Annotated in this window: 44 protein-coding genes and 2 pseudogenes (2 of these 46 only partly in view); 17 read left to right on the top strand and 29 right to left on the bottom strand. The window is 69.9% G+C overall.

The genetic code is table 11. The features are described 5' to 3' along the window. The 3 genes from WJ35_RS19930 to WJ35_RS19920 all read left to right on the top strand — a co-directional run. A protein-coding gene (locus WJ35_RS19930) for an efflux RND transporter permease subunit (protein ID WP_069239769.1) crosses the window boundary here: on the top strand, window positions 1-2,992 show its 3' portion. The gene continues 275 nt to the left of window position 1, outside the view; only the last 2,992 of its 3,267 coding nucleotides appear in the window; its start codon lies beyond the left edge, outside the window; the stop codon is at window positions 2,990-2,992. A gap of 52 nt (window positions 2,993-3,044) precedes the next feature. Next, window positions 3,045-4,529, top strand: a complete 1,485-nt coding sequence (locus tag WJ35_RS19925; protein WP_011880458.1) for an efflux RND transporter periplasmic adaptor subunit — start codon at window positions 3,045-3,047, stop codon at window positions 4,527-4,529. 215 nt (window positions 4,530-4,744) lie between these two features. After that, complete coding sequence (locus tag WJ35_RS19920) at window positions 4,745-6,286, top strand: efflux transporter outer membrane subunit (RefSeq protein WP_069239768.1); 1,542 nt, start codon at window positions 4,745-4,747, stop codon at window positions 6,284-6,286. Here WJ35_RS19920 and WJ35_RS19915 read toward each other — a convergent pair. From WJ35_RS19915 to WJ35_RS19845, 15 genes are all read right to left on the bottom strand, one after another. After that, the gene (locus tag WJ35_RS19915; RefSeq protein WP_014726122.1) at window positions 6,264-7,724 is read right to left on the bottom strand and encodes a heavy metal sensor histidine kinase; all 1,461 of its coding nucleotides are present in this window, start codon (window positions 7,722-7,724) and stop codon (window positions 6,264-6,266) included. The genes WJ35_RS19920 and WJ35_RS19915 overlap by 23 nt on opposite strands. Beyond that, the gene (locus tag WJ35_RS19910; RefSeq protein WP_069239767.1) at window positions 7,721-8,398 is read right to left on the bottom strand and encodes a heavy metal response regulator transcription factor; all 678 of its coding nucleotides are present in this window, start codon (window positions 8,396-8,398) and stop codon (window positions 7,721-7,723) included. Before WJ35_RS19910 ends, WJ35_RS19915 begins: the two co-directional genes overlap by 4 nt. 240 nt (window positions 8,399-8,638) lie before the next feature. Then, the gene (locus tag WJ35_RS19905) at window positions 8,639-9,541 is read right to left on the bottom strand and encodes a GNAT family N-acetyltransferase (protein ID WP_069239766.1); all 903 of its coding nucleotides are present in this window, start codon (window positions 9,539-9,541) and stop codon (window positions 8,639-8,641) included. Window positions 9,542-9,734: 193 nt separating this feature from the next. Further along, window positions 9,735-10,961, bottom strand: a complete 1,227-nt coding sequence (locus WJ35_RS19900; protein ID WP_420480905.1) for a M20 aminoacylase family protein — start codon at window positions 10,959-10,961, stop codon at window positions 9,735-9,737. Between the two features lie 29 nt (window positions 10,962-10,990). Next, complete coding sequence (locus WJ35_RS19895) at window positions 10,991-12,460, bottom strand: aldehyde dehydrogenase family protein (protein ID WP_069239764.1); 1,470 nt, start codon at window positions 12,458-12,460, stop codon at window positions 10,991-10,993. Further along, window positions 12,457-13,734, bottom strand: a complete 1,278-nt coding sequence (locus WJ35_RS19890; protein ID WP_069239825.1) for an NAD(P)/FAD-dependent oxidoreductase — start codon at window positions 13,732-13,734, stop codon at window positions 12,457-12,459. Before WJ35_RS19890 ends, WJ35_RS19895 begins: the two co-directional genes overlap by 4 nt. A gap of 142 nt (window positions 13,735-13,876) precedes the next feature. Continuing rightward, entirely contained in the window at window positions 13,877-15,202 is a 1,326-nt protein-coding gene (locus WJ35_RS19885) for an NAD(P)/FAD-dependent oxidoreductase (RefSeq protein ID WP_059946580.1), read from the bottom strand. A gap of 2 nt (window positions 15,203-15,204) precedes the next feature. Beyond that, window positions 15,205-15,948, bottom strand: coding sequence for a cupin domain-containing protein (locus WJ35_RS19880; protein WP_069239763.1), 744 nt, complete (start codon window positions 15,946-15,948; stop codon window positions 15,205-15,207). A 232-nt stretch (window positions 15,949-16,180) separates the two neighbouring features. Beyond that, window positions 16,181-16,660 (bottom strand): helix-turn-helix domain-containing protein, encoded by a 480-nt coding sequence (locus tag WJ35_RS19875; protein ID WP_230459698.1) that lies wholly within the window; start codon window positions 16,658-16,660, stop codon window positions 16,181-16,183. An 82-nt stretch (window positions 16,661-16,742) separates the two neighbouring features. Next, window positions 16,743-18,020, bottom strand: coding sequence for an NAD(P)/FAD-dependent oxidoreductase (locus WJ35_RS19870; protein ID WP_060237994.1), 1,278 nt, complete (start codon window positions 18,018-18,020; stop codon window positions 16,743-16,745). 200 nt (window positions 18,021-18,220) lie between these two features. Beyond that, window positions 18,221-20,098, bottom strand: coding sequence for an ABC transporter ATP-binding protein (locus WJ35_RS19865; protein WP_069239762.1), 1,878 nt, complete (start codon window positions 20,096-20,098; stop codon window positions 18,221-18,223). Next, window positions 20,098-21,057, bottom strand: coding sequence for an ABC transporter permease (locus tag WJ35_RS19860; RefSeq protein ID WP_060237992.1), 960 nt, complete (start codon window positions 21,055-21,057; stop codon window positions 20,098-20,100). The genes WJ35_RS19865 and WJ35_RS19860 overlap by 1 nt, the downstream gene beginning before the upstream one ends. 30 nt (window positions 21,058-21,087) lie before the next feature. After that, the gene (locus tag WJ35_RS19855) at window positions 21,088-22,041 is read right to left on the bottom strand and encodes an ABC transporter permease (RefSeq protein WP_060237943.1); all 954 of its coding nucleotides are present in this window, start codon (window positions 22,039-22,041) and stop codon (window positions 21,088-21,090) included. 75 nt (window positions 22,042-22,116) lie between these two features. Next, window positions 22,117-23,703, bottom strand: coding sequence for an ABC transporter substrate-binding protein (locus WJ35_RS19850; RefSeq protein ID WP_060237942.1), 1,587 nt, complete (start codon window positions 23,701-23,703; stop codon window positions 22,117-22,119). 429 nt (window positions 23,704-24,132) lie between these two features. Continuing rightward, window positions 24,133-24,801, bottom strand: coding sequence for a haloacid dehalogenase type II (locus WJ35_RS19845; RefSeq protein WP_059489524.1), 669 nt, complete (start codon window positions 24,799-24,801; stop codon window positions 24,133-24,135). A gap of 441 nt (window positions 24,802-25,242) precedes the next feature. On the opposite strand from WJ35_RS19845, the gene WJ35_RS19835 reads away from it, so the two are divergent. From WJ35_RS19835 to WJ35_RS31845, 10 genes and pseudogenes are all read left to right on the top strand, one after another. Beyond that, complete coding sequence (locus WJ35_RS19835) at window positions 25,243-26,103, top strand: GNAT family N-acetyltransferase (protein ID WP_060237934.1); 861 nt, start codon at window positions 25,243-25,245, stop codon at window positions 26,101-26,103. A 16-nt stretch (window positions 26,104-26,119) separates the two neighbouring features. Beyond that, window positions 26,120-27,046 (top strand): 2-hydroxyacid dehydrogenase, encoded by a 927-nt coding sequence (locus WJ35_RS19830; RefSeq protein ID WP_060237931.1) that lies wholly within the window; start codon window positions 26,120-26,122, stop codon window positions 27,044-27,046. A 163-nt stretch (window positions 27,047-27,209) separates the two neighbouring features. Further along, window positions 27,210-28,610, top strand: a complete 1,401-nt coding sequence (locus WJ35_RS19825) for an aspartate aminotransferase family protein (protein WP_060237928.1) — start codon at window positions 27,210-27,212, stop codon at window positions 28,608-28,610. A gap of 88 nt (window positions 28,611-28,698) precedes the next feature. After that, a complete protein-coding gene (locus WJ35_RS19820; protein WP_059925488.1) occupies window positions 28,699-29,190 on the top strand; it encodes an Lrp/AsnC family transcriptional regulator in 492 nt (163 codons plus the stop codon). Window positions 29,191-29,294: 104 nt separating this feature from the next. Then, a complete protein-coding gene (locus WJ35_RS19815) occupies window positions 29,295-30,767 on the top strand; it encodes an NAD-dependent succinate-semialdehyde dehydrogenase (protein WP_060237925.1) in 1,473 nt (490 codons plus the stop codon). A gap of 218 nt (window positions 30,768-30,985) precedes the next feature. After that, a pseudogene (locus tag WJ35_RS19810) lies at window positions 30,986-32,504 on the top strand (diguanylate cyclase). Window positions 32,505-32,634: 130 nt separating this feature from the next. Next, on the top strand, window positions 32,635-34,221 hold the full coding sequence (locus WJ35_RS19805; protein WP_069239823.1) for a methyl-accepting chemotaxis protein: 1,587 nt from the start codon (window positions 32,635-32,637) through the stop codon (window positions 34,219-34,221). Window positions 34,222-34,384: 163 nt separating this feature from the next. Then, window positions 34,385-36,343 carry a phosphatase PAP2 family protein gene (locus WJ35_RS19800; RefSeq protein ID WP_059621943.1) on the top strand — a complete coding sequence of 653 codons (1,959 nt, stop codon included), beginning with the start codon at window positions 34,385-34,387 and terminating at the stop codon, window positions 36,341-36,343. Window positions 36,344-36,470: 127 nt separating this feature from the next. Next, a complete protein-coding gene (locus tag WJ35_RS19795) occupies window positions 36,471-37,430 on the top strand; it encodes a DUF72 domain-containing protein (protein WP_069239761.1) in 960 nt (319 codons plus the stop codon). After that, window positions 37,427-37,597 carry a hypothetical protein gene (locus WJ35_RS31845; protein ID WP_014726148.1) on the top strand — a complete coding sequence of 57 codons (171 nt, stop codon included), beginning with the start codon at window positions 37,427-37,429 and terminating at the stop codon, window positions 37,595-37,597. Before WJ35_RS19795 ends, WJ35_RS31845 begins: the two co-directional genes overlap by 4 nt. 9 nt (window positions 37,598-37,606) lie before the next feature. Here WJ35_RS31845 and WJ35_RS19790 read toward each other — a convergent pair. Next, window positions 37,607-38,272: pseudogene (locus tag WJ35_RS19790) on the bottom strand (substrate binding domain-containing protein); the annotation flags it as partial. Between the two features lie 393 nt (window positions 38,273-38,665). On the opposite strand from WJ35_RS19790, the gene WJ35_RS19785 reads away from it, so the two are divergent. After that, a complete protein-coding gene (locus WJ35_RS19785) occupies window positions 38,666-39,070 on the top strand; it encodes a cupin domain-containing protein (RefSeq protein WP_011880494.1) in 405 nt (134 codons plus the stop codon). A gap of 248 nt (window positions 39,071-39,318) precedes the next feature. On the opposite strand, the gene WJ35_RS19780 is transcribed toward WJ35_RS19785, so the two are convergent. Beyond that, window positions 39,319-40,194, bottom strand: a complete 876-nt coding sequence (locus WJ35_RS19780; RefSeq protein ID WP_069239760.1) for an aldo/keto reductase family oxidoreductase — start codon at window positions 40,192-40,194, stop codon at window positions 39,319-39,321. A 100-nt stretch (window positions 40,195-40,294) separates the two neighbouring features. Here WJ35_RS19780 and WJ35_RS19775 point away from each other — a divergent pair, with 100 nt between their 5' ends. Then, window positions 40,295-41,197, top strand: a complete 903-nt coding sequence (locus tag WJ35_RS19775; RefSeq protein ID WP_014726152.1) for a LysR family transcriptional regulator — start codon at window positions 40,295-40,297, stop codon at window positions 41,195-41,197. A 63-nt stretch (window positions 41,198-41,260) separates the two neighbouring features. Here WJ35_RS19775 and WJ35_RS19770 read toward each other — a convergent pair whose 3' ends face one another. From WJ35_RS19770 to xylA, 11 genes are all read right to left on the bottom strand, one after another. After that, window positions 41,261-42,505: an arsenic transporter gene (locus WJ35_RS19770; RefSeq protein ID WP_069239822.1), complete on the bottom strand. Its 1,245-nt coding sequence runs from the start codon at window positions 42,503-42,505 to the stop codon at window positions 41,261-41,263. Between the two features lie 37 nt (window positions 42,506-42,542). Beyond that, complete coding sequence (locus WJ35_RS19765) at window positions 42,543-43,847, bottom strand: MFS transporter (protein WP_059734315.1); 1,305 nt, start codon at window positions 43,845-43,847, stop codon at window positions 42,543-42,545. 13 nt (window positions 43,848-43,860) lie between these two features. Beyond that, the gene (locus WJ35_RS19760; protein WP_069239759.1) at window positions 43,861-44,406 is read right to left on the bottom strand and encodes a hypothetical protein; all 546 of its coding nucleotides are present in this window, start codon (window positions 44,404-44,406) and stop codon (window positions 43,861-43,863) included. 274 nt (window positions 44,407-44,680) lie between these two features. Then, a complete protein-coding gene (locus WJ35_RS19755) occupies window positions 44,681-46,060 on the bottom strand; it encodes a sigma-54-dependent transcriptional regulator (RefSeq protein ID WP_060232518.1) in 1,380 nt (459 codons plus the stop codon). Further along, window positions 46,042-47,541 carry a sensor histidine kinase gene (locus tag WJ35_RS19750; protein ID WP_010092353.1) on the bottom strand — a complete coding sequence of 500 codons (1,500 nt, stop codon included), beginning with the start codon at window positions 47,539-47,541 and terminating at the stop codon, window positions 46,042-46,044. The genes WJ35_RS19755 and WJ35_RS19750 overlap by 19 nt, the downstream gene beginning before the upstream one ends. Before the next feature lie 189 nt (window positions 47,542-47,730). Next, window positions 47,731-47,919 carry a hypothetical protein gene (locus tag WJ35_RS19745; RefSeq protein WP_230459697.1) on the bottom strand — a complete coding sequence of 63 codons (189 nt, stop codon included), beginning with the start codon at window positions 47,917-47,919 and terminating at the stop codon, window positions 47,731-47,733. A gap of 13 nt (window positions 47,920-47,932) precedes the next feature. Then, a complete protein-coding gene (locus tag WJ35_RS19740) occupies window positions 47,933-49,132 on the bottom strand; it encodes a sugar ABC transporter permease (RefSeq protein ID WP_060232522.1) in 1,200 nt (399 codons plus the stop codon). Beyond that, window positions 49,129-50,688, bottom strand: coding sequence for a D-xylose ABC transporter ATP-binding protein (gene xylG / locus WJ35_RS19735; RefSeq protein WP_060232523.1), 1,560 nt, complete (start codon window positions 50,686-50,688; stop codon window positions 49,129-49,131). The genes WJ35_RS19740 and xylG overlap by 4 nt, the downstream gene beginning before the upstream one ends. A gap of 60 nt (window positions 50,689-50,748) precedes the next feature. After that, entirely contained in the window at window positions 50,749-51,759 is a 1,011-nt protein-coding gene (xylF, locus tag WJ35_RS19730; protein WP_060232526.1) for a D-xylose ABC transporter substrate-binding protein, read from the bottom strand. A 48-nt stretch (window positions 51,760-51,807) separates the two neighbouring features. Then, window positions 51,808-53,286 carry a xylulokinase gene (gene xylB / locus WJ35_RS19725; protein ID WP_060232529.1) on the bottom strand — a complete coding sequence of 493 codons (1,479 nt, stop codon included), beginning with the start codon at window positions 53,284-53,286 and terminating at the stop codon, window positions 51,808-51,810. 4 nt (window positions 53,287-53,290) lie between these two features. Continuing rightward, window positions 53,291-54,613 carry a xylose isomerase gene (gene xylA, locus WJ35_RS19720; RefSeq protein ID WP_060232532.1) on the bottom strand — a complete coding sequence of 441 codons (1,323 nt, stop codon included), beginning with the start codon at window positions 54,611-54,613 and terminating at the stop codon, window positions 53,291-53,293. A gap of 268 nt (window positions 54,614-54,881) precedes the next feature. Here xylA and WJ35_RS19715 point away from each other — a divergent pair, with 268 nt between their 5' ends. Both WJ35_RS19715 and WJ35_RS19710 read left to right on the top strand, forming a co-directional pair. Continuing rightward, window positions 54,882-56,075, top strand: coding sequence for a XylR family transcriptional regulator (locus WJ35_RS19715; RefSeq protein ID WP_060232535.1), 1,194 nt, complete (start codon window positions 54,882-54,884; stop codon window positions 56,073-56,075). Window positions 56,076-56,102: 27 nt separating this feature from the next. After that, window positions 56,103-57,191, top strand: coding sequence for an aldose epimerase family protein (locus tag WJ35_RS19710; RefSeq protein ID WP_069239758.1), 1,089 nt, complete (start codon window positions 56,103-56,105; stop codon window positions 57,189-57,191). Window positions 57,192-57,404: 213 nt separating this feature from the next. On the opposite strand, the gene WJ35_RS19705 is transcribed toward WJ35_RS19710, so the two are convergent. Beyond that, window positions 57,405-57,671, bottom strand: the 3' portion of a protein-coding gene (locus tag WJ35_RS19705) for an MFS transporter (RefSeq protein WP_069239757.1). It continues 1,284 nt past the right edge of the window; only the last 267 of its 1,551 coding nucleotides appear in the window; its start codon lies beyond the right edge, outside the window — the gene reads right to left on this strand; its stop codon occupies window positions 57,405-57,407.

The raw sequence follows: 57,671 nt of genomic DNA, 5'->3' as shown, positions 1-57,671 counted from the left end.
GAAGGTGTTCTTCCACCCCGGCGCGGACATCAATCGCGCGATCGCGGAAGCCGCCAGCAACGCCGCGTCGATCCTGCGCATCCTGCCGCCCGGCACGCTGCCGCCGAACATCATCACGTACAACGCGTCGACGGTGCCGATCCTGCAGCTCGGGCTGTCGAGCGACACGCTCGCCGAACAGCAGCTGTACGACCTCGGCAACAGTTTCATCCGCACGCAGCTCGCAACCGTCCAGGGCGCGGCCGTGCCGCTGCCGTACGGCGGCAAGATCCGCCAGATCGTCGTCGATCTCGACACGCGCGCGCTGCAGGCGAAGGGGCTCGCGCCGATCGACGTGGTGAACGCGATCAACGCGCAGAACCTGATCCTGCCGGGCGGCACCGCGAAGATCGGCACGCACGAGTACGACGTGCAGCTGAACGGCAGCACGCAGACGGTCGCCGCGCTGAACGACCTGCCGGTGAAGACGATCGGCGGCAGCGTCGTCTATGTGCGCGACGTCGCCCACGTGCGCGACGGCTTCTCGCCGCAGACCAACGTCGTGCGCGCCGACGGCAAGCGCGCGGCGCTGCTGACCGTCGAGAAGACCGGCAGCGCATCGACGCTGACGATCATCGACCAGGTGAAGGCGATGCTGCCGAAGATCGCAGCCGGGCTGCCGAAGGCGCTGCACATTGCGGCGCTCGACGACCAGTCGGTGTTCGTGAAGTCCGCGATCCAGGGCGTCGTGCGCGAGGCGCTGATCGCCGCCGTGCTGACCGCGATGATGATCCTGCTGTTCCTCGGCAACTGGCGCAGCACGCTGATCATCGCGATCTCGATCCCGCTGTCGATCTTCACGTCGCTGATCGCGCTCGCCGCGCTCGGCGAGACCATCAACATCATGACGCTCGGCGGGCTCGCGCTCGCGGTCGGCATTCTCGTCGACGACGCGACCGTGACGATCGAGAACATCGAGCGCCACCTGCATCTCGGTTCAGGCTTGCACGACGCGATCCTCGAGGGCGCGGGCGAGATCGCGGTGCCGGCGTTCGTGTCGACGCTGTGCATCTGCATCGTGTTCGTGCCGATGTTCTTCCTGACGGGCGTCGCGCGCTACCTGTTCGTGCCGCTCGCCGAGGCCGTGGTGTTCGCGATGCTCGCGTCGTACGTGCTGTCGCGCACGCTCGTGCCGACGCTCGCGATGGTGCTGATGCGCGCGAAGGGCCAGGGCCGCCCGCCGCGCGGCGTGTTCGCGCGTATCGCCGGCCTGCAGGCCGCGTTCGAACGCCGCTTCGACGCGATCCGGCTCGGCTATCGCGCGCTGCTCGCCGCGGCGATCGCGCACCGGCGCCGCTTCGCGGCCGCGTTCGTGCTGGCGTGCGTGGCGTCCACGGGCCTGTTCGCGTTCGCCGGCCAGGACTTCTTCCCGGCGATCGACACCGGCGAGATCCGCCTGCATCTGCGCGCGCCGACCGGCACGCGGATCGAGCAGACCGCACGGCTGACCGACGAAGTCGAGGCCAAGGTGCGCAGCGTGATTCCAGCGCGCGAACTGGCCGGCATGCTCGACAACATCGGCGTGCCGGTGAGCGGGATCAACCTCACCTACGACTCGTCCGACCCGATCGGCACCGAGGACGCCGACGTGATGATCACGCTGAAGCCGGGCCACGCGCCGACCGCCGCGTACGTCGCACGGCTGCGCAACCTGCTCGCGCAGTCGTTCCCCGGCGTGACGTTCGCGTTCCTGCCGGCCGACATCGTGAGTCAGATCCTCAATTTCGGGCTGCCCGCGCCGGTCGACATCCAGATCGTCGGCAACAAGCTGGATCAGAACCGCGCGGTCGCGAACGCGCTGCTCGCGAAACTGCGCGGCGTGCGCGGTTTGGTCGACGCGCGCATCCAGCAGCCCGGCGACGAGCCGGCGATCGACGTGAACGTGGACCGCACCAAGGCGATCGAGGCCGGGCTCCAGCAGCGCGACGTCGCGCAGAACCTTTTGATCTCGCTGTCGGGCAGCGCGCAGACGACGCCGAACTTCTGGCTCGATCCGCGCAACGGCGTGAGCTACCCCGTGCTCGTGCAGACGCCGCAGTACACGATCGATTCGCTGCAAGCGCTCGCGAACGTGCCGTTGCCGACCAGCGGCGCGCCGTCGCCGCAGCGCCCGGCCGGCGGCCCGGCGGCCGGTGCGCCCGCGCAAAACCTGCTCGGCACGCTCGGCAGCTTCTCGCGCACGACGCAGCAGGCGGTCGTGTCGCACTACAACGTGCAGCCGGTGCTCGACATTTTCGCGTCGGTGCAGGGGCGCGACCTCGGCGCGGTCACGGCCGACGTGACGAAGCTCGTCGACGACGCGCGCGCGCAGCTGCCGCCCGGCTCGTCGATCGTGCTGCGCGGCCAGGTGCAGGCGATGCACGAGTCGTTCGCCGGGCTGCTCGGCGGTCTCGCGCTCGCGATCGTGCTCGTCTACCTGCTGATCGTCGTGAATTTCCAGTCGTGGCTCGACCCGCTCGTGATCGTCGGCGGCCTGCCGGCGTCGCTGGCCGGCATCGCGTGGATGCTGTTCGTGACGCGCACGACGCTGTCGGTGCCGGCGTTGACCGGGACGATCCTGTGCATCGGCGTCGCGACCGCGAACAGCATTCTCGTCGTCAATGCGGCGCGCGAGCTGCTCGCCGGCGGCGCATCGCCGTGGCAGGCCGCGCTCGACGCCGGCTTCAGCCGCTTCCGTCCGGTCGTGATGACCGCGCTCGCGATGATCATCGGCATGGTGCCGATGGCGCTCGGGCTCGGCGAAGGCGCCGAGCAGAACGCGCCGCTCGGCCGCGCGGTGATCGGCGGGCTCGCGTTCGGCACGCTGTCGACGCTGCTGTTCGTGCCCGTCGTGTTCGGCTTCGTGCACGCGTGGCTCGAGCGGCGTCGCGACGCGGCGGGCGCGCGTGGTGCGCTTGATATGCGCGATGCGCCCGGTGCGCCCGAAGCCCCCGATACGCCGGCGCTGCGTTGAGCGCGGACGGCCGCTCCTTCATCCCTCGACTCGCCCCGACCCCGGACCCATCATGAACGACTCGATCGAACCCGCCCCGCCGCCGGCTGGCGAAGCCGGCACTTCAACCGCCGCGACTGCGACGCCAGCGACGTCTGCGACGCGCGCCACCTCGGCCACCTCGGCCACGTCTGCTACGTCCGCCACGTATGCCACGCCCACCGCCACACCCTATGCAGCACCCGACGCGCCGCCCGCCCGCGGCGGCCGCAAGCTGGCCGTGCCGCTCGCCGGCATCGCGCTGGCGGCCGTGCTGCTCGCGATCGGCATCGTGCCGCGGCTCGACGCGCGCGCCGCGCAGCGTGCGCAGGTGGCCGCCCAGCAGGTGCTGCCGGTGTCGGTGATCGTGCCGGGCGCGGCGCCGGCCGACCAGACGCTCACGCTGCCGGGTGCGGTGATGCCGTACGAGGAGGCGTCGATCTATGCGCGTACGAGCGGCTACATCGCGCACTGGAGCGCCGATCTCGGCGCGCGCGTGAAGGCCGGCCAGGCGCTCGCGCAGATCGCCGCGCCCGACCTCGACGCGCAGTTGCGCCAGGCGCGCGCCGACGCGGCCACTGCGCAGGCGAACTACGACTATGCGAAATCGACCGCGCAGCGCTGGCAGCAGATGCTCGCCACGCAGTCGGTATCGCAGCAGGACGCCGACACGAAGGCCGCCGACATGAACGCGAAGCGCGCGATGCTCGCCTCCGCGCAGGCCAATGTCGCGCACCTCGCCGAACTCGTGTCGTACGAGTCGGTCACCGCGCCGTTCGACGGCGTGATCACCGCGCGCGACGTCGACGTCGGCACGCTCGTCACCGCGGGCGGCACGCCGGGCAGTGCGGGGCTGTCCGGCGAACTGTTCCATCTCGAGCAGACCGACACGCTGCGCGTGTTCGTCGACGTGCCGCAGGACAGCGCGACCGGCATCACGACCGGCACGCAGGTCTACCTGAGCACGCAGCAGTATCCGGGGCGCCGCTTCGCCGCGCGCGTCGCGCGCACCGCCGGGGCGATCGATCCGGTCACGCGCACGCTGCGCGTCGAGATCGACGTCGACAACCGCGATGGCGCGCTGCTGCCCGGCGCCTATGCGCAAGCGCATCTCGTCGTGCCGAGCGCGGCGCCCGCGCTCGAATTGCCGGTCAGCGCGCTGCTGTTCCGTCCGAACGGCGTGACGGTCGCGACCGTCGACGCGCACGGACGCACCGCGCTGAAAACCGTGCAGATCGGCCGCGATTTCGGCACGCGCGTGGAGATCGTCGCAGGGCTCGCGCCGACCGATCGCGTGATCGACAACCCGGGCGATGCGATCGCCGCGGGGGAAGCCGTGAAGATCGTGGCCCGCGCGGGTTCGGCAGTTGGCGCACCGGTTGCCTCACCCGCTGGCGCGTCGGTTGCGTCAGCCGTTGCCGCGCCGCTTGCCGCATCGTCCGCGCACGCCGTGCCGTCCCGGCCCACGACCGCCGCGTCACCGGCGTCTGCGCCGACATCGACACCGACCCACAGCTGATTCATCGACGACCACCCGCGAGATGCCCGCCATGCGCCTTCTTCGTCATCCGCTCCCGTTGGCCCGGCACATCGTCGCGCTCGGGGCCGCCGCCGCGCTGACTGCGCACGCCGTACCGTCCCGGCTCACGACCGCCGCCGCCCCGCCGCCATCTGCGTCGACATCGACACCGACCCAAAGCTGATTCATCGACGACAACCCGCGAGACACCCGCCATGCGCCTTCTTCGTCATCCGCTCCCGTTTGCCCGCCGCATCGTCGCGCTCGGCGTCGCCGCCGCGCTGAGCGCGTGCTCGACGCTGCCACCGTACGCGCCGCCGTCCGTCGCCGTGCCCGCCCGTTACGCGGGCGCCCCGGCCGCCGCAGCGGCCCAGGCCGGCTGGCACGTCGCGGTGCCGGCCGACGCCGCCGCGCGCGGCGCGTGGTGGACCGTGTTCGGCGACGCCGACCTGAACGCGCTCGAAGCCCGCGTCGACGTGTCGAACCAGACGGTGAAGAAAGCCGTCGCCGATCTGCAGCAAGCACGCGCGATGGTCGATTACCAGCACGCGGGCTTCCTGCCGACGATCACCGCGGGCGCCGCGCAAAGCCGCGCGCGCGTGTCGCAGAACCGGCTCGGCTCGTCGCTCGCCGGCAAGACCACGCCCGACTATCAGGCCGGCGTCGCCGCGAGCTGGGAGCCCGACGTGTTCGGCCGCGTGCGCGACGCGGTGGCCGGCGCGCAGGCCGATGCGGCCGCGAGCGCGGCCGACCTGCAGGCCGTGAAGCTGTCGGTGACCGCCGAACTCGCGACCGACTATTTCGCGCTGCGCTCGCTCGATACGCAGAAGCAGTTGCTCGACGACACGGTGCGCGCGTACGCCGACGCACTCACGCTGTTGCAGCAGCAGTTGGCGGCCGGCGCGATCGACGCGTCGGCGGTCGCGCAAGCCGACACGCAGCTCGAAGCGACGCGCACGCAGGACACCGACATCGACGCAGCGCGCGCGCAGCTCCAGCATGCGATCGCGACGCTCGTCGGCGAGAGCGCGTCGACCTTCGCGCTGCCGCCGCGCGTGACGCCGTTCGCGGTGCCGGCCATTCCGGCCGGCGTGCCGTCGCAGCTGCTCGAACGGCGGCCCGACATCGCGGCGGCGGAACGCCGCGTCGCGGCCGCGAACGCGCAGATCGGCGAGGCGCGCGCCGCGTTCTTCCCCGATCTCGTGCTGTCCGCGAGCGCCGGCCTCGAAAGCTCGTTCTTCGCGCCGTGGCTCACCGCGCCGAGCCTGTTCTGGTCGATCGGCCCGCAGCTCGCCGGCACGCTGTTCGACGGCGGACGCCGCAGCGCGTCGCTGCGCGGCGCGCACGCGCAATACGACGGCGCGGTCGCCGACTATCGGCAAACGGTGCTGGTCGCGTTCCAGCAGGTCGAGGATCAACTGTCGACGATCGCCGCGCTCGCGTCCGAAGCGCGCAGCCAGCAGCGCGCGACCGACGCGGCCGACCTGTCGCTGCGGCTCACGACGAACCGCTTCAACGCGGGCGCGGTCAGCTATCTGGACGTGGTCACCGCCCAGACGATCGCGCTGACGAACCGCCGCACGGCCGACCAGATCGACGCGCGCCGCATGGAAGCCGAAGTCGGATTGCTGAAGGCGCTGGGCGGCGGCTGGCAAGGCGCCGCGAGCCGCGACGCAGACGCGGCGGCCGGCGCGCAACCGGCGCCGTCAGCGGCGATGAACGACCGCGCGGCCGTCACGCCGCCGGCGGCGGGTTGAACGTGAGGATGAAACGCGTTCCGCGCGCGTCGCTCTCGACGCGCACGCTGCCGCCGTGCAGCTCCATCACCGAGCGCACGATCGCGAGGCCGAGCCCGGCCGTGCCGCCCGGCGCACCGCCGCTGCGCGCGGGGTCGCCGCGCACGAACCGGTCGAAGATCCGCGGCAGCAGCGCCGCGTCGATCGGCTCGCCCGGATTCGCGACGACGACCTGCACGGCGTCCGCCGTTTCGTCGACCGCCAGCGTGATCACGCCGCCGGCCGGCGTGTAGCGCAGCGCGTTGGCGAGCAGGTTGCCGATCGCGCGGCGGAACAGCTCGACGTCGGCCGTCAGCCGGCCGTGCCCTTCGACGCGCACCGTCGAGCCCGCTTCGTCGGCGAGCCCCTCGAAGTATTCGGCGATGCGATCGAGTTCGTCGCGCACGTCGAACGCGCGTTGCCGCGTGACGAAGCTCGGGTGCTCGGCGCGCGCGAGAAACAGCACGTTGTCGATCATCCGTGCGAGACGGTCGTATTCCTCGAGGTTCGATTCGAGCAGCGCCTGGTATTCGTCGGCCGAGCGCGGCCGCGCGAGCGCGACTTCCGTTGCGCCGCGCATGTTGTTCAGCGGCGTACGCAGGTCGTGCGCGAGATCCGCGCTGAACTGCGACAGGTGCGCGAACGCCTGCTGCAGGCGCGCGAGCATCGCGTTCTGCGCGTCGACCAGCGCGCGCAGCTCGTGCGGCGCGCGCGACGCGTCGAGCCGCGTGTCGAGCTTGTCGACCGTGATCCGGCCGGTGTTCGCGACGATCTCGCGCAGCGGCGCAAGCGCCGTGCGGATCAGCCAGTAGCCGAACAGCAGCGCGAACAGCGCGCCTGCCGCTCCCGCAACCTTCAGCCGGTCTCGGTAGCCGTCGAGCAGCTGCGCGCGGTCGTGCATATTGCGCGCGATCGCGATGCGGATCGGCGTGTGATCGCCGAGCGCCGCGGCGATCACGACGCCGCGCATCGGCGTGCCGCCGTCGACCGTCCATGTCTGCAGCCGCTCGGCCGTGATCCGTTCGTTGTCGGGCACCGGCACGGCGCGGGGCGCCAGCAGCTGCGCGTCGGTCGGTGCGCCCGGCGCGTCGTAGAGCGCCGCGTCGGGTGCGCTCAGCCGGACGTTGTGGCGCACCAGCACGTCGCCGTTGGCGTCGAGGACGACCATCGACAGCGCCTCGTTGCCGAGCACCTGACTCGTCAGACGCTCCGCGTGCGCGCGCACCGCGTCGAGCGATTCGAGCTCGCCCGCGAGCCGGCGCGTGTGGCGCGCGGCCAGCACGATGTCGAGATCGTCCTGCGTGTTCACCTGCCGCTCGAGGCCCATGTACACGTACGCGCCGACGAGCGCGAACGCGGCGAGCGTGGTCGCGGCGAACGCGAGCGCGAGCGTCGCCGACAGCGATCGCAAGCGCGTCATGCGTCGTCCTTCGGTTCGAGCACGTAGCCGACGCCCCGCACCGTATGGATCAGCTTCACCGGGAAGGCGTCGTCGATCTTCGCGCGCAGGCGCCGGATCGCGACTTCGACGACGTTCGTATCGCTGTTGAAATTCATGTCCCAGACGTAGGACGCGATCTGCGTGCGGCTCAGTACCTCGCCCTGCCGGCGCGCGAGCAGTTGCAGCAGCGAGAATTCGCGCGGCGTCAGGTCGATCCGCACGGCGCCGCGCTTCACGCGGCGGCGCACCACGTCGATCTCCAGATCGCCGACCGCCAGATGCTCGGTTTCGCGCGGCGGGCCGCGACGCGCGAGCGTGCGGATGCGGGCCAGCAGCTCGACGAAATCGAACGGCTTCGCGAGATAGTCGTCCGCGCCGAGCTCGAGGCCCTTCACGCGGTCGCCGACGTCGTCCATCGCGGTCAGGAACAGCACCGGCGTGGTGTGCGTGTCGCGCAGCCGCTTGAGCACGCCCCAGCCGTCGAGCACGGGCAGCATCACGTCGAGCACGATCACGTCGTAGCGCTCCTCCTGCGCGAGCATCAGCCCTTCACCGCCGTCTTTGGCGAGATCGACGCTGAATCCGGACTCCTCCAGACCCTTCTTCAGGTACGCGCCCGTCTTCGGTTCGTCTTCGACTATCAGGATGCGCATCGCCGGCTCCGTCGCATGGGGAAAGATGCGGCGATGTTACCGGGAAACGGCGATGGCGAGACGTTCCGTGCATGCGTCGGCAGCGTCGATGACGAAACTGTAATGTGCCGGTCATCATCGCGTTCGGCGGCGATCGCGGCACGCGGCACATGGCGTGCGGCATGCGGTCGGCCCGGCGGCGAGCTGGGCACCGCCGGGCACCGCCGCGATGCCGTCTGCGCGTCGGCGCCCGGACGCGCGTTACACCATCGCCTGGCTGACGAGCGCGTACAGCCCGCAGTCCGGATCGTGCGGCGCGCCGTGCGCCGCGGCAGGCGCGTTGCGGACCATCTTCGAGCAGGTGTCGACGCGCTTCAGGCCCTGCGCATGGAGCCAGTCGGGCAGGCAGGTGCCGGACGGCACGTCGATGCGAACGAATTCGCCGTCGCGCGCGCGCAGCCAGTGCGCGATCAGCGCCTTCGCATGCGCATCGTCGGGCGAACGCGGCGCGACGACCGGGCCGATCACGTGGCCGCGGCCGAAGCGGCGCAGCACCGCAAAGCCGGCGATCTCGCCGCCGCGCTCCAGCACGACGCCTTCGCCGCGCGCGAGCAATGCGGCCAGCAGCGCGGCGCGCCCGAGCCCGGACGCGCGCGTGTCGAGCGCCACCAGGCAATCCAGGTCGCCCGGCGTGGCGGCCCGCAGGCGCTCGCCGTCGGCGAGCGTCTGCGAGGCAGGCCGCTCGACGTTGCCTTGAAACTGATCCAGCGAGCCGCACACGGCGAAGCCGAGCTTTTCGTAAAGCGGCTGGCCGGCCGGCGTCGCGTGCAGGAAGGTGATGCGCGGCCCGAGCTCGTCGAGCACGATCTCCATCAGCGCGCGCCCGATGCCGCGCCCCTGGTGCTCGGACGACACGATCACGTGTCCGAGCGCAGCGCGATCCGCGCCGTACTTCCAGCACATCGCCGTACCGATGACCACGCCGTCCTCCTCGGCGACGAACGCGGTCGACGTGTCGGCGGAGAACTGCCAGTCTTCGGCCCGGAACGGCCAGCGCAGCGCCACCGACAGCGCGTGGGCCGCGCTCACGTCGGCGGCGGTGAAGCGTCGATAGTGCAGCGCCGTCGCCGGCGCGGCAGCGTTGGTCGCGTGTTCGTGTGTCATCGGGCGATCCCTCTTGTGTCGTGTGTCGAGCCGGCACGGACGACGGCCCGCGCCTGTGTTGCCGTATCGCCGGCGACATCGCGCGGCGTGTTCGCAGCGGTCACTATAGGAACAGACGTGTTTGCTGTGGCTAACGCACGCTTAAGCGTTCGTTAGCCGCCGTTTAATGCGGCGCGTTCGAAGCCGCGCACCGTCACGCCGCGCGCGCGAAATACCGCTGCGCCAGCGACACCCAGTAGCGCACGCCGGCCGGAATGATGTCGTCGTTGAAATCGTATTTCGGGTGATGCAGCGCCGGCGCGCCCGTTTCGGCCGGCGCATTGCCGATCAGCACGTAAGCGCCGGGGCGCTCCTCCAGCATGAAGCCGAAGTCTTCGGACGTCATGTTCGGCGGCACGTCGGGGCAAAGGCGTTCGTCGCCGAACGTCTCGCGAATCACCGCTTCGCAGAGTGCGGTCTCGGCCGGCGTGTTGACCGTCGCCGGGTAGTACTGAAAAAATTCGACGTCGACTTGCGCGCCATGGGCGCGGGCCAGCCCCTCGCACATGAGCTGGACGTCGCGCTGCAGCTGTTGCTGCAGTGCAGACGACAGCGTGCGAATCGTCCCGCGCAGCTCGGCGCTGTCCGGAATGACGTTGTCCGTCGTTCCCGCATGGAACATGCAGACGGAAATGACGGCGGGATCCACGGGATCCTTGTGCCGCGCAGCGATGGTCTGACACTGCAGCACCATCGAACATGCGAGCGGGACGGGATCGACGCCCAGATGCGGCTGCGCCGCATGCGCGCCTTTGCCGGTTACCGTGATCCTGAACCGGGAGCCCGCGGCCATGATCGGCCCCGTGCGCAACCCGAAATGCCCGGCCGGCAAACCGGGCCAGTTGTGCATGCCGAATACCGCTTCCGTCGGGCATTGCTCGAACAGCCCGTCGTCGATCATCTTCCGCGCGCCCGCGCCGCCCTCTTCTCCTGGCTGAAACACGAAATGAACCGTGCCAGGCAACTGCGGCAGGCCCCTCATGACGCGTGCGGCCCCGAGCAACATGACGGTATGCCCGTCATGCCCGCACGCGTGCATGACCCCTTGCGCGCACGATGCGTGTGCGAAGTCGTTGGCTTCCTGGATCGGCAACGCATCCAGATCCGCACGGAGCACGATTCCGCGCCCGGGGTCCGCCCCGGGCAGGCTCGCGACGACGCCCGTGCCGCCCAGCCCGCGCGACACCGTATAGCCGAGATCTTCGAGCTCGCGGGCAACGACGTCGGCCGTCCTGCGTTCCTCGAATCGCAACTCGGGATGCGCATGCAGATCGCGGCGCAGGCTCGCCCAGTGGGCGCGATGCGCGCTCAGCGACGCTTCGGAGAGGATGGCGTGTTCCAAGTTCGACACCTTCGATGATGGACGGTCGGGATTGTGCATCGCCGCGCGGACGTCGCGCGGCCAAGGCTTCAGTCGTAGAAGCCCAGGATCGACTTGATCTCCGTGTACTCCTCCATCCCTTCGATCCCGTACTCGCGGCCGTTGCCCGACTGCTTGTACCCGCCGAACGGAGCCTGAGGGTCCCATACCGGGTAGTTCAGGTGCACCTGCCCCGCCCGGATGCGCGCAGCCACCGCGCGCGCACGTTCCTTGTCGGTGCCCTGCACATGCGCGCCAAGCCCGTAAACCGTGTCGTTCGCGATGGCGACGGCTTCGTCGATGGTGTCGTACGGAAGGATCGCGAGGACCGGGCCGAAGATCTCCTGCTGCGCGATCGTCATGTCGGTGCGGACGTCGGAAAAGATCGTCGGCCGCGCATAAAAGCCCCGATCGAATCCCGCCGGCCGCCCGGGGCCGCCGGCGAGCAGCTTCGCCCGTTCGTCGATGCCCGCGTCGATCATCTGCGCGACCCGGCCGAACTGCGCGCGATTGGCCAGCGGGCCATGCGTCGTCGCCTCGGCGAACGGATCGCCGACCACCATCCGTTCCATGGCCGCGACGGCCAGTTCCTCGACGCGGCCCAGGACGCTGCGCGGCACGATCAACCGGGTCGGCGCGCTGCACGACTGGCCCATGTTCCGGAACGCGGCGGCGACGCCCGGCGCGACGGCACGCTGCAGGTCCGCATCGGGCAATACGATGTTCGGCGACTTGCCGCCAAGCTCCTGCGCGACGCGCTTGACGGTCGGCGCCGCCGCTTGCGCAACCAGCACGCCGGCGCGCGTCGACCCGGTGATCGACACCATGTCGACCTCCGGGTGCGACGCGAGCGACGCGCCCACTTCCGTGCCACTGCCGCCCACCAGGTTGAACACGCCCGCGGGCACGCCCGCATCGGCGATCACTTGCGCAAACAGCAGCGCGCTGAGCGGCGACAGCTCACTGGGTTTCAGCACCACCGTGCAGCCTGCCGCGAGCGCCGGGCCGACCTTCGCGGTGATTTGATAGATCGGCCAGTTCCACGGTGTGATCAGCGCACAGACGCCGATCGGCTCACGCACGATCGCGGTTGTCCCGCGCCGTGCCCGGAACGGATAACCGGCCAGATTGTCGCGCGCGACCCGGATATGTTCGGCCGCGAGCGGCACATGAGCAGCGCGTGCGTAGCTGATCGGCGCGCCCATTTCCATCGCGAGCGCCATGGCGAACCGTTCGGCGCGCTCCAGTAGCAACGCGTAAACGCGGTCGAGCAGCGCGGCGCGTTGCTGCGGCGAGGTCGCGGCCCAGCGCTCGAAAGCGTTGCGCGCGGCCTGCACCGCGCGATCGGCGTCGCGCGCGTTGCCGAGCGGGATTTCGCACAGCGTGTCTTCCGTGGACGGACAGACGACCGCGAATCGGTCGCCGCCGTCAGGCAAAATCCAGTCGCCGTCGATAAAGAAGCGATCGAGCCTTCCAGCTTCCATCAGGTGACGGACCGGTGATTGGTCGTAAGAAGTCATTGGAGGGTGTCCTTGAGTCGATACCATGCGCCGACGAACGGCAGAAACCACGGTTTGCCGAAGTGGCCGGGAATCGCCGGCCAGTCGAAACGTTGCCACGGGTTGAGATCGGCGCGTCCGTCCATGATCTCGGCCATCAGCGTCCCCATCAGCGTGGCCATGTGGGTGCCGTGGCCGCTGTAGCCCATCGAGTAATACACGCCGTCGCGCTCGCCGGCGCGCGGCAGCCGGTCGGCGGTCATGTCGACCATGCCGCCCCAGCAGTAGTCGACGCGCACGTTCGCCAGCTCGGGAAACACGGCGGCCATCTGACGGCGCAGGATCAGTCCGCTCTTTTCGTCCGAACGCGGGTTCGAGGTGGCGAAACGCGCGCGCCCGCCGAACAGCATCCGGTGATCCGGCGTCACGCGGAAGAAATTCACGAAGTTCTTGGTGTCGGTGACCATCCGGCGGGTCGGCAGCAGGCGGTCGAGCAGTTCGCGCGGCAGCGGCTCGGTGACGATGATGAACGCGCCGACCGGCACGATCCTGCGCCGGATCCAACCGAACGGCCCCACCTGCGAGATCCCGCTCGCGAGCAGCACCTGACGCGCGCGGATCTCGCCGAGCGGCGTGCGCAGCGCGTATGCGCCGCCTGCGTCGCGCTTCATCCCGAGCACCGGCGCATGTTCGACGACGTGCGCGCCGCGCGCCTGCGCGGCGTTGGCGAGGCCGCGCACATACCGGCCGACGTGCATCCCGGCGCTCTTCTCGAACAGCAAGCCGCCGTGGTAGCGGCTCGATCCGATCTCGTCGCGCAGCTGCGCCCTGGTCACGATGCGCGTGTCGCGATCGACGTTCGCGGCGAGCAGCGCCTGGCTGCGCACGAGCTTGTCGTAGTGCGCGGGCTTCGCCGCGAGCTTGAGCTTGCCGCGTCGCACGAAATCGCAATCGATCGACTCTTCTTCGACCAGACGCTCGACCATGTCGACGCCCGCGTCGAACGCCTGATAGAGCCGGTTCGCCAGCTCGGCGCCGATGCGCTGCGACAGCATCGCGTAGTCCTGCGCGAAGCCGTTGTTGCACATGCCGCCGTTGCGGCCCGACGCGGCGTGCCCGACGGTGCCGGCTTCGCACACCACCACACGCGCGCCCTTCTTCGCGAGCGCGAGCGCGGCCGCCGAACCGGTGATCCCGCCGCCCACGACCGCCACGTCGCACATTCCGTCCGGCAGCTCAGGCGAGCGGCTCGCGAAGGGCTCGGACGTATCGAGCCAATAGGAACCGAAACGCATCACGCACTCCATTGTCGGCCGCACCATGCCGCGAGGCATGGTGCGCATTGTTCGCGTCGCATCGCGTCGCACCGTGTCGTATCGTCTGCCTGCGCGAACGGCGCGTGACGATGCGCAGCGTCGTCACGCCGCCGGCGTCGGCCTAGAAATCGGCAACCTTGCCCCATGCGGAATCGCCGAACCGGCTCGGCCGATACGGCATCGGGTCCACGATCGGTTGCGCGCCCGTGGCAAGATCCGCGATCAAGTGACCGGCGCCCGGGCCAATGCCGAAACCGTGCCCGGAAAAACCCGCCGCCAGGATCAATCCCGGCACGCCCGGCACTTCGCCGATGCCCGGGACGCCATCCGGCGTGCTGTCGACGAACCCCGCCCATGCGTGCGTGATCGTCGCTTCGCGAAGTTCGGGCAGCAGTTCGACGGCACGGCGGTACGTTTCGGTGACCGTCCGCATATCGGGCTTCGGATCCAGAATGCGCACCGCCTCCATCGGGGTCGGCGCATCGAGCCGCCACCGCTTGAGCGTTTCGTGGCCGCCGCGCATGCCTTCGAGGCCGCCCGGAAGAAGGTTGCGCCAGCGCTTCGCGAACATCGGCACGAACTGCGGGGCGAATCGCAGGAACTGCGGCGTCACGTCCACGCGCGCGCGGCCGCTGATGGCGAGTGCGTAGCGTCCATCGCCGCGGCGCGTAACGGACACGCCCGAGGTGTACAGCGCATCCGGCAAGCGCTGTTCGACCGGCGACACGCTCAGGATCGACTGGCGGATCGACGCCTGTGGAAAACGGACGCCGAGCTGGCGGCAGAACGACGACGCCCACGCGCCACCGGCGAGCACGACCGTCCTGGTCTTGATCACGCCGGCTTCCGTGACGACGCCGCCGACGCGCCCGCCCTCGAGTTCGATGCCGCGAGCCGCGCAGTGCTGGTGGACGCTGCCGCCGAGCTTCATCAGTGCGGCTGCCACGGCCGGCGCGGCCTTGCCCGGATCGGCCGTGCCGTCGCTCGGCGAGAAAACGCCGCCTTTCCACGGCCGCCCGGTTGCGCGCCCGCGCTCGCCCGCTTGCTTGCTGTCGAGCATGTACGTCGTCACGCCCGCGGTCTTCGCGAAGTCGCCCCAACTGGCCCAGCGGGACAGCTCGGCCTCGTCATTGCTCAGATACAGCAGCCCGCAGCGATGAAAGCCCGTGTCTTCGCCGGATTCGGCGGCGAATCGTTCCCACAGATCGATGCTCTTGCTCGCCATCGGCAATTCACGCTCGTCACGGTTCTGCTGCCGGCACCAGCCCCAGTTGCGGCTCGACTGCTCGGCCCCGATTCGCCCCTTCTCGACCAGCGCGACCGACACCCCGCGCCGGGCCAGGTAGTACGCAGTGAAGACGCCGATGATTCCGCCGCCGATCACGACGACATCGGCCGCGGCCGGCAGCGTGGGCGAAGTTTCTATATGGCGCAGCGGAGGGGACATGTTCAGTCTCGTTCGGTTGATACGCGGACGTTTTGCACGACGTAGAACTTCGCCACGCGTTCGCGGCTTTCCCACCCGATCGATGCGCCGCGCGGCACGAACAGCGCGTCGCCGGCGCCGAGCGACAACACGCTGCCGTCGGGCGCGGCGAACCGTACGCTGCCGGCCAGCAGGAACATGAACTCGTTCACGCGATGCGGGCGAACGATCCGGTGATAGGGCGTCGAATCCCACGTGCCCGCGCAGTACCCGGCGCCGTCGTCGATGAAGACGTTGTCGCTGCGGCATTGCGGTGCGGAGCCGAGCAGCACCTCTGCCGGCAGCGATGCAGAGGGCTTGAAGTCGGCGTCTGCGCGCAGCGGGAACAGGCCGCGCTTCGTCGGTTGCGCGCACGCGGCAGCGCAGAACACGAGCCGCACCGGCGACGCCGCGCCGATGCGCAGCGCGGTGCCGGCGCCGATGACCGCACCCTGTCCCGGCCCCAGCACCAGGCGGGCGCCGCCCGCCGCGTCGAGCGTCAGCGCGCCTTCGACGACGACGATCGTTTCGATGTGCGGATAACTCGGGACGTCAAGTTCGCCAATGAAACGGATACGCCCGGCGGCCATCGAGTCGGGCCCTTCCCACGCGATCTCCCGATGTCGCGCGAAAGGATCGCGCTCGCCGAACGCCTGCGTGCGGAAGGCGGTTGTATTGGTTGTATCAGCCGTGCCGTCGGCACGATGCAACACGAAAGCTGCGGTCATTTCTGCTCCTGCCGGTGCGCGACGACGTGGCAGCCCAGCGGTCGCGCGTGTTGCAAAATATGCGTTTGCGGACGTCAGGTCCGCGCACCCCTCGGCGCACTCGAACGCGGTTGCGCCACTTGCGAACCATTGTGTCGCGTCGGTTCGCCTACCGGATTAACGCCTCACAAAACCATCGTTAAGCGCCGCTTAATGCGGCAAACGTGCCCGCGCCTCCCGTCGCGACCCGCGCCTATGCAACGTGACAGGGCGTGTCGCGGCGCTCGGCGCGCGCGTGCCGCGGCGCCGCGCGCAGCGCCGCGCCGTCCTGCCGCGCGACCACGTAATCGCGCGGCGTGATCCCGAGCACCCGCCGGAAATGCCGGCAAAGATGGCTCTGATCGAAGAATCCGACCTCGGTCGCGACGACCGAGGGCGCCAGACCGGCGCGCAACAAGTCCTGCGCGCGCCGCACGCGCACCAGACACAGATATCGGTGCGGCGACAACCCGACTTCGCTGCGAAAGCGCGCGGTGAAACGCGACACGCTCAATCCGGCCACCGCCGCGAGCGTGTCGAGGTTCAGCGGCTGCGCGAACGAGGCGTCGATCGTGCGCAGCACGTCGCCGATCGCCGGCGATACGGAACACGGCGCGGAACACGGCGCGGAATACGGCGCGCGCCGGGCGCGCGCTGCCTCGCGTTCGGGCACAGCGGGAAACAGGGTCGCCATGCTCGCGGTCCTCATGCGCCCGCGCACGCGGCGGGCGGACAAACGAATCGTGCGGTCATATCCAGTCCTTGCGGCATTCGCTTCAGTGCAGGAAATCCTGCATCCGGTAATACGCGCCGACGAGCGGCAGGAACCACGCGTGCCCGAAATGGCCGGGCATCGCCGGCCAGTCGAGCTCGCGCCACGGATTCGACGCGGCCGCGCCGTACAGCACGTCGGCCATCACGCGGCCCATGTGCACGGACATCTGCACGCCGTGGCCGCTGTAGCCCATCGAGTAATAGAGCCCGTCGTGCTGGCCCGCGCGCGGCAGCCGGTCGGCGGTGATGTCGACCAGCCCTCCCCAGCAGTAATCGAGCCGCACGTCGGCCAGTTCCGGGAAATAGCCGGCCATGCCGGCGCGCAAGATCTCGCCGCTTTTCTCGTCGGAGCGCGGATTTGACATCGCGAAGCGTGCGCGGCCGCCGAACAGCAGCCGGTTGTCGGGCGTCACGCGGAAGTAGTTGCCGATCTGGCGCGACGTCACGTACGCACGGCGGTGCGGGAACAGCCGGTTCAGTTGCGCGTCGGGCAGCGGCTCGGTGACGACGATGAAACTGCCGACCGGCGCGATGCGCCGCCGGAACCACGCGAACGGGCCGTGCTGCGACGCACCGGTCGCGACCAGCACGCGATCGGCGACGAGCTTGCCGCGCGTGCAGGTGATCGCGTGGCGCTCGCCGTCGATCCGCTCGAGCCCCGTGACGGCCGCCTGCTCGTAGATGCGCGCGCCCGCCCGCACGGCCGCCTGCGCGAGGCCGACGCCGAACTTGCCCATGTGCATCTGCACGCCGTTGCGCTGCAACAGCCCGCCGTAGAAGCCGTCGGAGGCGATCTCGTCGCGGATCCGCGACGGCTCGATCAGTTCGATGTCGGGGTCCACTTCGCGCCGCAGTACGTCGAACGTCTTCGCCAGTCCCGCGAAATGCTTCGGCTTCGCGGCGAGCTTCAGCTTGCCGGCGTGCCGGAAATCGCAGTCGATCGCATGTTCGGCAACGATCGCCTCGACGCTCCTCACCGCGCTTTCGTATGCGCGATAGAACTGCCTTGCGGGTTCGGCGCCGATCCGCGCGACAAGCGACGCGTAGTCCTGCGCGACGCCGGTATTGCACTGGCCGCCGTTGCGGCCGGACGCTTCACCCGCGATCTGCGCGGCTTCGAGCACGACCACCGATACGCCGCGCTGCGCAAGCGCGAGCGCCGCCGACAGGCCGGTGAAGCCGCCGCCGATCACGGCCACGTCGGCGCGCCCTTCGACGGGCCCTTCGCAGCCGGCACGAAACGCGGGGCGGGTATCCAGCCAGTACGAGTCGAATTTCATCGGATCCTTCTCAACCATTCCGGCGACAGCGATCGGCGATCGCCCATTGAAAGCCATTTAACCACCGTCTGAAAGCGCAGTTGCCGCGTATTCGCGCACGGCGCGCGCACGATTCACCGTTTTTCACGACCACCGCAGCACACTATGCGGAAGGCCGCTCGCCGCGGCCGGCGGCCGCGATGAATGAATGGCGCGGCACGCTACTGGCGCACCGGCTGCACCGGCGCGACGCCCTCCGCCGGTTGGGCCTGGAAGCGCGCGAGGTCTTCCTCGCTGCGATGGCACAACACCTGCGCGCCGTTCTCGAGCGTGCGCAGCGCGGGCGCGGTCCGGTTGCACACGCCGTCCACCCGCATCGCGCAGCGAGACAGGAACGGACACAGCTCGGCGTCGTCGGCGCTCGCGCCGATCGGCACGAGCGGCCGGTGGCAGCGCTCGGCCGCATCGTCGAGCCAGCCCGCACGCAGTTCCGGCGCGGACGACACGAGCAGGTGCGAGTACGGGTGGTAAGGCGGCGCGCACAGCGCGTCGCGGCTGCCCGTCTCGACGCGGCGGCCCGCGTACAGCACGACGATGTCGTCGCTGATCGCGCGCACCTTCGCGATATCGTGCGTGATGAACACGTACGACACGCCGAGCTGCGCCTGCAGGTCACGCAGCAGGTCCATGATCGCGGCGCCGACCACGGTGTCGAGCGCCGACGTGACCTCGTCGCACAGGATCAGGTCGGGCTGGGCCGCGAGCGCGCGCGCGAGGTTCACGCGCTGCTTCTGCCCGCCGGACAGCTCGCCGGTGCGCCGCCCGGCAACCGCCTGCGGCAGCCGCACGAGCTCGAGCAGTTCCGCGACGCGCCGCCGCGCACGCGCACCCTTGATCCCGTGATAGAACGCGAGCGGCCGCGCGAGCGTGCGCTCGACGGTATGCACGGGATTCAGCGCGGTATCCGCGTTCTGGAACACGATCTGCACGCGGCGGTGCTGCTCCTTGGTGCGCTTGGCCGTATCGCGCGCAAGCGGCTCGCCGTCGAGCAGGATCTGCCCGCCCGTCGCCGGCACGAGCCCCGCGATCACCTTCGCGAGCGTCGTCTTGCCCGAGCCCGACTCGCCGATCACGCCGACCGTCTGCCCGCGCCCGATGCGCAGGTCCACTTCGTGCAGGATCACCTTCGAGGGCCAGCCTTTCGCGGTGCGTCCGCCATACCCGGCGATCGCGCCGCGCACCTCGAGCAGCGGCGCGGGCGCAGCGGGCGCAGGCTTGCCGTTGCCGTCGCGCTCGGCGCCGGTCGGCGTGACGGCCGCGATCAGGCTCTGCGTATACGGATGTGTCGGCGCATGCAGGATCTGCCCGGTCTCGCCGACCTCGCGGATCACGCCGTCGCTCAGCACGACGATCCGGTCAGCCATCTGCGCGACCACCGCGAGATCGTGCGACACGTACACGGCACTCATCCCGTAGCGCCGGATCACGCTCTTGAACGCCTGCAGCACGTCGATCTGCGTGGTCACGTCGAGCGCGGTGGTCGGCTCGTCGAGGATCACGAGCTCCGGATCGGTGATCAGCGCCATCGCGGCCATCAGCCGCTGCAGCTGCCCACCCGACACCTGGTGCGGATAACGCTTGCCGATCGTCTCCGGCTCGGGCAGCGCGAGCGCGCGAAACAGCTCGACCGCCTTCGCCTGCGCATCGCGCTTCGTCATCGTCCTGTGGATCAGCGCGCTCTCGATCACCTGGTCGAGGATCGTGCGCGACGGGTTGAACGCGGCGGCCGCGCTCTGCGCGATGTACGCGACCTTGCGGCCGCGCAGCGCGGCGAGCGCCGGCGCGGGCAGCGTGCAGACGTCCGTGCCGCCGAGCTTCACCGAGCCGCCGGCGATCCGGCAGCCGGCACGCGCATGGCCCATCAGCGACAGCGCGATCGTCGTCTTGCCGGAGCCCGATTCGCCGATCAGCGCGAGCACCTCGCCGCGCCGGATCTCGAAGTCGACGTCGTGGACGATCGTCGTTTCCGCATCGCCCGGGCGACCGCCGACCACGCGCAGCCCGCGCACCTCGACGAGCGGGTTCGATTCGTGTTGCATCAGTGCCCTCCCGCGGCGCCGGCCGCGCCCTTGCGGCGGCCGCGATGCGGCAGGCCGTCGATCAACAGGTTGACGCCCACCGTCAGGATCGCGATCGCGACCGCGGGCATGATCGCGACGGCCGAGCCGTCGCCGAGGCTCGCGATGTTCTCGCGCACGAGCGAGCCGAGATCCGCGTACGGCGGCTGCACGCCGAGCCCGAGGAAACTGAGCCCGCTCAGCAGCAGCACGACGAACGTGAAGCGCAGCCCGGTATCGGCCAGCATTGGATGAATCATGTTCGGCAGCATCTCGACGCACGCGATGTACAGCGCGCTTTCGCCGCGGGCGCGTGCAACCTGCACGAATTCGAGCGTGCTGATGTTGACTGCCAGCGCGCGCGCGATCCGGTATGAGCCCGGCATGTAGCTGACCGCGGCGGTCAGGACCAGCAGCGGCAGCGACGAACCGAACGCGGCGACGAACATCAGCGCGAACATCTTCGACGGAATCGACGTGAGCGCGTCGAGCAGCCGGCTCATCGTCTCGTCGACCGCGCGGCCCGACACGGTCGCGAGCAGCCCGAGCGTCGTGCCGGTCAGCGCGGCGAGCAGCACCGCCGCGAGCGCGAGCAGCACGGTCAGCCGCGTGCCGTACAGGATCCGGCTCAGCATGTCGCGGCCGAGGAAGTCGGAGCCGAACGGCAGCTTCGCGCTGAACGGCGCGAACACGTCCGGCGTGACGATCGCGCCGACGTCGTGCGGCGCGAGCAGCGGCGCGAACACCGCGATGAACAACATCAGGCCGACCATCGACAGGCCGACGCGGCCGCCGCTCGTCAGTTTGACGCGCGCGGCGCGGCGCTTGCACGGCTGGTCGGGGGCGGGCGCGGCGGGCGGCGTCGTGCCGCCCCACGGCGGGGGCTGATCGCCGGACGGCGGTAGCGCGCTGCTGCGTTGAACAGGGTCGGTCGGGTGCATGGTCGGCATCTCGGAAGGAGGACGGGACGCTCAGGTCCGCAGTCTCGGGTTCGACACGATCGAGCACAGGTCGGCGAACAGCACGAGCGTCAAATAGGCGACGCAGAAGATCAGCGTGCACGCCTGGACCAGCGGGAAATCGCGATTGCCGACGGCATCGACCATCAGGCTCGCGAGGCCCGGATAGTTGAAGATCGTCTCGACGACGATCACGCCGCCGAGCAGATACGACAGGCTCAAGGCGATCGCATTGGCGATCGGACCGATCGCGTTCGGCAGCGCATGGCGCAGCACGACGCGCGCGGGGCTCGCACCCTTGAGCACGGCCATCTCGACATACGACGCGCTCAGCTGCTCGATCACCGCCGCACGCGTCATCCGTGCCATCTGCGCGATCACGACCGCGCAGAGCGTCAGCACCGGCATCGCATACGCGCGCAGGAAGTCGTGCAGGCTTTCGATCGGGCCGCTGTACGACAGCGCGGACAGCCAGTGCAGCTTCACGGCCAGCACGAGCACGGCGACCGTCGCGATCAGGAATTCCGGCGTCGCGACGAGCGACAGCGTACCGAGGCTGATCGCGCGATCGATCGCGGACTCGCGCTTGACCGCGGCGAGAATGCCGAGCAGCAGCGCGATCGGCACCGACACGGCCGTCGTGATCGCCGCGAGCGCGAGAGACTTCGGCAGGCGTCCGCCGATCATCTCCGACACCGGCATGTCGCCGGACAGCGAGCGGCCGAAATCGCCGTGCAGCAGCCCCGCGAGCCAGTGCAGGTAGCGCACGTGGGCCGGCATGTCGAGGCCGAACTGCCGGCGCAGCGCGGCGACCGTCTCCGGCGTCGCGGACTGGCCGAGTGCGGCCTGCGCGGCGTCGCCGGGCAGCAGGTTCGTGATCGTGAAGATGATCGCGGACACGATCAGCAGCGTCAGCGCGGTGACCGCGATGCGCCGGCCGATCAGCCCGAGCAGGATTCGATTCATGGGCACTCCGGGAAAAGTCGCGCGCAACCGGGGCGGTGGCCCGCACCGGCCGCGCGGCGGCGGCACGCATCTGCGTCACGCGTTCCACCACACGTGCTCGGCGAACATGAAGCCCATCATCCCGCCGGTCGGGATCGAGCCGAGGCCCGCGAGCCGCTTGTCGTAGCCGTCGAGGAAGCTGATGAAGGCCGGAATGCCGACCCTGCCCTGCTGCGCGACGAGTGCCTGCATGTCGCCGTACATCTGCTTGCGCTTCGCGTCGTCGGTTTCCGATCGTGCGGCGAGCAGCAACTGGTCGAACTTCGCGTTCTTCCAGCCCGACTCGTTCCACGGCGCGTCCGACTTGAAGAACTGCGTGAACAGCACGTCGGCGCTCGAGCGCGGATTGATGTTGCCGAAGCCGAGCGGATGCTTCATCCAGTGGTTCGACCAGTAGCCGTCCGCCGACACGCGGTTCACCTGCAGGTTCAGCCCGATCTTCTGGCCGGCCTGCTGCAGCAGCACGGCCATTTCGATCGACCCGTTCGCGTCGGAGGTCGCATAGATCGGCGGCAGCGCGGCGCCCAGTGCGCCTGCCTTCTGGAACAGGAACTTCGCCTTGTCCGGATCGTGCGGCCGCTGCGGCAGCGACGCGTTGAAGTAGCGATGCCCCGGCGGGATCGGCTGGTCGTTGCCGATCACCGCGTAGCCGCGGAACACCGCCGAGCGGATCTGCTCGCGATTGAACAGGTACTTCATCCCTTCGACGAAATCGGGGTTCGCGACGATCGGGTTGTCGCTGCGCATGATCAGGTCGGTATAGAGCCCCGACTTGGTTTCCTGCAGCGCATAGCCCGGCGTCGACGCGACCCGCTGCGTCGAGCGCGGATCGATCGCGTTGATCAGGTGCACGTCGCCCGACAGCAGCGCGTTCAGGCGCGCGGCGCTGTCGCTGATGCCGATCAGCTCGATCTCGTCGAGGTACGGCATCCCCGGCTTGAAATAGCTGTCGTTGCGCACGCCGACGGTCGACACGCCCGGCTTGAACGACTTCAGCTTGTACGGGCCGCAGCCGATGCCGGTGCTGAAGTCGGTCGTGCCGTCCTTGACGATCACGAGCTGCGGCGTCGCGAGGATCACCGGCAGATCGGCGTTCGCACTGGCGAGCGTGAGCGTGACCTCGTCCGGGCCGCTCGCCTTCGCATCGGCGAACTGATCGGCAAGCGGCTTGACCTTCGACGCGGTGGCCGCGTTCTTGTGGCGCATCAGCGAAAACACCACGTCGGCCGGCCCGACCGGTTTCCCGTCGTGGAACGTGACGCCCTTGCGCAGCTTGATGATCCACGTCTTCGCGTCGGTCGTCTGCAGCGACTGCGCGAGATTCATCTGCGGCGTGAGGCTCGCGTCGAGCTGCGTGAGGCCGCTGTAGAACATGAAGAAACGAATGTAGTCGGCGCCCGTCGAGCCCTTGGCCGGGTCGAGCGTATCGGCGGTCGAGCCCGTTTCGTTCGCGACCCGGATCTTGCCGCCGCGCTTGGGCGCCGGCGCAGCGAACGCCGACTGCGCGTCCATCAGCAGCCCGCCGCCGCCGACGGCCATCATGCCGCTCGCCGCCATGACACGCATCATGTCGCGGCGCGTGAAGCCGCCCTTGCCGCCGCCGTTGTCGATATCGTCGCTCATCCGAACTGCTCCTGACTGTGGAAAGTGGGTCCTGGGGGCCAGCGTGGTTCGAGAATCCCGGCGCGTCCGCCTGCTGGTGGCGGGCGCGTCGTCATGCGCATTGAGGTCATTTAAGCATCGCCAAAATGCGGGTTGTCGCGATTCGGGGCGGCCGCACGATACGATTCGACCGTTTTGGGCCGCCTGCGCAGCATGATTTGCTGCGTGCCCCGGCGGCGGTCGAAGCGAGCGGAACATCCTGATCGAGCGCGGCGCGCGCGCCATCCAGGACTGCCGCATGAAAGTTCAGAGGATTGCCCGCCTTGTCGAAGCCGTGGCGGGTACACGAGACGATGCGCAAGGCCCATGTGACCTTCCGATGCCGACGACCTGCCGCGTGCGCGGGTGTTCCCGGACATCGCGACAGGCCGGCAGCAGGCAGCGCGGCGCTTACAGCCCGAGCTGCGTCGCGAGGTGGCCGATGTCCGACACCTCGTAGTAGTTGTAGAACGGCGTGCCGGGCTCGTGGCCGCGGTTGACGAACGCCTTGTGCCTGATGCCGAGATCCTCGGCCGTCATCAGGTCGTAGCGCAGGCTCGACGACACGTGCAGCACGTCTTCGGGCTTGCAGCCGAGCTTGCCGAACATGTATTCGAAGCCCTGCATCCGTGGCTTGTACGACTGCGCCTGCTGCGCGGTGAACACCGCATGGAACGGCGCGCCGAGCTTGTCGACGTTGCTCATGATCTGGTCGTCCGACGCGTTCGACAGGATCACCAGCTTGTACTTCTTGGCGAGCCGCGACAGGCCCGCCGGCACGTCCGGATGCGGGCCCCACGTCGGCACCGCATGATAGAAACGCTCGGCCTCGGCTTCGTCGAACTTCGTGCCGACCCGCGCGCAGGTGCGCCGGATCGCGTTGACGACGACGTCGCGATACGGCTTCCACGCACCGAGCACCTCGTCGAGCCGGTAGGCGGCGAACGCACGCACGAATTCCTCGAGCGCGACGGGCGACAGCCGGTCCGCATAGACCTCGCGCGCCATGTCGGCCATCCTGAAACGGGTGAGCGTGCCGTAGCAGTCGAACGTGATGAACTTCGGTTCAAATTGGATCATGGTTGCGTCCTGTCGGTGTGAAGCCCCGGCAGGGCCGGGGACGGGCTGGGTTCAACGAAATTGAATCAGGGCAAAAAATCCGTCGCGCATCGTTCGACGCCGTTCGGAACGCAGAATCGCCGCGTGTTGCAGGCCGCGGGCAGCACGATCTGCGGCGCCGGCCGGCGGACGTCACGAAGCCGCAAGATCGTCGCCCGGCGAGGCTCGCCGACGCGCGGCAGCGCCACCGCGTTTCCATCGTAGTGGCATTCGCACAGCAGAAGCTGTCGGAATGACGGGCCGCGCCGGCATGCGGCGTGCGTTCGCCCGCGCCGATCGAGCCGGTTTGCGTCGATCTCGCGCGACCGCCCGCCGACGCCGTAAAACAGGCGAATCGTCCTATCCGCGCCGCAACGGCGCTGGCAGAGTGAACGTGTCATTCCTACCCCTCCGGAGTCCGGCGTGGCCGACCTCAATCCTTCCAGCACGCTTACCTATCGCCCGTTCGCCGAAACCGACCTGCCCGCCGCGCACCGGCTGTCGGAGGCGGTCAAGTGGCCGCACCGGCTCGACGACTGGCGCTTCGCATTCCAGCTCGGCAGCGGCTTCGTCGCCGAAGACGAAGCCGGCGTCGTCGGCACCGCGCTCGGCTGGCGCTTCGGCGAGTCGCACGCATCGCTCGGCATGGTGATCGTGTCGCCCGCGCGCCAGGGCCGCGGCATCGGCCGCGAACTGCTCGCGCGCGTCGTCGACAGCCTCGGCGCGCGGACCGTGTTCCTGCATGCGACGCCGGCCGGCGAGCCGCTCTACGTGAAGTTCGGATTCAACGCGATCGGCACGATCGGCCAGCACCAGGGCGCCGCGTTCCAGCCGCCGCTGATCTCGCTGCCGCCCGGCGAGCGCCTGCGGCCGCTCGGCACCACCGACGGCCCGCGTCTCGCCGCGCTCGCGTCGCGCGCGGCCGGCTACCCGCGCGACGCGGTGATCGATGCGCTGCTCGGCGTCGCCAACGGGATCGCGCTCGATCGCGACGGCGAACTGCTCGGCTTCGCGCTGTTCCGCCGCTTCGGCCGCGGCCACGTGATCGGCCCGGTGGTCGCGCCGGACGCGCTGCGCGCGCAGGCGCTGATCAGCCACTGGCTTGCGCTGCACGAAGGCATGTTCGTGCGCCTCGACGTGCCGGGCGACAGCGGGCTGTCGGACTGGCTGCAGGGGCTCGGCCTGCCGCGCGTCGATACCGTCGTCGCGATGGCGCGCGGCGCGGCGCCCGCCCGCGATCCGGCGCTGCGCACGTTCGCCATCGTCAACCAGGCGCTCGGCTGAGCGGCAGGCACGCGCGATGAGCTTCCTCTACAAGGCCGACCCGGTGCGCGGCGCGCAATGGGCGCAGCGCTTCGCGCAACAGGCGCCCGACCTCGCGTTCCGGATCTGGCCCGACATCGGCGATCCGCACGCGGTGCGCTACCTCGCCGCATGGCAACCGCCCGACGATCCGGTCGCGCTGCTGCCGAATCTCGAGATCGTGTTTTCGGTCGGCGCCGGCATCGATCAATTCGACCTGTCGCGCGTGCCCGCGCATATCCCGGTCGTGCGGATGGTCGAGCCCGGCATCGTCGACGGGATGGTCGAATACGTGACGCAGGCGGTGCTGACGATTCACCGCGACCTGTTCGACTATGCGGCGCAGCAACGCGCGCACGCGTGGCGCGAGAAGCCGGTGCGCGCGGCCGCGTCGCGACGCGTCGGCGTGCTCGGGCTCGGCACGCTCGGGCAGGCCGTGCTCGATACGCTGCGGCGCTTCGGTTTCCCGTGCGCCGGCTGGAGCCGCACGCCGCGCATGCTCGACGGCATCGACTGCTACGCAGGCGACGCGGCGCTCGACACGTTCCTGGCCCGCACCGACATCCTGATCTGCCTGCTGCCGCTGACCGACGCCACGCGTGGGCTGCTCGGCGCGCGCGTGTTCGGCGCGCTGCCGGCCGGCGCATCGCTCGTGCAGGTCGGGCGCGGCCCGCAGCTCGATGTGGCCGCGCTGCTCGCGGCACTCGACAGCGGCCGGCTCGACAGCGCGATCCTCGACGTGACGGACCCCGAACCTTTGCCGGCCGGCCACCCGTTCTGGACGCATCCGCGCGTTCGCGTCACACCGCACATCGCCAGCGCGACGCGTCCCGACACCGCGGTCGACGCCGTGCTCGCGAACCTCGCGCGACATCGCGCGGGGCAACCGATGATCGGCGTCGTCGATCGCGCGCGCGGCTACTGACGCGCGCGGCGGCCGGCCCGGCGGGGCGCGCAGCAGAAAATGCCGAAGCGCCCCGTGCAAACGCCGCTTTCGTACGTTTCAGGCCGCAAATTGAAGACGCGTGCGGATTTCCCGCCCGGTAGCATGAACTCACGCTGACACCCGACGAGAGTCCCGCCCTGCCATGAACCAAGCCGCGCTGATCGAAGCCGATCGTCACCACCTGATCCACCCTGTCGTCAACTATCGTGCGCACGAGGCGCGCGGCGTCACCGTGCTCGACTCCGCCGACGGCGTCTTCCTGCGCGACGCGGACGGCCGCACGCTGCTCGATGCGTTCTCGGGCCTGTGGTGCGTGAACGTCGGCTACGGCCGCGACAGCATCGTGAAGGCCGCCGCCGAGCAGATGGCGAAGCTGCCCTACGCGACCGGCTATTTTCATTTCGGCTCGCAACCCGCGATCGAGCTGGCCGAACGGCTCGCGGCGCTGGCGCCGCCGTCGCTGAACCGCGTGTATTTCACGCTCGGCGGCTCGGATGCGATCGACTCCGCCGTGCGTTTCATCACGCACTATTTCAACGCGACCGGCCGCCCGTCGAAAAAACAGATGATCGCGCTCGAGCGCGGCTATCACGGCTCGTCGTCGATCGGCGCCGGCCTTACCGCGCTGCCCGCGTTCCACCGTCACTTCGACCTGCCGCGCGCGGACCAGCATCACATCCCGTCGCCCTACCCGTATCGCCACCCGCTCGGCGACGATCCGCAGGCGTTGATCGCCGCGTCGGTCGCCGCGCTCGAAGCGAAGGTCGCCGAACTCGGCGAGGACAATGTCGCCGCGTTCTTCTGCGAGCCGGTGCAAGGCTCCGGGGGCGTGATCGTGCCGCCGGCCGGCTGGCTGAAGGCGATGCGCGACGCGTGCCGGCGCCTCGGCATCCTGTTCGTCGCCGACGAGGTGATCACCGGCTTCGGCCGCACGGGCCCGCTGTTCGCGTGCGAGACCGAACGGGTCGAACCGGACCTGATGACCGTCGCGAAAGGGCTGACCGCCGGCTATGCGCCGATGGGCGCGGTATTCATGTCCGACGAAATCTACGAAGGGATCGCCGGCAGCCGCGCCGATACGGCCGTGGTCGGCCACGGCTACACGTATTCCGCGCATCCGGTCAGCGCGGCGATCGGCCTCGAAGTGCTGAAGCTCTATCACGACGGCGGGCTGCTCGCGAACGGGCAGGCGATGGCGCCGCGCTTCGCGGCAGGCCTCGACGCGCTGCGCGCCCACCCGCTGGTCGGCGACGCGCGCTCGGCCGGCCTGCTCGGCGCGCTCGAACTGGTGGCCGACAAGGCGTGCAAGACGCGCTTCGAGCCGGCGCTGAACGTGCCCGGCAAGATCGCGGCGGCCGCTTACGCGAACGGCGTCGTGTTCCGCGCGTTCGGCGACGGCGTGCTCGGTTTCGCCCCCGCGCTGAGTTTCACCGCGGGCGAGTTCGACCTGATGTTCGAGCGCGTGCGCAAGACGCTCGACGACGTGCTGGCCGACGCATGCGTGCAGCGCGCGCTCGACGCCGCGCACACGCAGCCCGCGTGAGCCGGACAACCGGGAAAGCGGGGCTTGTGGCGGCTACCGTTCGACTCTAAAGTAACCAGACATTCCATTCCTGCCTTCTGACGCGAACATGACGGACAGCAAGCTAGACCGGATCGACCTGCGCATTCTTTCCCAGTTGCAAAAGCGCGGGCGCATGACCAACGTCGAACTGGCCGATGCCGTCGGGCTGTCGCCCAGCCCGTGCCTGATCCGCGTGAAGCGGCTCGAGAAAGCCGGCTACATCGGCGGGTACGGCGCGCACATTCAGCTCGAGAAGCTCGGCGATGTGCAGATCGTGTTTACGGAGGTCACGCTGGCCGACCACCGGCGCGAGGACTTCGACCGGTTCGTCGCGGCGATCCGCAATGTCGACGAGATCGTCGAGTGCCATCTCGCGAGCGGCGGCTACGACTATCTGCTCAAGTTCGTCACGCGCAGCGTGAGCCACTACCAGACGATCGTCGAAGGGCTGCTCGAGCAGAACATCGGCATCGAGAAATACTTCAGTTACGTGATCATCAAGTCGCCGTTCGTCAAGCGGCACTACCCGCTCGAATCACTGTTCGGCGAACGGCACTGACGAACGGCGTGCGGCAACTTCGAACGCGGCAGCGTGCTGTCCGCGTGGAGTAGTCGCACGCGCCGCTGCCGTCTTCACCGAATCGCTCCATCCAAGGACCTGTCATGCCGCTTACGCTGTCCCGAACCGAACTGCTGCGCACCGCCAACCTGATCGACGGCACATGGCGCGATGCGCTCGACGGCCGCCGTTTCGACGTCGCCGATCCGGCGACGCTCGAGACCGTTGCCCGCGCACCCGACAGCGGCGCCGCCGACGCACGCGCCGCGACCGACGCGGCGGCGCGCGCGCTGCCCGCCTGGCGTGCAACGCCCGCTCGCGAACGGGCCGCGATCCTGCGTGCGTGGCACGCGGCGATCGTCGCGCACACCGACGATCTCGCGAAGCTGATGTCGCGCGAACAGGGCAAGCCGCTCGCCGAAGCGCGCGGCGAAGTCGCCTACGGCGCGTCGTACGTGCTGTGGTTCGCCGAGGAGGCGACGCGCACGTACGGCGACCTGATTCCGCAACAGCAGCGCGGCAAGCGGCTCAGTGCGGTGAAGGAGCCGATCGGCATCGTCGCCGCGATCACGCCGTGGAATTTCCCGCTCGCGATGATCGCGCGCAAGATCGCGCCCGCACTCGCGGCCGGCTGCACGGTCGTCGCGAAGCCGGCAGAGGACACGCCGCTGACCGCGCTCGCGTTGGCCTTCCTTGCGCAGGAAGCCGGCGTGCCGCCCGGCGTGCTGAACCTGATCGCCGCGTCGCGCGAACGCGGCATCGACGCCGTGGCCGACTGGCTGGCCGACGGCCGCGTGCGCAAGATCACGTTCACCGGATCGACGCCCGTCGGCAAGCTGCTCGCACGCGAGTCGGCGGCGACGCTGAAGAAGCTGTCGCTGGAGCTCGGCGGCAATGCGCCATTCATCGTGTTCGACGATGCGGAACTCGATGCCGCGGTCGACGGGCTGATGGCCGCCAAGTTCCGCAACGGCGGTCAGACCTGCGTGTCGCCGAACCGCGTGTACGTGCAGGCCGGCGTCTACGACGCATTCGCCGCGAAGCTCGCGGCGCGCGTCGCCGCGCTGAAGGTCGCGCCGGCGATCGACCCGGCCGCGCAGATCGGCCCGATGATCAACGCGCGTGCGGTGGACAAGATTGCGCGCCACGTCGGCGACGCGATCGAGCGCGGCGCGCGCGTGCTCGCCGGCGGCAAGCGTCTGGCCGAACTCGGCCCGAACTTTTACGCACCGACGGTGCTCGCCGACGCCACCGCCGACATGCAACTGAACTGCGAGGAAACGTTCGGCCCGATCGCGGCGTTGTTTCGCTTCGATACCGAGGACGAGGCCGTCGGCGCCGCGAACGACACGCCGTTCGGGCTCGCCGCGTATTTCTACACGCAGGACGTGCGGCGCATCGCGCGCGTGTCGGCGCGGCTCGAAACAGGCATCGTCGGCATCAACGAAGGCGCGCTCGCGAGCGAGGCCGCACCGTTCGGCGGCGTAAAGCAATCGGGCTATGGTCGCGAAGGCTCGCGCTACGGACTCGACGATTACCTGTCGATCAAGTACCTGTGCCAGGGCGGGCTCGACTGATCGGTTGGGCGGCGCCGATTCGCCAAGCGCAACCAGCGCGACGATTGCCGCGATTGTCACGATCGCATCGCATAAACGCCCGCAGCCGGCCCATAGCCGGTTGCGCCGCCGCCATCATCGCCCCGCATGCCGGCCTCGATTTCTGGGCAGTCCTGCCGTTAACACGGATTTGACCCGGCCGCGTCAGTCGCGGCCGGCTTCCGGAACGAGCGCGACCAATGCCTGCACCTCTTTCGATCGAGAAAATTGCCGACTGGGCCGGACGACACCATCTTGTCGTCGGCGCGCTCGGCACACTGATGTCGCTCGCTGCGCTGGGCCTCAGCGCGATGACGCTCTGGGCCGCGAGAAGCGAAGTCGTCGAGCACGCGCATGAAACGTCGCGCAACGTCGCCGCGGTGCTGGTCAGCGAGATCGCGCGGACCGTCGAGACGTCGAACAGCGCGCTCGCGTCGCTCGCGACCAATATTCGCAACCCGGCGATGGCCCGCATGAATGCCGGCTTGCGCCATGATCTGCTGTTCCAGCGCACGGCCGCGCAATACGTGACCGGGATGGGCGTGACGGACCGCTACGGCCAGCTGATCGACGGCTGCTGCGGCCCGTCCCACCACTGGGACTTCAGCGATCGCGACTACTTCAAGGTCCATCGCGACGCGGCGAATGTCGGCCTTTACGTGTCCGAGGCCTATCACGCGCGCTCGCGCGGCGGCACGAAGTCCATCGCGCTCTCCCGGCGCATCGAGCGGCCGGACCACGCGTTCAACGGGATCGCGGTCGTCGCCATCGACCTCGACTATTTCGATCAGCTGCTTTCCCGGCTGAACGTCGGGCCCCACGGCATCAGCGCGATCCTGCGCGCGGACGGCACGATACTCGCGCGCAACCCACCGCTGAGCGATGGCCAGATGGTGCGCCTGCGTCGCTCGAAGGCGTTCGAACGGATGGTGCAGCACGAATCGGGCTTCTACGCGGCGCGCTCGCGCATCGACGGGACCTTGCGGCTGTATACGTTCCAGCGGGTGCCGGGTACGCCGCTGATCGCGGTCGTCGCGCCGGCCGAGCAGGACGTGCTGGCCGACATCACGCGTGTCATGGTCGGTCGGCGTGCCGGCATCGATCATCTGCGCGCTCTTCTGCGCCGTCGTCTGGCTGCTCGCATTCGCGTTGCGGGACAATCTTCGCAAGCAGACCCTGCTGACCGATCTCACCCGCACCGATCCGCTGACGGGCCTGAGCAACCGCCGTGCGCTCGATGTCGCGCTGGCCGACGAATGGGAACGGCTCCAGCGCGGCAACGACGCCAGCCTGTCGGTGCTGTTCATCGATGCCGACCACTTCAAGCAGTACAACGACCGATACGGGCATGCGCAAGGTGACGCGGCGCTGAGGTTCCTGGCCGAATGCATCCGTGCCCACACGCGCCGGCGCGGCGATATCGCCGCGCGTTACGGCGGCGAGGAGTTCGTCGCCGTGCTGCCCGATACTGACGAGAGCGGCGCGGCGACCGTCGCGGAAGCGATTCGCGGCGCGGTGGAGCGCAACTGCCTCGACGGATTCGACGCGACGATGCCCGCGTTCACCGTCAGCATCGGCTGCGCGACCGCGCATCGCGGCCACCCGAAGTCCGTGCAGGCGCTGTCGCGTCAGGCGGACCTCGCGCTGTACACCGCCAAGCGCCAGGGCCGCAATTGCGTGTGCCGCGCGGACGCGAAATCGTTTGCGCAACCGGCTTGACCGTACCGCTTCGATCGTTCGTTTGAGCATACGCGACCCGCAAACGATTGGGCGATTCACACCCCCATATCCTTCATGTACCGTGCGCGCCATCCGGAACGCTATCGAATTACATGACAGGATGTGCAAGATGAGTAACAAGCCGTTGACCATTCGCGCGAAGTTGATGCTCGCGTTCGGGGTTCTGACCTGCGTCGTGCTGCTGGTGTCGGTGCTCGGCATCGTCTCCCTCAGCCGCGCGCATGGGAGGTTCTCGGACTACGTGAACGGCATCAACGCGCGCGCGACGCTCGCCGACCGCGTGCACGTCGCGGTTGACCGGCGCGCAATCGCCGCGCGCAACATCGTGCTCGCAGGCTCCGCGGCCGACGTCGAACACGAAAAGGAGGCGGCGCTGCAGGCGGACCGCGACGTCGGCACCCTGCTTCGCCAGTTGCGGCTCGCCGTCGGCCCGGGCACCGACGCGACCGACAAGGCGCGCGAACTCGTCAGACAGATCGACACGGTCGAGGCCAGCTACGGGCCCGTCGCGCGCGCGATCGTCGATGCCGCCGTGAACAACCGGCGCGATCAGGCGATCACGATGATCGACGAACAGTGCCGCCCGCTGCTGGTCCGGCTCGTCGCCGCGACCGACGCTTTTGCGACCTATTCGCGCGAGCGGGCCGCGCAGCTCGTGACCGATTCGGGCGACCGCTATACGTCGCAACGGCTGCTGCAGACCGCCATCTGCCTCGCCGCGGCGGTCGGCGCGATGGTGGCCGGCTGGGCCATCGCGCGCGACCTGATCCGCTCGCTCGGCACCGAACCGGCAATGCTCAACGGCATCGCGCAGCGCATCGCGGCCGGCGACCTCGCCGGCAACGCCGCGAGCGCCGCTGCACCGCGCGGCAGCGTGCTGGCGTCGATGCACGAAATGCAGGCGAACCTCGTGCGGCTGATCGCGCAGGTCCGCGCCGCGTCGAGCAACGTCGCGGCGGGAGCGAGCGAGATCGCGGCCGGCAACATGGACCTGTCGTCGCGCACCGAACAGCAGGCCGCATCGCTGCAGGAAACCGCGTCGAGCATGGAGCAATTGACGTCGACCGTGCGGCTGAACGCCGACAACGCCCAGCAGGCCAGAGCGCTGGCCGACAACGCGTCGCAAGTCGCACAGCGCGGCAACGTCGCGGTCGGATCGATGGTCGAGACGATGACCGAAATCAGCGCGAGCTCGTCGAAGATCGCCGACATCACGGGGCTGATCGAAAGCATCGCATTCCAGACCAACATCCTCGCGCTGAACGCCGCTGTCGAGGCCGCGCGCGCCGGCGAGCAGGGCCGCGGCTTCGCGGTCGTCGCGGGCGAGGTCAGCAGCCTCGCGCAGCGCGCGTCGAGCGCCGCGAAGGAAATTCGCGAGCTGATCTCGCATTCGGTGGAGAAGATCGAAGACGGATCGCGCCTCGCGAACCACGCGGGCGACACGATGAGCCAGGTGACGCAGGCCGTCGCGCGGGTGACGGACATCATGGGCGAGATCGCGGCGGCGTCGAGCGAGCAAAGCCGCGGCATCGAGCAGGTCACGCTGGCGATCACACAGATGGATGAAGTCACGCAGCAAAACGCCGCGCTCGTCGAGGAAGCGGCCGCCGCATCCCGATCGCTCGAAGAACAGGGCAGCCAGCTGGCCAACGCAGTCGCGCTGTTTCGACTCGATGAGAGCGCAGCCCACGCGTAGCCGCACGCGGCCGGTTCATACTGGCCGCAAACGTTTTGCAGCACGAATTCACCAAATAGTGAGCATTCGGCCGCGTCGACCGCGACGCGCCACAATTCCTTAACGGCCGCGTCACGATCGCGCTCGACAATCCGCCATCTTCGACCTTCAGGATGGAGTCCGCATGATCGTGTCACCCCGCCGTTTTCCGCTGCACGTCGCAGCACTCGCGAGCGCGCTCGCACTGGCCGCCTGCGGCGGCGGCGACGACGTCGCATCGACCCCGGCGACCAGCGCCGCGATGCCGGCGCCGCCCGCCGACCCCGGCTTCGTCGACAGCGCACCGGTGCCGAGCGTGCCGGCGTTCGTCGACAACATCGCGACCAACCAGCGCGGCGACGCGCGCTATGCGACGTTGTCGACCAACGCCGCGGTGCGGGTCGTGAGCCGCTTCCTCGATCTGTGGCAGCCGTCGACGATGATCGTCGACGCGGGCGTGAACGCGCCGGCCAACGGCGCGTTTCCGGCCGTGGTGGCGTCGACGTGCTCGGGCCTGCCCAGCAGCGGCACGCCGTGCGGCACGATTCTGAACGGCACGGTGCTCGCCGCCAACGTTCAATACGTGGTCGACGCAACGACCGCACGCACGCAGCAGCAGGCCGATGCGGCCTACTTCGACGACCGGCGCGGCAAAGGCTACAGCGTGACCGACGGGATGGGCCCGCTCACCGACGCGTGGCGCACGGCCGCGCAGCAGACGACCAGCATCACCAGCGTGCCGGCCGATGCGACCACGGTGCTGTACAACGACGCCGGCAACAACACCGGCGTCGGCAGCAGCACCAACGCGAACTTCGGCAAGGTCGTCGATCTGCTCAACGAAATGGGCACCAACGCGTCGACCGAACCGTCGAAGCGCTTCTATAAATATGCGCGTCCGTACCGCTGGAGCGCCGCGGTCGTCGTCGCGCCGACGCTCGTGCCCGCCGAAAGCGCGACGCCCGCCACCGACGGCGGCTTCATCAGCGGCCACGAGGCCGAAGCGATGCGCGACGCGACGACGATGGCGTGGCTCGTGCCGGAGCGCTTCCAGGAGATGGTGAGCCGCGGCCTCGAACTCGGCGAGAACCGGATCCTCGCCGGCATGCATTCGCCGCTCGACGTGATCGGCGGCCGCATGCTCGCGCTGGCCATCAGCGCGGCGAACCTGACCGCCTACGCGAGCGACGCGCAGGCCGCGTACGGCCAGGCGCACCAGGCGCTGCAGCAGCTCACGGGAACGACCGACGCGACGTTCGCCGCGTTCGCGCATTCGGGCACCACGGCGACCGACCGGTTCGCCGATTACACCGCGAACCGGGCCGCGTTCCTGCGCCGCCTGACGTTCGGCTTCGGCGCGATCGAATCGACCGACGCGCCGCCCGTCGTGCCCAAGGGCGCCGAGGTGCTGCTGCAGACGCGCTTCCCGTACCTGAGCGCGGACCAGCGGCGGGTCGTGCTGAAGACCACCGAGCTGCCGTCGGGCTACCCGGTGATGGACGATGCGGAAGGCTGGGGCCGCCTGAACCTGTTCACCGCGGCCGACGGCTACGGCACGTTCAACGGCAACGTGGTCGTGTCGATGGACGCGTCGCGCGGCGGCTTCTACGCGGCCGACCAGTGGCGCAACGACATCGGCGGCGCCGGCAAGCTGACGCTGCAAGGCACCGGCACGCTGACGCTCGCCGGCAACAACAGCTACACGGGCGGCACGCAGGTGAACGGCGGCACGCTCGCCGCGGCGTCCGCGAGCGCGTTCGGCAACGGCGACGTGTACGTCGGCGCGGGCGGCGGCGTCCGGATCGCGGCGGCCGCGCCGGTCACGATCGCGACGCGTTACACGCAGCTCGCGAACACGACGCTCGAACTCGACATCGACGGCAAAGGCGGCGGCCGCCTGCGCGTCGGCGGCCCGCTCACCGTCGCCGGCGGCACGCTTCACGTGAAGTTCGTGAACGGCTATGCGCCGAAGGCCGGCGACACGATCGCGCTGATCGACGGCGCGGCGCTCGCCGCGAAGTTCGCGACGGTGACGGTCGACGGCTTCAAGGCGACGCCAGTTTATACGGCTACGGGCGTGTCGGTGATGTTGTCGGCGTCCTGATCGGCGGTCCAGCCTCAGCGTGCCGCGCGGCCGTCGCGAGCACGCTGTGTGCGGGTCCCCATTTCATACCGGCCGGCACGCGCCTTGCTCGTCGCGACACGATCCACGGCATCTCCGAGGTATCGACGTGACGAGCCCATCAGCGCGCATCCATATCGGCATTTCCGGCTGGCGCTACGCCGGCTGGCGCGGCACCTTCTACCCGCAAGGGCTGAAGCAGGCCGACGAGTTGCGCTACGCAGCGAGCCGGCTGCAGACGATCGAGATCAACGGCACGCATTACAGCCTGCAATCGCTCGCCAGCTGGCGGCGCTGGTACGACGAAACGCCGCCCGGTTTTACGTTCGCGGTGAAAGGCGCACGCTATCTGACCCACATGCTGCGGTTTCGCGACGAAACCGCGACGGTCGCGTGCGCGAACTTTTTCGCGCAGGGGCTGCTTGCGCTCAACGACAAGCTCGGCCCGTTCCTCTGGCAATTTCCGCCGTCGCTGCGATTCGACCCCGACCACATGGAACACTTCCTCGGCCTGCTGCCGCACGATACCGGAGCGGCGCTGGCGCTCGCGCAACGGCACGACGGGCGGGTCAGGACGCCCTATCTCCAGATCGACCGCAAGCGCGCATTACGACACGCGATCGAAGTGCGTCACGCGAGCTTCGTCGACCCGGCGTTCGTGAAGCTGCTGCGCCGGCACGCGGTCGCGCTGGTCGTGTCGGATTCGACGGAACCGTGGCCGCAGTTCGAGGACCTGAGCGCCGACTTCGTCTACATGCGGCTGCACGGCACCGAGACCAAATATTCGGGCGAGTACTCGGATGCGTCGCTCGCCCGCTGGGCGCAGCGCATCGAAACGTGGAGCCGCGGCGCGCAGCCCGCCGACGCGCGCCTCGCCGCACCGGACCTCGCGCCGCCGCGCGCGCATGCGCGCGGCGTCTACTGCTACTTCGACAACGATACGAAGACGCGCGCGCCGTTCGATGCGCGGCGCCTGATGGCGCGCCTCGGCGTGCGGGCGCACGACGCGACCGTCGCAGCGGACAGCGCGCCGCAGGCTGAACCGCAACCGCAAGGAGAAGAACGATGACCCTGCTCATCTATCTGGTCGGATGGATCATTTTCATCGGCGGCGTCGCGTGGGGCTTGATCGCGCTGCACGTGTCGCAGCATGTCGTCGAGATCGTCGCCGTGATCCTGTTCGGCATCGCGGTGATCACGGGCGCCACCCGCGCGCGCAGCCGCGATCGCACCTAGGCGCGCGCGTCACGCGGCGTCGAGATAGGCGGCGAGCGCGTCTGGGCTCGCGGACGGAAACGCATCGGACAGATGCGCGAGAAACGCGGACACGCGCGCTCCCAACAGCCGCCGCGACGGGTACAGCGCCCATAGCGCGATGTCCGGCCCCGGCACGTCGCCCCAGCTGACGAGCGTGCCGGCCGCGAGGTCGCCGCTCACGAGCGACACCGGCAAGCACGCCGCGCCGAGCCCGAGGCGCACCGTATCGCGCACCATCACCAGCGACGACAGCCGCGCCACCGGTTCGAATGCGATACGGGCGGGCCCGGTCGGCCCGATCACGTCCCACGCGGTGCGCAGGTCGTCGGCGGTGCGCACGACGGCCGGCGCGGCCGCGCCGTCGCCGGGCCGCGCGAGCGCCGGCGTCGCGACGACCGCCAGCCGGTCGCGCAGGAACACGCGCCCGATCAGCGTTGCGTCCGGGTCGGGATTCACGCGGATCACGAGGTCGTAGCCTTCTTCGATCATGTCGACCGGCCGGTCGTCGGTCGTCACTTCCAGTCGCACATCCGGATACTTCAACGCGAACGTCGCGACGAGCTTGCCCATCGCCAGCTGCGAGAACAGCATCGGCGCGCTGATGCGCAGCCGGCCGCGCGGCCGCTCGCCGCCCGACGCGATCGCGGCGGCGCTGGCTGGGTGAGTGGGGAGCGTTGGGGGCGGTGCTGGCGCGCTAGCGCCTGCGCCGATGCGGCGATACGCCGGGACGCGCTGGCATGCGATGCGCGGTAAGGCGATGCGCCGTGCTGCGACGCGGTGCGGGTGGTCTGATGCGGCTGAACGCTGTCGAGCCGGTCGTCATCGGCAGCCGGTTCGCGGCGATCGCCGCGACCGATCCACCACCGCGATGGGCGCGATCGCCGCCATCACGGCAAAACGCCCCACGCATCGCCCCCCCCACATCGCCGCATTCGCGACCCAAGCAGCCGCGTGACGGCCTCCCTATAATCGGACCTTTCGCCGCGTTCGCGCGCGATGACGCAGCACTTCCCATTCCGAGCAACACCCTTCGCCTCTGGAGACGAGATGACCCTCCCCGCCGTTCCGTTCGCCGAATCGTTCGATCTCGAAGCCGCATTCGACGACGTATCCGAATACTGGTCGCCCAAGGTGGTCGCGCAGGTCAACGATCAGTACGTCAAAGTCGCGAAGGTGCGCGGCCGGCTCGTGTGGCACGACCATGTCGGCGAAGACGAGCTGTTCTTCGTCGTGCGCGGGCACCTGAAGATCGAGTATGAAGGCGGCCGCGTCGTCGATCTGCCCGCCGGCTCGATGCACGTGGTGCCGCGCGGCACGCTGCACAACCCGATCGCCGAAGAAGAATGCTGGATCGTGCTGATCGAGCCCGTGCAGACGAAGCACACCGGCGACGTGCAGTCGCCGTTGACGCGCACCCTGGACGAGCAGCTCGGTCAGCCGCAGCCGCGCTGAATTCGCGCGCGTCGCGGGCAGCGCAAGCCAGCGCGCGACGGGCGGTGCAGGCGGTTCGATAGCGCGCGCCCGCAGCGAACGCGCGTCCCGTTACCGCGGACATCATATGTATCCAGCACGCGGGTACGCGCACGCGGCACCGCGAGCTGGTCGCGGCTCGGGCGGCCGGCGCTTCGGGCGCACGCTGCCGCACGCAGTACCTCGCGCAGCACCTCCCGCAGCAAGCCCCGCCAACCGCCCCGCCCGCCTCAGCCGCGCACCGCCGCGATGCCGTCGAGTTCGCGCATCGCATCGTCCGGCAGCGTCAGCGCGCCGGCGGCCAGATTCTCGCGCAGATGAGCGAGCGACGACGTGCCCGGAATCAGCAGGATGTTCGGCGCGCGGCGCAGCAGCCACGCGAGCGCGGTCTGCATCGGCGTCGCGCCGAGCCGCGCGGCGACCGCGTCGAGCGTCGACGACTGCAACGGGTTGAAGCCGCCGAGCGGAAAGTACGGGACGTACGCGATACCGTCGCGTGCGAGCGCGTCGATCAGGCCATCGTCGTCGCGATGCGCGAGGTTGTAGTGGTTCTGCACGCACGCGATGTCGCAGATCCGCCGCCCTTCGGCGATCTGCGCTGCCGTCACGTTGCTCAGCCCGATGTGCCGCACGAGGCCCTGCCGCTGCAGTTCGGCGAGCGCGCTCAGCGGCGCCTCGATCGAGCCTTCGGCCGGCCCGTGCACGTCGAACATGATGCGCAGGTTGACGACGTCGAGCACGTCGAGGCCCAGGTTGCGCAGGTTGTCGTGCACGGCCGCGGCGAGCGCGTCGGCGGCGAAGGCCGGCAGCCACGAGCCGTCGTCGCCGCGCGTTGCGCCGACCTTGGTCACGATCAGCAGATCGTCGCGATACGGGTGCAGCGCGTCGCGAATCAGCTGGTTCGTCACATGCGGGCCGTAGAAGTCGCTGGTGTCGATGTGGTCGACGCCCGCTGCCACGGCTTCGCGCAGCACGGCAAGCGCGGCGTCGCGATCCTTCGGCGGCCCGAACACGCCGGGCCCGGCCAGCTGCATCGCGCCGTAGCCGAGACGGTGAACGCGCCGGCCGGCGATGGCGAACGTGCCCGATTGAACGATGGGGGACATGATCGTGCTCCTGTTTTCGAATGACAGAACGCAGGTTACGCCGCCTCACACTGCGCGATAACCCGTCATAATCTGCACGACCTGTACGAAAGGACGAACAATGCAAGTCGATCTGGGCGATCTGAACGCGTTCGTGGCGGTGGCGCGCGCGAAGGGCTTCCGTGAGGCCGCGCGGCTGGCCGATGCGAGCGCGTCGGGGCTCAGCGAGGCGGTGCGCCGGCTGGAGGCGCAATTGGGGGTCCGGCTGCTGCACCGGACGACGCGCAGCGTGTCGCCGACCGAAGCCGGCGAGCGTCTGCTGGCGCGGCTCACGCCCGCGCTGAGCGAGGTGCAGGCCGCGCTCGACGTGGTGAACACGTTCCGCGAGCGGCCGGTCGGCACGCTCAAGCTCAATGTGCCGACCAGCGCGGCGCGGCTCGTGCTGCCGTCGATCATCCCGCGCTTTCTCGACGCGTATCCGGAGATCCGGCTCGACATCGTCGCGGACGAGAGCTTTGTCGATATCCTGGCAGCCGGCTGCGACGCCGGCATACGCTATGACGACCGCCTCGAACAGGACATGATCGCCGTGCCGATCGGTCCGCGCTCCCAGCGCTTCGCGACCGCCGCGGCGCCCGCCTATCTCGCGCGGCGCGGCCGGCCGGCCCATCCGCGCGAGCTGCTCGACCACGCGTGCCTGCGCGGCCGCTTCGCGAGCGGCGCGATGCCGGCTTGGGAGTTCGAGCGCGACGGCGAAGTGGTGCGCGTCGAGCCGTCGGGGCCGCTCGTCGTGCAGATCGGCGGCGCCGTCGATCTCGTCGTCGACGCCGCATGCGCGGGCGTCGGCATCGTCCACCTGTACGAAGACTGGCTCGCGCCGCAGCTCGCGAGCGGCGCGCTCGAGCCGGTGCTCGACGCGTGGTGGCGGCCGTTCTCCGGCCCGTATCTGTACTATCCGGGCCGGCGCTTCGTGCCCGCGCCGCTGCGCGCCTTCGTCGACTTCATCAAGGCCGACGCCGCGTAGCGCATGACGTGGCGCGGGTGTCCGTCGCCCGCGCCCGCCTTCCGCCCCACAAGCCCCCCACCTCTACACAAGCCGCACCGCCAGCGCCGCCACGAGCGCCGGCAGCATCACACACGCGCCGATCGCCAGAAACTTCCCCGCGCTCACTTGCAGCCCGTCGCGCCGGATCGCCGCGAGCCACAGGATCGTCGCGAGCGAGCCGGTGACGGACAGGTTCGGCCCGAGATCGACGCCGATCAGCAGCGCATCGACCACCGGCTGCGGGCTGTGCGCGACGCCCACGATCGCGCCCGCGATGAGCCCGGCAGGCAGATTGTTGACGAGGTTCGACGCCAGCGCGATGGCGACGCCCGACGCAGCCGCCGCATGCGCCGTACCGCCAGCCGTCAGCGCGCGCAGCAGCGCCGCCAGCGCATCCACCGCGCCGGTCCGCTCGAGCGCCTCGACCAGCACGAACAGTCCGGCCACGAGCGGCAGCACGCTCCACGAGATCGCGCGCAGCGTCGGCCCGCAGGCCGCGCGATCGCGCGCCAGCACACAGGCCGCGGTCAGCGCGCCGGCCAGCGCGGTCGGCAACCCGAGCGGCCGATCGAGCAGCGACACGATCATCAGCGCGGCGGCCGTCGCCGCGATGCCGGCCAGCGCGATGCGCGCGCCCGCGCTCAACGAGGGCACCGGCAGATCGCACGCGCAATGGCCGCGCAACGCGTGACGCTGCGTCGCGCGCAGCATCGCGTAGGTACACGCGATCGACGCGACGGACGGCAGCGCGAAGCGTGCGAGCCAGGTGCCGAGCGCGGGCATGTGCGCACCGTACAGCACGAGATTCGCGGGGTTCGAGATCGGCAGCACGAAGCTCGCCGCGTTCGCGACGAACGCGCAGACGTACAGCAGCGGCAGCGGGTCCGTCTTCGCGCGGCGCGCGGCCGCGAACACGGCCGGCGTCAGCACGACGGCGGTCGCGTCGTTCGACAGGAACACGGTCGTGACGGTCCCGACCAGATAGACGAGCGAGAACAGCCGCCGCGGCGAACCGCGCGCGCCGTTCACGACGTGGGCCGCGACCCAGTCGAACAACCCCTCGCGCCGCGCGACTTCGGACAGAAGCATCATCCCGGTCAGGAACAGGTACACGTCACCGCCTTTCGCCACGGCCGCGAGCGCCGCGTCGGCGGGCAACAGGCCGAGAGCGACCAGCAGCACCGCGCCGGCCACGGCCCAGATCGCCTCGGGCCAGCCGAACGGCCGCACGATCACGCCGGCGGTCGCGAGCGCGGCGATCGACCACGCGAACGGAGCGGAATTCATCGGCATACCGGGCGGCTGCAATGCATCGACGCGCGCTTCATCGCGATGCGACCGGCAGGTCGGCCGGCTCACCGCCGTCCGCGCCGCCCGGCGGCTTGCCGCACGCCGCGCGCAGCGAGCGCGCGTAGCCGAGCCACAGCGCGAGCGAACCGGTCGACACCGCGCCCAGCACGACGAACGCGACCGGATAACCGTAATGCTGCGCGAGTACGCCGCCGAGCGCCGGGCTGAGCGCCGCGCCGATGCCCTGCACGGTCGCGACCGCGCCCTGCCCGGCGTTCACGTGGCCCGTGCCGTCGAGCAGGCGCACGACGAGCGCCGGCACGACGACGCTTTGCAGGCCGGCGCCGATCCCGTCGAGGATCTGCACCGGCCACACGCCGGCCTCGCTCATCAGCGCGGCCGCGAGCACGCCGCGCAGCGGCAGCGCCAGATACGACAGCAGCAGCACGCACCAGTATCCGTGCGCACGAATCAGCCGCGGCGCGCACCACGCCGCCGCGATCATCACGCATTGCGCGATCACGATGGTCTGCGCGGTAAACACACTCGGATCGCTGCGGTGCGCGGCGACGACGCCCATCCCGTACAGCGGCAGCATCGCCGCGTTGCCGAGATGGAACAGCGCGAGCGACGCGCCGAGCAGCACCAGCGGCCGGTTCGCGGCCACCGAGCGCCACGCGCGCGCAGGCGGCGCCGCGCCGCCGCCCGAGCGGCCACGGTCCGACGCCGGTTCGCCGCGCGCGCGGCCGGCTGCGTCGTCCGGCATCGCGAGGCCGCGCGCGCACGCATGGTCGATCGCCCGCGCCGGAATCGCGCACGCGCTCACGATCGCGAGCACCGCGAACGCGGCGACGAGCGCGAACACGGCGTCGAATCCCGCGTGCCAGCCGAGCCAGCCGGCGAGTGCGGCGCCGACCACGTTGCCGGCGTGATTCGCCATCTGGTTGCGGCCGAACTGGCGGTCGAAGCCCTGTCTGCGCGCGATGCCGAGCGTCATGCCGGCGATGGCCGGCGCGAACGCCGCGCCGCACACGGCGGCCACGACCTGCGATGCGGCGACGGCCGCGTAGCCGTCGGCGAAACGCAGCGTCATCGACGCGAGCGCGGTCGCGGCCGTCGCACAGACGATCAGCAGCCGCTTCGCGCGCAGCGCGTCGACGAGCGCGCCGGCGGCCGGCGTCGCGGCCATCGCCGCGAGCCCGGCGAGCGTCATCACGGAGCCGATCGCGTCGGCACTCCACCCGCGCGACAGCAGGATCACGCCGGCGAACGGGCCGATCCCGGCCTGCACGTCGGCGATGAAGAAGTTGAGCGCCTCGAGCGCGCGCGCCGGCCGCATGGTCGCCGCGCGTTCAGTCGGCCGGCGCATCGACGAGCTCGCCGATCTCGCTCACCTCGAGCGTCGTGCCGTACGGCGTGACGACCGCGTCGCCCCACACCTGTACGTGCGTGCCGGGACGCAGGTAGTCGGCGAGTTCGGCTGCCGCATGCGGCGGCAGCCGCAGCGCGACGCCGCTCGTCAGCAACGCGCCGTTGCACTCGCCGCGCGGGCCATGTAGCGCGAACGCGATCTGGCCGCACACGTCGATCGGCTCGCGTGCGGGATGCGGCCGCGCGTGCGGTTCGGGGCCGGGCCCGGTATCGACCAGCTCGGCGCCGTCGCGAGCGGTCAGCTGCACGGCCGACACCATGTCGGCGCCGCGCGCCTTGACGCCGCGCACGCGGATGCGATCACCGGCCGCGACATGCCGGACCAGCTCGCGCCCCAGATGCGGCGGCACGTGAACCTGCAGGTCGCCGTTCAGGATCAGGCCGTCGATTTCTCCGTGCGGATCGAGCAGGAACCGGGTGACGCGGCCGTGCGTTTCGGGCAGGCAAGCGGGATCGATCCAGTGCATCGTGGGGTCCTCATCGGGGTGTCGCCGCAGGCGTCGCACCCAGGGCCGCGGCGTACGCTGCGGCGGCCGGGCGGCGCGCAGCGTCGAACGCGCGGCGACGGCGGCGTGACGGACCGCGACGACGGGTTGCGGTCCGCCTCTCTTTGCAAACGCCGTGCCAGTGCGCACAGGCCCGCGCGGCCGTGCGGCGATCGCCGCGGTCACGCCCCAGGTGTCGGAAAGACGGACAGCAGCAGCCGGCCGGTGTCGGGAAACCCGACACCGGCTGCGCCGTTCAGTCGTCGCGCTCGATACCCAGATTCGCCATGCGCGCATACAGCGACTGGCGGCCGATGCCGAGCTGCCGCGCCGCCTCCGCGCGATTGCCGTTCGCGCGCTCGAGCGCGCGCAGGACCGCGGCGCGCTCGACAGCCGCCAGCGCATCGGGCAACGGCATGTCGAACAGGGATGCCGGCAGCGCGTCGGCGCCGGACTGGAGCGCCGGCACGGCGACGAGCCCGAGATCGGCCGCGGCGATGGCCGGCCCGGGCGCCAGCGCGGCCGCGCGCTCCATCACGTTGCGCAGTTCCCGGACGTTGCCCGGCCAGCGATGATCGAGCAAGGCCCGCTGCGCGTCGTTCGTCAGGTGCAACGCGCGCGTGCCTGCCGCGCACGCAAGAAAGTGTGCAGCGAGCGGCAGGATGTCGGCCACGCGCTCCGCGAGCGGCGGCAGGTGCAGCGGGATGACGTTCAGGCGATAGAACAGGTCTTCGCGAAACGTCCCGTTCGCAACCGCCGCGGCGAGATCGCGGTGCGTCGCGGCCACCACGCGAATGTCGATGGCCGTCGGACGATCCGCACCGAGCGGCGTCACCTGGCGCTCCTGCAGCGCGCGCAGCAGCTTGGCCTGCATGGCGGCCGGCATGTCGCCGATCTCGTCGAGAAACAGCGTGCCGCCGTCGGCCTCGACGAGCCGCCCGGCACGATCGACGTGGGCGCCGGTAAACGCCCCGCGGCGATGCCCGAACAATTCGCTTTCGAGCAGATCGGCCGGAATGGCCGCGCAGTTGACCGCGACGAACGGCTGCGCATGCCGCGTCGACGCGGCGTGCAGCACGCGGGCCGCCACCTCCTTGCCCGTGCCCGTCTCGCCGGTGACGAGCACGGTCGCGTCGCTCATCGCCGCGCGGCCGACCTGCTTTTGCACGTCGCGCATCGCGGCACTCACGCCCAGCAGCCGCGGGCGGTTCGAGGCGGCCTCGCGCGCGAACCCGCCACCGTGCGGCTCGGCATCCGCTGGCGGCTGGTTCGCAGAGACGATGCGCTCGAGCAACTGCGCGATATCGCGCCGCCCGATCGGCTTCGTCAGGTGATCGAATGCGCCGAGCCGCATCGCGTCGATCGTGTTGTCGCTCGTCGCATGGGCAGTGAGCATCACGACCGGAATCGCGGCCAGCGCGGGATCGTCGCGCAATTGCGCAAGCACCGCGAGCCCGTCCAGATCCGGCAAGCGGAAATCGAGGAAGATGCATTCGACGCGGCCGCCGTCGCGCAGCGCGCTCAGCGCGGCCCGCCCGGACGCGGCCTCGACGACCCGATGACCGAGATCGGCAAGCGTCTCGGCAAGGCCGTCGCGAAATGCGTCGTCGTCGTCGACTATGAGGATGGTTGCCATGGGATTTCAATGACGAATGATGCGCCCCGCGGTGCGTCGTCGAGCCACGCCTGCCCGCCATGCGCAGCCGCTACTTCACGGACGACCGCGAGACCGAGGCCCGCTCCGTCCGCACGACCGGTCACGAACGGTTCGAAAATCCGCTCGCGCTGCGCGGCGGGGACCCCCGGGCCGCTGTCCGATACGGTGATCCTCAGCCAGTCGCGTCCGGCGAAAGCGCGGCGCGCGGCGGCGAGCGTGACCGCACCGCCGTCGCCCGCATGACGCAGCGCGTTGAGCAAAAGATTGTCGAGCGCCCGCCGCATCTGGTCGGGATCGAATGCGGGAAGATCCGCCGGCTGCGCGAGTCGCTCGCGATTGCCGTCGCGCGACAGCGCGAGGTCGATCGTTTGCCGCTGCGCAAGCTCCCGGTGCGATTCGACGACCTGCGTGAGCCATTGATCGACATCCACACGCGCCGCATGCGGGCGGACCGGCTGCGTCAGCGCAAGCAGGCCCGACAATTGCGCGTCGATGCGCTCGATCTGCGCCAGAATCACGCGCAGCGCATCCTGCTGCCGTCGGCTGTCGCCGGCCAGCGCATTTTCGGCCTTCAGCCGCATCGCCCCCATCGGATTGCGAATCTCGTGCGCCAGTTGCGCGGCCAGTTTGCCCAGCATGCCGAAGCGCTCGGCCTGCGCCAGCCGCGTGCGGAGTTCGACGGTCTGCTGTTGCAGTTGTTCGGCGCGCCGTGCACGCGCGTTGAACGCGTCGATGATCCGATCGAGATCGGGCTCGCCGACGTACCGCAGGTGCGGTTCGCGACCGTCGGGCGCCAACCCGGCCTCGATCCGGGCGAGATTGCGCTTCCATCGCCGCAGCGCAACGGCCAACACGGCCGCGATCGCGAGAATCACCGCGAGCACGGCGGCCAGGCCCGTGGCCAGCAGTTCCCCGTGCCGGCCGAGCGGCGGGCGCGCGCGTGTCAGCATCCACGCGAACAGGCCCGATCCGGCGCGTACCGGACACGCCACCGCAATCACGGCGTCCTGCGCGCCCTCGACGACGTTCGACGTCGTGGCGCGCGTCGCGGCGGCGGCCCGCAGCGTCCGGAGGATCAGCGGCGTTTCCGCGTCCGGAACGTCGCGCTTGATGCCGCTTCCCTGATAAGTGGGAAAGGAGTATGCGAGAAAACTGCCCGCGGCCGGTGCGCCGCCGGCCGTCCAGAATCCGCCTTCGACGTCCGGCTCGCGGGCCAGAACGATATCGAGAATCGCATGCATCAGTGCCGGATCATGCCCGGCGCCGGCCGACGATACGGAAGCGTCGTAACGCGACGCGACCGCTTCGCAGGCCGCCTCGCCCGCGGCCCTGGCGCCGGCGATCTGCTGACTCTCGGCGGAACTCGCCATCACCCAGACGACCGCGACAAGCGTCGCGCAGAGCGCAGCGACGAGCGCCCAGAGCATGACGAGTTGGGTGGAAAACGGCGGACGCTTCATCGGATCGGGCGGGCGGTTGGGGGCGACAGGATAGCGTAAAGCAGGTGACGCCGGCAGCGGCGCTCGCACCGGCCACCTGCCGGATCGCATATGGCATCGCACCCGCCCGCAACGGCTGCCGCCGGGGACCGAACGATACGGCGCGCGTCAGCGCGCACCGATAGGGACGACCTCGCCCACGGCGTCGCCCTATCGCTCCGCCCGCTCGACGACACGCGCCAGCCGAATGATGTCGGTCAGCGCGAAATCGCTCGCGTCGGGCCCCGGCCGGTCGCGCTCGTCCGCCATGCGCATCGCGAACGCGAGCGCTTCGGAGCGCTCCCGCAGCAGCGCGCGCAGCGCATCCGCGATGACGCGGCGGTCGCGCGGATCGCCCAAGCCGAGCGCCGCCTCACCGCCGGTTCGACCGCGACACCACGTCGATCCACACCGCCAGCACCAGCACCGCGCCCTTGACGATCATCTGCCAGTACGCGTCGACGTCGAGCATCGACATGCCGTTGTCGAGGCTCGCCATCACGAGCGCGCCGATCAGCGCGCCATACACGGTGCCCGAGCCGCCGCGCATCGACGTGCCGCCGATGAAGCACGCGGCGATCGCATCCAGTTCGCCCATCGCGCCCGCGGACGGCGAGCCGGCCGCGAGCCGCGCGGTGTTCACGATGCCGGCGAACGCGCACATCAGCCCCATCAGCGCGAAGATCGCGAGCTTCACGCGATCGGTATCGACGCCCGACAGCCGCGTCGCCTCGAGATTCGAGCCGACCGCGTAGATGCGCCGGCCGAACACGGTCTGCGTCGCGATCCACGAGAAAATGCCGAGCAGCGCGAGCAGCAGCAGCACCGGCACCGGAATGCCGCCGTAGCGGTCGAGCGTCGCGACGAACGCGAACAGCACCGCGCCCGCGCCCGCGACCTTCACGACGTCCTGCCACGACGGCGCGACCGCGAGCCGGTAGCGGCGCCGCGTGCCGCGCTGCCGCACGACCAGCAGCACGACGAGCGCGAACAGCAGCAGTGCGAGGCCGTCCCCCGCCGCGCGCGGCAGGTAGCCCTGCCCAAGGAACACGAAGCCGTCCGACACGGGCGCGATCGTCGAGCCGCCCGTCACGCCGAGCAGGATCCCGCGAAACGCGAGCATCCCGCCCAGCCCGACGATGAACGACGGCACGCGCCGGTAGGTCGACCACCAGCCGTTGAAGAGCCCGACCAGCACGCCGAGCGCGAGCACGGCCGGCACCGTCGCGGCGACCGGCCAGTGGCGGTTCACGTCGAGGATCGCCGCGACGCCGCCGAGCAGCCCGAGCAGCGAGCCGACCGACAGGTCGATCTCGCCCGCGATGATCACGAACACCATCCCGCACGCGAGCATGCCGGTGATCGACATCTGCCGCAGCAGATTCGACACGTTGCGCGGCGTGACGAACGCGCCGTCGGTCAGCACCGAGAAGAACACCCAGATCGCCGCGACCGCGAACAGCAGCGCGAGGATCTTGTAGCGCACGAAGACCTGGCGAAGCTGACGACCGGTTGGGCGGTGTGCTTCTGCGTCCGGCGTCACCGGCGTAGAGGAAGAAAGTTCGGAATTCATGTCGCACTCGCTGCGGTGGGTTCGGTCGGCCGCCGGCCGGCTTGCAGCGCGGCGCCGAGAATCTGTTCCTGCGTGAGGCCGTCGTTGGCGAAATCGCCGCGCAGCTCGCCTTCGCCGATCACCAGCACGCGATCGGCCAGCCCGAGCACCTCGGGCAGTTCCGACGACACGACGATCACCGCGACGCCGCGCTTCGCGAGCGCGAACACGAGGCGGTAGATCTCCGCCTTCGCGCCCACGTCGACGCCGCGCGTCGGCTCGTCGAGAATCAGCACCTGCGGCTCGGCCAGCAGCATCCTGGCGAGCACGGCCTTCTGCTGGTTGCCGCCGGACAGGCTCGCGATCGGCAGGAACGGATGCGCGGCGCGCACCGACAGCCGCTGCATCTCGGTACGGATCGCGTCCAGCTCGGCGGCCGCGTCGATCCGCCCGCGCGCCGCGAAGCGCCGCAACACCGCCAGCGTGATGTTGTGGCCGACGCCGAGCTGCGGCACGATGCCGTGGCGCTTGCGGTCCTCGGGCACCATCGCGATGCCGGCGCGAATCGCGTCGGCGGGCGAGCGGATCGACAGCGGCCGGCCGTTCATCAGCACGGTTGCCGTGCACGCGCCCGGATACGCGCCGAAGATCGCCTGCATCAGCTCGGTGCGGCCCGCGCCGACGAGCCCGGCGACGCCGAGGATCTCGCCGCGCCGCACGCTGAACGACACGTCGTCGACCCGCTTGCGGCGCGGGTTCGTCACGTCGCGACAGGTCACGTGGCGGGCTTCCAGCACGACGTCGCCGATCTCGTGCGGCTCGCGCGGATACAGGTCGCGGATCTCGCGGCCGACCATCATCGCGATGATCCGGTCGGTCGTCAGCGCACGCATCGGCTCCGTCGCGACGTGGCGGCCGTCGCGGATCACGGTCACCGTGTCGCAGACGGCCTCGACCTCGTCGAGCTTGTGCGAGATGTACACGCACGCGACGCCGCGGCGCTTCAGGTCGCGCACGATGTCGAGCAGGATCTTCGTCTCTGCCGCGCTCAGCGACGACGACGGCTCGTCGAGGATCAGCAGCTTCGCGCGCTTGTTCAGCGCCTTCGCGATCTCGATCAGCTGCTGGTGGCCGCCGCCGTAGTTCATCGCCGGCTGCGCGACGTTGATCGCATCGATCCGCAACTCGCGCAGCAGTTCCTCGGCACGCTGGACCATCGCCGCGTAATGCATGCGCCCGCCCGGCAGCGTGATCTCGTTGCCGAGGAAGATGTTCTCGGCCACCGACAGTTCCGGCACGAGCATCAATTCCTGGTGGATGATCACGATGCCCGCGCGCTCGGTGTCGCGCACGCCGGATGCCACGAGCGGCGCGCCTTCCCAGCGGATCTCGCCGTCCCACGTGCCGTGCGGATAGACGCCCGACAGCACCTTCATCAGCGTCGATTTGCCCGCGCCGTTCTCGCCGCACAGCCCCACGCACTCGCCGGGCCGCACGGTCAGGTCGATGCCGTCGAGCGCCTTCACGCCGTCGAAGTCCTTGACGATGCCGCGCATCGTCAGCAAGGGTTCGGTCATTCGCTCATGCCTCGCAGTATGCGCGCGGACGCACCGGTGGGCCGCCCGCGCGCCGCGCCGTTACTGGCTCGCCAGCTGCGCCTGGGTATAGAAGCCGTCCTTCACGACGACGTCGACGTTGCGCTTGGTCAGCAGCGTCGGCTGCAGCAGCACCGTGTCGACCTTCTTCCTGCCGTTGTCGTATTGCGCGTTGAACGCGGGCTTCGCGCCCTTCGCGAGATCCACCGCGAGCTTCGCCGCTTCGCTCGCGATCAGCTTGAGCGGCTTGTAGACGGTCATCGTCTGCGTGCCGGCGATCACGCGCTTGACGGCCGCGAGGTCCGCGTCCTGCCCGGACACCGGCACCTTGCCGGCCAGGTGCTGCGCGGCGAGCGCCTGGATCGCGCCGCCCGCGGTGCCGTCGTTCGACGCGACGATCGCGTCGATCCGGTTGTTGTTCGCGGTCAGCGCATCTTCGACGATCCGCAGCGCGGTCGACGCGCTCCACTCGGGCACCCACTGCTGGCCGACGATCTTGATGTCGCCGCGATCGACCGCAGGCTTCAGCACCTTCAGCTGGCCTTCGCGCAGCATCTTCGCGTTGTTGTCGGTCGGCGCGCCGCCGAGCAGGAAATAGTTGCCCTTCGGCTTCGCGTCGACGACCCCCTGCGCCTGCAGCTCGCCGACCTTCTCGTTGTCGAACGAGATGTACGCATCGACGTCGGCGTCGAGGATCAGCCGGTCGTACGACACCACCTTGATGCCGGCCTTGCGCGCTTCGGCGACGACGTTGCCGAGCGTCTTCGAATTGAACGGCACGATCACGATCACGTCGACGCCGCGCGAGATCAGGTTCTCGATCTGCGAGATCTGCCGCGCTTCGCTCGCGTCCGCCGACTGCACGGATACCTTCGCGCCGAGCTTCGTCGCGGCGGCCATGAAATAGTCGCGATCGCGCGACCAGCGCTCGACGCGCAGGTCGTCGATGCAGAAGCCGATTTCCGGCTTGTCCTTGCTCGCATGCGCGAGCGGCGCGCACAGCGCGAGGGCCGCCAGCGCACTCAATACGGTACGACGCGTCACGGATTTCATGTGTCTCCACTCCTCTTTATTGGACTGCTGCTACGGATGCCGGGCTGTTCACGCGCCGGCCGCGAACACCGGTTCGAGTGCGCGATACAGCGCGCGAAACGTCGGGCGCCGCGCGTCGCGATACCACGCGTGGCGCGCCATGTCGGGCTCGCGCACGGCCACGACGGGCGGCTGCGGGCACACGGCGTCGAGCGGCGCATCCGGTTCGAGCGCGAGATGCGCGAGCCGCGCGGCGCCGAGGGCCGGGCCGACTTCGCCGCCCGCGCGCAGCGTCAGCGCGCGGCCGCTCAGGTCGGCGAGCATCTGCGTCCAGTACGCGCTGCGCGAGCCGCCGCCGATCACCGTGATGCTGCCCGGCGCGAGCCCGGCCGCGTGCAGCGCGTCGATCCCGTCGAGCAGCGCGAAGCCGACGCCTTCGAGCGTCGCGTTCGCGAGATCCGCGCGCCGCGTGTCGGGCGTCAGCCCGTAGAACACGCCCTTCGCGTTCACGTCGTTGTGCGGCGTGCGCTCGCCGCTCAGGTAAGGCAGGAACCACGGGCGGTCCGCATGCGCGTTCGCCTCGGCGTCGGCGAGCAGCGCGGCGACGCCGTCGTAGCCGGCCAGTTGCGCGGTGAAGTCGATGCAGCCGGCCGCGTTCAGCATCACCGACATCAGATGCCAGGTGTGCGGCAATGCGTGACAGAAGCTGTGGACCGCCGATTCGGGATTCGCGCGGAAACCGTCCGACACCGCGAAATAGACGCCCGACGTGCCGAGCGACAGCAGCGCGTCGCCGGGCCGCACGATGCCGACGCCGACCGCACCGGCCGCGTTGTCGCCGCCGCCCGCGACGACCGGGATCTCGCGTAGCCCGAGTGCGAGCGCGACCGCCGGCAGCAGCGTGCCGGTGATGCGGTTGCCCTCGAACACCGCGGGCATCTGCGCGCGCGACAGCCCGCACTCGGCGAGCAGTGCGTCGTCGTAATCGCGCTTCGCGACGTCGAGCCACAGCGTGCCCGCCGCATCCGACGGATCGGTCGCGAACGCGCCGGTCAGCCGGTAGCGCAGATAGTCCTTCGGCAGCAGCACATGCGCGATCCGCGCGAAGACGTCCGGCTCGTGCCGGCGCACCCACAGCAGCTTCGGCGCGGTGAAGCCCGGCATCGCGAGATTGCCGGCGACGGCGCGCAGCGCGGGCGCCAGCCGCTCCAGTTCCGCGCACTCGGCATCCGCGCGGCCGTCGTTCCACAGGATCGCGGGGCGCAGCACGTCGCCGTGCGCATCGAGCAGCGTCGCGCCGTGCATTTGCCCGGTCAGGCCGAGCGCGCCGATCTCACGCGGATCGATGCCGGCCGCGCGCGTATCGGCGACGAGCGCCTCAAGCGCGCCGCACGCCGCGTCCCACCAGTCGCGCGGCGCCTGTTCGGACCAGCGCGGCCGCGGCCGGCTCACGGTCAGCGGCCGGCTCGCGCTCGCGCGCACCGCGCCGTCGCGGTCGAGCAGCACGGCCTTCACGCCCGACGTGCCAAGATCGAGTCCGATGTACATGGCGTCAGCGCAGCCCGTAGATCGCCTGGTTCACGATGTTCTCGAGCCGCTCCTGCGCACCGCTCGCATGCCGCGGGTTCACGCCGCGCGCGAGCGCGTCGGCGGCGAGCGACTCCAGCGTATAGCCGCCCGACAGGATCTCGCGGCCGAATGCGCTGTCCCACTGCGCATAGCGCTGGCGGCGCAGCGCGTCGAGCCGGTCGTTCTCGACCAGCACCGCCGCGCGTTCGAGCGCGAGTGCGAGCACGTCGATCGCGCCGACGTGGCCGTGGAACAGGTCTTCCGGATCGACGCTCTGGCGGCGCACCTTCGCGTCGAAGTTCATGCCGCCGGTGGTAAAGCCGCCGTGGCGCAGGATCTCGTAGAACGCGAGCGTCAGTTCCTCGACACTGTTCGGGAACTGGTCGGTGTCCCAGCCGTTCTGCGGATCGCCGCGATTCGCATCGACGCTGCCGAATACGCCGAGCGCGAACGCGTTCGCGATCTCGTGATGAAACGAATGGCCGGCGAGCGTCGCGTGGTTCGCCTCGATGTTCACGCGAATCTCGTTCTGCAATCCGTATTGTGTGAGGAAGCCGTGCACGGTCGCGACGTCGTAGTCGTACTGGTGCTTGGTCGGCTCCTGCGGCTTGGGCTCGATCAGCAGCGCGCCGTTGAAGCCGATCCGGTGCTTGTGCTCGACCACCATCGACAGGAAGCGGGCGAACTGCTCGCGCTCGCGCACGAGATCGGTATTGAGCAGCGTCTCGTACCCTTCGCGGCCACCCCACAGCACGTAGTTCTCGCCGCCGAGCCGATGCGTCGCGTCGAGCGCGTGGCGCACCTGGGTGGCCGCCCACGCGAACACCTCGGGGTTCGGGTTGGTTGCCGCGCCCGCCGCGAAGCGCGGATGCGAGAACAGGTTCGCGGTGCCCCACAGCAGCCGCACGCCCGTCGCTTGCTGACGCTCGCCGAGGTAGTCGCTCATCCGCGCGAAGTTCTCGACGTACTCGCGCAGGCTGTCGCCCTCCGGCGCGACGTCGGTGTCGTGGAACGTATAGAACGGCGTGCCGAGCTTCGTGAAGAACTCGAACGCCGCATCCGCCTTCTGCCGCGCGCGCTCGAGCGGGTCGCCCGGCTGCTGCCACGGCCGCCGGAACGCGCCCTGGCCGAAGATGTCGTGGCCCGGCCACACGAACGTGTGCCAGTAGCACACGGCGATCCGCAGGTGCTCCTCGAGCGTCTTGCCGAGCACCCGCTTCGTGCGGTCGTAATACCGGTAGGCCAGCGGGTTGTCCGATTGCGGACCTTCGTAGCGAATCGCGGGAATCTGTTCGAAATACGACATGGCGTCTCCGTCCGGTTTCTTGTTGCGGTGCGGCGCGCATATCGCGATGGCGCGCGCCGGATTCGATCTGGCTGGATCGTGCCCGCCCCCAACCGCGCCCGCAATTGCGAAATTGCGCAGCACGCTTAACGTTTCTTGCCAGCACGCTGCGCACGGCACGCGTTCCGTCCTACAATCGCCGACAACAGAGACGAGCACCGCGCGGCCCTGCCCGCGCGCCCCGGAGACAACGGCGCGACGCCCGGACGGCGCGCGCCCCGAGACCGAGATGACCCGCGCCCCTTCCGCCCAGACGCCGCATCGCATCGCGCTGCTGTTCAACGCCAACAAGGTCTACGACCGCGAGATCATCAGCGGCATCGGCCAGTACCTGCGCTCGACGCGCGTGGTATGGGACCTGTTCCTCGAAGACGATTTCCGCTGCCGGCTCGCCGGCATCGAGCACTTCGACGGCGACGGCATCATCGCCGACTTCGACGATCCGGCCGTCGCCGATGCGCTCGCCGGCTCGCCGCTGCCGATCGTCGCGCTCGGCTCGTCGTACGAGGATCCGGCGCAGTATCCGGACGGCGTGCCGTATATCGCGACCGACAACGCGAAGCTCGTGTCGCTCGCGTACACGCACCTGATCGGCGCCGGGCTGGCGCACTTCGCGATGTACAGCCTGCCCGTCGCGCAGCAGAACCGCTGGGCGCAGCAGCGCGAGCTCGCGTTCGACCGGCTCGCGCGCGCGGACGGGCTCGACGCGCCGATCTACCGCGGGCTGTCGACGAGCGCATCGGGGTGGAACCATGCGATCGAGCAGCTGACCGGCTGGCTGCATGCGCTGCCGAAGCCCGTCGGCGTGATCGCGGTGACCGACGCGCGCGCGCGGCATCTGCTGCAGGCGTGCCTGATCGCCGGCCTCGCGGTGCCGGAGCAGGTCGCGATCATCGGCATCGACAACGACCCGCTCACGCGCACGCTGACGCGCATTCCGCTGTCTTCCGTCATCCAGGGCACCGAGGAAATGGGGCGTACCGCCGCGCACCTGCTGCACCGGATGCTGCGCGGTGCGCGGTTTCCCGACCGGCGGATTCTCGTGCCGCCGGTCGGCATCAACGTGCTCGAATCGACCCGCCACCAGCCGCTCGCGAGCCCGCACGTGATGCGCGCGCGCCACTTCATTCGCCAGTACGCGTGCCAGGGCATCAAGACCGAGCAGGTCGCCGACTACGTCGGCGTGTCGCGCTCGCTGCTCGAAGAGCACTTCCGGCGCGAGCTGCAGCGCACCGTGCACCAGGAGATCCTGCGCCACAAGCTCGAAGCGGCGCAGGCGCTGCTCGCGGGCAGGCAGGCGTCGAGCGCCGAGGTCGCGATCCGCTGCGGGTTTACGTCGCTGCAATACATGTATGCGGTGTTCCGGCGCGAGCTGGGCTGCACGCCGCGCGAATACCAGGAACGCGCGCCCGCCGCGCATTGAAGTCCGCCGTTCACCTCGAATCCGCTCATGCATATCGATACCGATTCTTCCCGCCCGGCACCCGGCGTCGCACGCGTCAGTTCCGAGCCGTGGGGCACGCTGCCCGACGGCGACCCGGCGCGGCGCTACACGCTGCGCAACGCGCACGGGATGCGCGTCGTCGTCAGCGACCTCGGCGCGACCGTCGTGTCGTGGCTCGCGCCCGACCGCACCGGACGCTTCGCCGATATCGTGCTCGCGCACGACACGCCCGCCGAGTATGTCGAATCGGGCGCCTACCTCGGCGCGACGATCGGCCGCTGGGCGAACCGGATCGCCGGCGCGCGCTTCACGCTCGACGGCGTCGACTACCTGCTCGACCGCAACGAGAACGGCAATCTGCTGCACGGCGGCGCGAGCGGCTTTCACCGCCAGCGCTGGGAAGTCGTCGACGACCGCGGCGGGCTGACGCTGCGGCTCGATTCGCCCGAAGGCGACGCCGGCTTTCCGGGCAACGTGAGCGTGCAGGTCCGCTACGCGCTCGACGACGACGGCACGCTGACGATCGACTACACCGGCGTCGCCGATGCGCCGTCGCCGCTCAACCTCACGAATCACAGCTACTTCAACCTCAGCGGCCGCGCGGGCAGCGACGTGCGCGGTCATGTGCTGAGCATCGACGCCGACGCGTTCCTCGAAGTCGACGACGCGCTGATCCCGACCGGCGCCGCGGACGTGACCGGCACGGCTTTCGATTTCCGGCAGAGCGCGCCGCTCGGCGCGCGCCTCGACTGGCCGCATGCGCAACTCACGCGGGCGCGCGGCTTCGATCACTGCTTCGTGCTGCGCGAACCGGGGGGCGGCGTGCGCACGGTTGCGTCGATCTACGATCCGGAAAGCGGCCGCGAACTCGTCGTATCGACCGATCAGCGCGGCCTGCAGCTCTATACGGGCAACTATCTGGACGGCGTGCGCGTGAGCGGCGGTGTGGTGTGCGCGCCGCATGCGGCGCTGTGCGTCGAGGCCGGGTACTTTCCGGATCAGGTCAATATGGATGGGTTGCGCGAAGAGACGATTCTGCGGCCGGGGCAGGTTTATCGGCAGACGACGCGGTATCGGGTGGGGGTGCGGGGGTAGTGGGCGCGTGCATGCCGCGGTTCGCCGGCGGCGCGCGTGATAGCGTCGTGCCGCGGTGCTCGGGGTGAGTTGCGGTCGAATTCGGCTTCGGTTCGTGCGCGGATCGTCTGCGCGGCCGCGATGCGTGATGTGGGGCGCAGGTGGCGAGCCGTTGGGATATAGCTGAGCTGACACACGTATCCCCCGCCGCTGTCAGCGCTGCGACGGCTCCACTCAGCGCTCGGGAATCTCGATCGCATGCGTCGCTCCGGACATCGATCTGGATGGTTGCTTTTTCAACAGCATGATGCTGAGCCCGACACCGACCAGGGTCAGTAGCGCGTTCCCGGTCATCAGCTTGCCGAGCGCCGAGTAGTAGGCAGCATGCGCAATCTGCGTCGCGGCCGCGAACGTCGGCGCATCGTTCTGCAATCCAGATTCGGCAATATTGCGGCTGCCGTTCGCGGCCATGAACAGTGCAGCGCGTGCCGGTTCGGCGAG

The organism is Burkholderia ubonensis (assembly GCF_001718695.1).
GTDB lineage: Bacteria > Pseudomonadota > Gammaproteobacteria > Burkholderiales > Burkholderiaceae > Burkholderia > Burkholderia ubonensis_B.
The sequence above is the reverse complement of the archived record's forward strand: the minus strand, read 5'-3'. Positions and strand labels throughout refer to the sequence as shown.

Coding starts and splice junctions, on each gene's coding strand:
- WJ35_RS19925 (WP_011880458.1), top strand. CDS start 3,045: ATGAACGACTCGATCGAACCCGCCCCGCCGCCGGCTGGCGAAGCCGGC.
- WJ35_RS19920 (WP_069239768.1), top strand. CDS start 4,745: ATGCGCCTTCTTCGTCATCCGCTCCCGTTTGCCCGCCGCATCGTCGCG.
- WJ35_RS19915 (WP_014726122.1), bottom strand. CDS start 7,724: ATGACGCGCTTGCGATCGCTGTCGGCGACGCTCGCGCTCGCGTTCGCC.
- WJ35_RS19910 (WP_069239767.1), bottom strand. CDS start 8,398: ATGCGCATCCTGATAGTCGAAGACGAACCGAAGACGGGCGCGTACCTG.
- WJ35_RS19905 (WP_069239766.1), bottom strand. CDS start 9,541: ATGACACACGAACACGCGACCAACGCTGCCGCGCCGGCGACGGCGCTG.
- WJ35_RS19900 (WP_420480905.1), bottom strand. CDS start 10,961: ATGCACAATCCCGACCGTCCATCATCGAAGGTGTCGAACTTGGAACAC.
- WJ35_RS19895 (WP_069239764.1), bottom strand. CDS start 12,460: ATGACTTCTTACGACCAATCACCGGTCCGTCACCTGATGGAAGCTGGA.
- WJ35_RS19890 (WP_069239825.1), bottom strand. CDS start 13,734: ATGCGTTTCGGTTCCTATTGGCTCGATACGTCCGAGCCCTTCGCGAGC.
- WJ35_RS19885 (WP_059946580.1), bottom strand. CDS start 15,202: ATGTCCCCTCCGCTGCGCCATATAGAAACTTCGCCCACGCTGCCGGCC.
- WJ35_RS19880 (WP_069239763.1), bottom strand. CDS start 15,948: ATGACCGCAGCTTTCGTGTTGCATCGTGCCGACGGCACGGCTGATACA.
- WJ35_RS19875 (WP_230459698.1), bottom strand. CDS start 16,660: ATGGCGACCCTGTTTCCCGCTGTGCCCGAACGCGAGGCAGCGCGCGCC.
- WJ35_RS19870 (WP_060237994.1), bottom strand. CDS start 18,020: ATGAAATTCGACTCGTACTGGCTGGATACCCGCCCCGCGTTTCGTGCC.
- WJ35_RS19865 (WP_069239762.1), bottom strand. CDS start 20,098: ATGCAACACGAATCGAACCCGCTCGTCGAGGTGCGCGGGCTGCGCGTG.
- WJ35_RS19860 (WP_060237992.1), bottom strand. CDS start 21,057: ATGCACCCGACCGACCCTGTTCAACGCAGCAGCGCGCTACCGCCGTCC.
- WJ35_RS19855 (WP_060237943.1), bottom strand. CDS start 22,041: ATGAATCGAATCCTGCTCGGGCTGATCGGCCGGCGCATCGCGGTCACC.
- WJ35_RS19850 (WP_060237942.1), bottom strand. CDS start 23,703: ATGAGCGACGATATCGACAACGGCGGCGGCAAGGGCGGCTTCACGCGC.
- WJ35_RS19845 (WP_059489524.1), bottom strand. CDS start 24,801: ATGATCCAATTTGAACCGAAGTTCATCACGTTCGACTGCTACGGCACG.
- WJ35_RS19830 (WP_060237931.1), top strand. CDS start 26,120: ATGAGCTTCCTCTACAAGGCCGACCCGGTGCGCGGCGCGCAATGGGCG.
- WJ35_RS19825 (WP_060237928.1), top strand. CDS start 27,210: ATGAACCAAGCCGCGCTGATCGAAGCCGATCGTCACCACCTGATCCAC.
- WJ35_RS19820 (WP_059925488.1), top strand. CDS start 28,699: ATGACGGACAGCAAGCTAGACCGGATCGACCTGCGCATTCTTTCCCAG.
- WJ35_RS19815 (WP_060237925.1), top strand. CDS start 29,295: ATGCCGCTTACGCTGTCCCGAACCGAACTGCTGCGCACCGCCAACCTG.
- WJ35_RS19805 (WP_069239823.1), top strand. CDS start 32,635: ATGAGTAACAAGCCGTTGACCATTCGCGCGAAGTTGATGCTCGCGTTC.
- WJ35_RS19800 (WP_059621943.1), top strand. CDS start 34,385: ATGATCGTGTCACCCCGCCGTTTTCCGCTGCACGTCGCAGCACTCGCG.
- WJ35_RS31845 (WP_014726148.1), top strand. CDS start 37,427: ATGACCCTGCTCATCTATCTGGTCGGATGGATCATTTTCATCGGCGGC.
- WJ35_RS19785 (WP_011880494.1), top strand. CDS start 38,666: ATGACCCTCCCCGCCGTTCCGTTCGCCGAATCGTTCGATCTCGAAGCC.
- WJ35_RS19780 (WP_069239760.1), bottom strand. CDS start 40,194: ATGTCCCCCATCGTTCAATCGGGCACGTTCGCCATCGCCGGCCGGCGC.
- WJ35_RS19775 (WP_014726152.1), top strand. CDS start 40,295: ATGCAAGTCGATCTGGGCGATCTGAACGCGTTCGTGGCGGTGGCGCGC.
- WJ35_RS19770 (WP_069239822.1), bottom strand. CDS start 42,505: ATGAATTCCGCTCCGTTCGCGTGGTCGATCGCCGCGCTCGCGACCGCC.
- WJ35_RS19765 (WP_059734315.1), bottom strand. CDS start 43,847: ATGCGGCCGGCGCGCGCGCTCGAGGCGCTCAACTTCTTCATCGCCGAC.
- WJ35_RS19760 (WP_069239759.1), bottom strand. CDS start 44,406: ATGCACTGGATCGATCCCGCTTGCCTGCCCGAAACGCACGGCCGCGTC.
- WJ35_RS19755 (WP_060232518.1), bottom strand. CDS start 46,060: ATGGCAACCATCCTCATAGTCGACGACGACGACGCATTTCGCGACGGC.
- WJ35_RS19750 (WP_010092353.1), bottom strand. CDS start 47,541: ATGAAGCGTCCGCCGTTTTCCACCCAACTCGTCATGCTCTGGGCGCTC.
- WJ35_RS19740 (WP_060232522.1), bottom strand. CDS start 49,132: ATGAATTCCGAACTTTCTTCCTCTACGCCGGTGACGCCGGACGCAGAA.
- xylG (WP_060232523.1), bottom strand. CDS start 50,688: ATGACCGAACCCTTGCTGACGATGCGCGGCATCGTCAAGGACTTCGAC.
- xylF (WP_060232526.1), bottom strand. CDS start 51,759: ATGAAATCCGTGACGCGTCGTACCGTATTGAGTGCGCTGGCGGCCCTC.
- xylB (WP_060232529.1), bottom strand. CDS start 53,286: ATGTACATCGGACTCGATCTTGGCACGTCGGGCGTGAAGGCCGTGCTG.
- xylA (WP_060232532.1), bottom strand. CDS start 54,613: ATGTCGTATTTCGAACAGATTCCCGCGATTCGCTACGAAGGTCCGCAA.
- WJ35_RS19715 (WP_060232535.1), top strand. CDS start 54,882: ATGACCCGCGCCCCTTCCGCCCAGACGCCGCATCGCATCGCGCTGCTG.
- WJ35_RS19710 (WP_069239758.1), top strand. CDS start 56,103: ATGCATATCGATACCGATTCTTCCCGCCCGGCACCCGGCGTCGCACGC.